We start from the raw sequence: 47,234 nt of genomic DNA, 5'->3' as shown, positions 1-47,234 counted from the left end.
ACGCCAAAATCAAAGCGTTCAGAAGTCAGTTCAGAGGGGTAAGAAACGTAGAATTCTTCCTGTATCGGCTAACTCAGATATATGCTTAATCTAAGTTACTCCACAACTTTTGGAATTGATCCCAAGTATCTCTAAAACTCAAACAGTTTAAAATTGGAGAACGCGCCTAAAATTTAACTCAAAGTCCCAAGCGTCTCGTTTTATACGTACACATACCCTGCATCGACCAAACGGCAGCAAAGGGGCCAATAACAAAAAAAACGGATAGCACCTCTCAAATGCTATCCGTGGTGCATTTTTCGCACCTGTTACTTTTTCGGTTTTACTTCCTCAACCATCTTTGCCGTTACGAGTTTCTTGTTGGAGGTATTGCCCCAAGAATTTTGAATGTAATTCATCACATCCGCAATTTCTTCATTGTCTAACCCTGGATTGGGCATCATTCCTTCGTAGGCAACACCGTTGACGGTGATTTTTTCCGACAGACCGAATTTAATGGCCGCAATGGCTTTCTCGGGGGTTTTGACCAAATAATCGGCTTTGGCAAGTGGTGGGAAAGCTCCCGCAACGCCCTCTCCCGTACCCATGTGGCACGTAATACAGTTTTCAGCGTAAATCACTTTTCCCCGCTCCATGCTTTTGGTAAGTGCATCGTCCTGATGGGGGAGGGTGGCAGAACAAAAAAAGATGCCTGAACAAAAAATGACTAACAGTTTCATGCGAAAAAGTGGTAAGTATGGATAATTCATCAAACACAATTTGAGCAGTTATGTTAACCCCATAACTGCTCAAATCATTATTTATAAATAAGTTTTGCTAATAAAAACGATTTACGCTTTGGGGCTGATTCTGACGATTTTGCCTGAGTTTTCGAGCACTACGTAGATATTGCCGTCGGGTCCTTGACGCACGTCACGTACGCGTCCGAGTTTTTCGAACATGATTTCGCGGCTTACCACTTTGTTGCCTTTTACCACGAGGTGTTGGAGGTACGCAAATTTAAGTGAGCCAACAATCAGGTCGCCTTTCCATTCTTTGAATTTATCGCTCGTGATAAACGTCATTCCGCACGGCGCAATCGAAGGCTTCCAGTACGTAACGGGTTGCTCCATACCCACTTTGGCGGTGTCTTTCGAGATAATGCTGTTGTCGTAGTCAATCCCGAACGTTATCACAGGCCAGCCGTAGTTTTTGCCCCGCTCTACGATATTTAGCTCATCACCTCCTTGCGGACCGTGTTCGTGCTCCCAAATAACGCCCGTGGTGGGGTGAATCGTCATTCCTTGGGGATTGCGGTGGCCATAGGTCCAGATTTCAGGACGCGCACCAGCGGTTTTTACGAATGGATTATCGGTAGGGATTTTTCCGTCTTCGTGCAGACGAACCACTTTTCCTTGGTCTTTGCTCAGATTTTGTGAGTTTTCTTTTTGTCCGCGTTCGCCGAGCGACAAAAACACGTAGCCTTTTTTGTCAAACACAATGCGGCCACCGAAGTGTACATTGGCTTTGACGTTGGGGATGGCTTTAAACAGATACTGAATGTCGGTTAGGGCGTGGTCTTTCAGCTTGGCACGCAGCAATGCGGTATTTGCGCCGCCCTCGTCGCCTTCTTCACCCGCTGCCTTGGGCGATGAATAACTGATATAAATCCAGCCGTTTGAAGCATAATCGGGATGCAACGCTACGTCGAGCAAGCCGCCTTGGCCTTTGTAAAGAATGGCTGGCAAGCCCGTAATTTCTTGCGGGTCCAAAACGCCATTTTTCACCAGACGTAATTTGCCGACGCGCTCGGTCACTAGTAAGTCGCCGTTGGGTAGGAAAGCGGTTGCCCATGGCATGGTCAACCCTCTGGCAACGGTGTCTACTTTCAAGTTGGCTTCGGTTATTTTTTGTACAGAATTTGTACCCTCCGTGATACCGCTATTGCTCATCAACGCAACGGAAGCGGTTAGAATCAAGCCTGTCAACGCAACGGGAAGGCTCTTTTTGAGTAAGGTTTTGTTGTTCGTCATAAAATGAAAATGAATAAAAAAACGATAGGTTGAAATGTTAAAAATAGAATAGGGCCGTGGATTCTCCTTCCTCCTTTGTTATTGAACCAATTCGAGGTGGTTTAAATGCCCAGTGATAAAATTAATTTCTTCATTACTTAAATGGATGTCCATGGCGGCGGCATTTTCGAGCGCTTGTTTGGCGTCACGCGCCCCCACCAGCGCAATGGTAATGCCCGGTTGCTCCACGGTCCAACGCAGCACCAATTGTCCAATCGTTGCTTTTTTATCATCGGCCAAAGGTTTGATTTTATCCAAAAATGCATCAACTCGTTTGAGATTTTCATCCTTGTAAAAAAACAGCTTTGCTCGGTGGTCGTCAGCTGCAAATTGGTGGCCGGGTTTCATTTTTCCAGTCAATAATCCACGTTCCAACGGGCTGTAGGCCAAGATGGCTTTTCTGTGTTCGATGCAATACGGAACCGTTTGCTTTTCAATGTCTCTTTTCACCATGCTGTAAGGCACTTGGTTGGAAGCAAGAGGGATGAACTTTTCGGCTTCGCGCATTTGGTCGGCGTTGTAATTGCAAACACCCGCGTAGCGCACTTTTCCTTGCTCTATTAACCGCGAAACGGCCTCCATGGTTTCACCGATGGGCGTTGTGGTGTCTGGCCAGTGAATTTGATACAGGTCAATATAATCGGTGCCCAAGCGTCGCAGGCTGTCTTCACATTCTTTGACAATGCTCTCTTTGCCTGCGTACCGGTAAATATCAATGGCTTGACCGTCGTTTTTTTTGCTGTGCATGGCAAAATCTCCCTTCGCCAAGTCCCAGCGCATCCCAAATTTTGTGAGGATTTGTACTTTGTCGCGCGGAATACCCTTGATGGCCTCGCCCACGATTTCTTCGCTGAGCCCTTGCCCATAAATCGGAGCAGTATCGATGGATGTAACGCCTACGTTGTAAGACGCTCTGATGGCCTTTACGGCTTCGTTTCGCTCGGTTCCGCCCCACATCCATCCTCCGGCGGCCCAAGCGCCAAAGGTAATCACAGATACATCAAGACCTGCTTGATTTTGTTTGTTTGAGGTGCCAATTTTTCGATAGTTCATAGAAATAGTATTAATAACAAAACATGTATACAGGTAGGTTGCCGTTTTTATTTACTATTTTCGATAAAAATCAGTTTACAAATGAACGTTTAAATCTAACTTTGAACAATAGTTTAGGTAATATTGAACAACTCCTTAAAAAGTTAGTGATAGCGATGAGAAAGTTAAGCTCTACCAATTATTATAATCAGACGTTTTTGGAAGATAAATGTGCGCTCAATGAGCTGATTCATCTTCTGAGCAAACGATGGCTAACGGAGGTTATGTTTAGCATTGAAGAAGGCAACAGCCGATTTTCAAGCCTGAAAGAGGACTTAAAGCACATCAGCGACAATATTTTGGCTGACCGCCTCAAGCTTCTTGAACAATATAAACTCATTGTTAGAAACAGTCACTTAGGCGAAGTTCCGGCTCGTGTAGAATATACCTTGACCGAAACGGGCGAAAAACTGAGCGAGTTGCTGGGCGGTTTGTGCAGTTTTGCTGAGAATGAAATGGAATTTCCTTCGTAATTCTATCATTTATTCGGTATAACGCATGTTGCGCCAGCTTCGAAAATTATGAGTTAGGGGAGATGCTTTTGACAGTGGTTTTACTGAAAAACTAGCCGTTACTTTGACCCCAATTACAACGTAACCCCCAAAAATCATTTTCAGTATGTCTAAGTTATTTATGCCATTGTTGTTGGCAGTGTGTTTTCTGAGTTTTGGAGTTTCGGCAAACGCCGCAAAACGTGATTTTTACCAAATCAAAATTTATCACCTCAAAACGGAAGAGCAGGAGAAAAAAGTGGATGCGTTTTTAAAAGACGCCTATCTGCCCGCCCTGCATCGAATCGGTATCAGTAAAGTGGGGGTTTTTAAACCCATCATCAACCCCGAAACGGCCAAGCCGACCGACGAAAAACTTATCTACGTTTTTATCCCTTTCCGCTCACGCGATGATTTTTTTACATTAGAACAAAAACTGGCGAAAGATAAGGCGTATTGGAACGACGGTAAAGCCTACCACGACGCGGTATTCAGTGAGCCGCCGTATGATAGAATTGAGTCAATTTTATTGAATGCGTTTGATAAAAGTCTCCAATTCACAATGCCCCAACTCACTTCTGCGCCCAAAGAAAGAGTCTATGAATTAAGAAGTTACGAAGGCCACACCGAAAAAATATCTAAGAACAAAATAAAGATGTTTAACGACGGCGACGAAATTGGTCTCTTCAAGCGTCTTGGCTTTAACGCGGTGTTTTATGCCGAAGTCGTATCGGGTAGTCGGATGCCCAATCTGATGTACCTCACCACTTTTGAAAACCGCGCTTCCCGCGATGAGCATTGGAAAGCATTCAGCGCCGATGCGTACTGGAAGAAACTTGCGGCGATGCCCGAATACCAAAAGAATGTTTCTAAGAATGACACCCGATTCTTTTACCCAACCGACTATTCTGACATTTAACAACATTTCTTTTATACATCAAAGCAGCGCCAATCGGACCCGATTGGCGCTGCTTTTGTATTCTAGTAATTCATTATTTACAATGTTTTGAATCGTTCAAAGCATTGGCGTTCAATGTCTTCACGGTCGTCGGGGTGGGCTATGTTGATGAGGGCTTTGGCGCGTTGCCGGAGGTTTTTTCCGAACAAATACGCTACCCCGTATTCAGTAATGATGTAGTGCGCGTGGGCACGGGTGGTGACTACCCCAGCACCCTGCTTGAGGTAAGGCACAATCCGTGAAATACCTTTTTGGGTACGGGAGGGAAGCGCAATGATGGGTTTTCCGCCTTGGCTGAGGGCGGCCCCGCGCATAAAATCCATTTGGCCGCCCACGCCCGAATATTGATACGTTCCAATCGAGTCGGAACAGATTTGCCCCGTTACGTCGACTTCTACGGCGCTGTTGATGGCCACCACTTTGGGGTTTTGTTTGATAATATACGGGTCGTTTACAAAATCAATGTCAAGAAACGAAAACGCAGGATTGTCATTGACGTAATCATACAAACGTTTGGTACCTAAGGCAAAACCCGTGACGGTTTTGTTGGGCATGATTACCTTAAATCGGTTGTTGATAACATCTTTGTCGAACAAATCAATCAGCCCGTCGCTGAACATTTCGGTGTGAACGCCCAGATTTTTGTGGTTATAAAGACACTGCAAAACCGCATTAGGAATGGAGCCAATACCCATTTGGAGGGTGCTACCATCGTCAATCAATTCGGCGACGTATTGACCGATTTTTTGGTCACTTTCCGAAACTGAACTGCTGAAATTGGCTTCGTGGAGGGCATCTTCACAATAAACCATCGCGTGAAATTTACTGGCGTGAATCATGCCGTCGCCCTGCGTACGCGGAACGTTGGGGTTTACCTGAGCAATGACGTAACGGGCGTTGTTGACCGCCGAGCGGGCAATATCGACCGAGAGCCCCAACGAGCAGTAGCCGTGTTGGTCGGGTATCGACACGTGCACCAAGGCAACGTCGATGGGCAAAATACCCTGATTAAATAACTCGGGGATTTCACTTAAAAACACTGGAACATAATCGGCCCGCCCTTCATTGACGGCCTTGCGAATGCTCTCCGAAACAAAAAGTGAATTGATGTGAAAATGACCTTGGAATTCGGGTTTATCAATGTATACATTGCCGTAAACGGTGATAGAAACAACCTCAACATCCTGTAAGCGAGGAGCTTCCTGAGCAAGGTGTTTTAAAAGGAACGAAGGTGTTTGTGCACTTCCTTGAACAAAGACTCGGTGGCCAGATTGAACACACGAAAGAGCCTCTTGCGGAGAAACGTAGCTGATTTTTGGGCGCATGGGGTGGGCCGTTTGGTTTGGCGCAATGGTAGGCGCTGTGATGGTTTGAAAAAATGATAATTATCAGGAAATAAAGGGGGAAATATCGGCAAAAGATGCGATTTTAACTACTTTTATCTCTTTAAACCAAGGCTACGTCCTCATTGTGTCGTTTTGTGGGCGGTATTTATTTGTTTTGATTTTTAAATTGTATTTTCAACCGTAAACACTTCATTTTACTTATTTATGCGAAACTTTTACCTTTGGCGAACCCACCTGTTTCTTGCCTTTTTTTGTACCCTAAACTTCGCGCTCAAAGCCCAGACCCTTGCGCCGCTTTCGGTGGAAAAAATCATGCGCGACCCCAAATGGATGGGCGTTGCCCCTTCCAATCCCTACTGGAGTGAAGACGGCACCAAAATTTTCTTTAACTGGAATCCAGAAAAAAACACGGGGGACTCACTCTACGTGTACGAACTGTCAACCAAGCAAACCCGCAAAGTAACGCCGCTGGAGCGCAGTTTGCTGCCGACGGCATCGGGCGATTATAACCGTGCTTTCACCCAAAAATTATTCATAAAAAATGGGGATATTTATTGGATTGACGTGAAAACTGGCCAAACCCGGCAGTTGACCAATACCGTTGATGCAGAATCAAACGTTACGTTTAGCGCCGATGGCAGCAAAGCCATTTTTAGACGCGGGCAAAACTTATTTTCGCAACATTTGCTCACGGGAGAGTTGATTCAATTAACGAATTTTTTGCCCGGAACAAAGAAAGCCGACGCGGCCGCAAACGAGCAGGATAAGTGGCTGAAAAAAGACCAATTGGCGTTGTTTGAGGTTTTGAAAGAGCGTGCTGACAAAAAAAAGGAAGCGGATAAAATTACAAAATCAAACCAACCGAAACGCCCGAAAGAAATTTATACCAACGATGCTATCTTGGATAATATCCTCTTGTCGCCCACGGCGGAGTTTATCACCTACCGTTCGACCAAAGGGGGTAGTGGCGCCAAATCAACCGTTGTGCCGAGTTATGTAACCGAATCTGGCTACACCGAAAACCTGCCCGCCCGCACGAAAGTGGGCGCTTCCCAAAACAACTCTCAGTTGTTTATCTACAACATTAAGAAAGATACCGTACTCGAAGCATCGACCAAAGACCTGACGGGTATCAATGTAAAACCTGAATACCTGAAAGAATACAAAGCCGATACATCAAAAAAAGCCGCCGCCCGCAAAGTGCAGTTTATCAACGTTCAGTGGTCGGAAGATGGCAAGTATGTGGTTGCAATGATGCGTTCGCAAGACAATAAAGACCGTTGGATTGCTTCTCTCGACCCCGAAACCGCTAAATTTAAAGTCCTTGACCACCTGCGCGACGAAGCATGGGTGGGTGGCCCGGGCAGTTTTTGGTTGGAATGGATTGACAACGAGACCATTATTTTTCATTCCGAAGCCACGGGCTATTCGCATTTGTATACCGTCAATGTCCGCACAGGTGAGCGCAAAACCCTCACGTCGGGGAAGTTTGAGGTGCAGCAGGCGCAGCTTTCAAAAGATAAGAAAACCATCTATTTTCAGTCAAACGAAGTACATCCTGGTGAGCAGCATTTTTATAAAATGGCCGTTACGGGCGGGGAGCGTACCAAGCTGACGGGTATGGTGGGGGCAAATGATGCCGCGCTTTCGCCCGATGAGTCGAAGTTGTTGATTCGATACTCTTCGGCCACAAAACCCTGGGAATTGTACCTTCAGGAGGCGCAGCCCAACGCTACGGCTACGCAACTTACAAAATCGCTTTCCCCTGAGTTTAGCTCGTATCAGTGGCGTGAGCCCCAAATTGTGACCGTAAAGGCCAGCGACGGGGTCGATATTTACGCCCGTTTGTACGTTCCCAAAAAGAAAAATGGTGCGGCGGTGGTGTTTGTTCATGGGGCGGGTTACCTTCAAAATGCCCATAAATGGTGGAGTCAATACTTCAGAGAGTATATGTTTCATAACCTGTTGGTGGATTTGGGCTATACCGTGCTCGACATGGATTACCGCGCGTCGGCGGGCTATGGCCGCGATGTACGCACGGGGATTTACCGGTTTATGGGCGGAAAAGATTTGGACGATAACGTTGACGGGGCAAAATTCTTGGTTGAAAAACACGGAATTGACGCCAAACGCATCGGTATTTACGGTGGTTCTTACGGTGGTTTTATCACTTTGATGGCCATGTTTACCAAGCCGGGCGTGTTCAAAGCAGGAGCTGCTTTGCGTCCCGTGACCGACTGGGCGGCGTATAACCATCCTTACACGGCCAATATCCTTAACGAACCCGCCACGGATTCATTGGCGTATCGTCGGAGTTCGCCTATTTATCACGCGGCGGGATTGAAAGATCATTTATTAATTTGTCATGGCATGGTCGATGTCAACGTGCATATTCAGGATTCATACCGTTTGGTACAGCGCTTGATTGAGCTGAAAAAAGACAATTGGGAAATGGCGTCTTACCCCATGGAAGACCACGGTTTTGTGGAGCCAACCAGTTGGATGGATGAATATAAACGCATTCTGAAGTTGTTTCAGGAGAAGTTGAAGAAATGATAATCAGACAGTTAGAGAGTGCAAAAGGCAGGTCTATTTGGGTCTGCCTTTTGTGTAAATGAGGTTTTGAGTGGTTGTAAGAGCCGCTTCGGTGATTCGCCCTTCTACACAAACGTCATTGTGCTGGCGGTGGCGCTGGTTTCTCAAAACCAGCGTTTGGGTTGCTCACAACCCAATGTACGGCATAAAAAAAGAGCCGCACCATGGTGCGGCTCTACAAACAATACTATGATTTAATCTATGATTCTAAACAAACGATTCCAACGGATTTTGTTCAGGATTGACTTTGGATTAGGGTCAATGGACATCCAGATGAAGACCGCTTTGCCGACGATGTGGTCGGCGGGCACAAAGCCCCAAAAGCGTGAATCTGCGGATTCGTAGCGGTTATCGCCCATCATAAAGTAATAATCCTGCTTGAAAGTATAACTTGTGATGGCTTTGCCGTCGATGCTGATGGTGTTTTTGTCTACGACTACTTTTGAGGCGTCATTGTGGTCAAAGAACTTAATCACATGGCCGTATTTTGACACATTGGCCGAGTCAAGTTGTATGGTCAGCCCTGTTTTGGGAACTTGAATTGGGCCCCAAAAGTCAGGGTTTTGCTTGGCACCCGCTGGAAACAGTCCCATTTCGGTGCTTGTGGGGGCATAGCGATATTCGTGTTTTACGTCCTTAATAAAGGGGTGCTTCAACAAACCTTCTACAATTTGTGGGGTCGTGCGAATCTGGTATAAAAATTTGTTGGGAGCCAAAGAATCACTAGGATACGAGCTGTAATCCTGAATGTCTTCGTTTTCAAAGAAACGGTCATCCAATAAGTCTGTAGACCACATGCGGTAGTAAAACTGCGCTTTGGCGGGAACTTCGGCGGGTTTGCCGTTCACGTACACATCGGCGCCTTTAATATCAACCAAGTCGCCACCGACGGCAATACAGCGTTTGATGAAGTTGGTGCGTAAATCAACGGGGAATGCTTTGTAGCCGCCGTTGCCCTGTGCGGGATCTTCAAACGGCTCATCGGGGTCGCCGGGGTAGTTGAACACCACCACATCGTTGCGTTTTACGTCCGAAAATCCCGGCAGGCGGTACATCGGAAGTTGAATCAGGGTCGAAAAAGACGGAATATTGGTTCCCCAGATGGTTTGGTGAGTCAGTGGCACTTGCAAGGGCGTTCCCGGAGTGCGGGCACCGTAATGCAGTTTACTCACAAACAGGAAGTCGCCAATCAACAGGCTCTTCTCCATCGAAGACGAAGGAATGGTGTAGGCTTCTAAAAATAACCAACGGATTAAGGTAGCTGCCACGACGGCAAAAACAATGGAATCAAGCCACTCTCTAAAGGCAGATTTTTTGGGGTTGGGTTTTGACATTTCCGGTAGTATTGAATGCAATTTTGGTGAATGAAAAACTTAGTCTTCGCCGAGCAAATCGTCCATGCCGTAGACTCCCTTGCGAGGGGAGAGCCATTCAGCCGCGACGACGGCCCCTAAAGCAAATCCTTGACGGCTATGGGCCACGTGTTGAATCTCGATGCTATCAACGGCGGAGTCATAGCGGATAACGTGAGTGCCAGGCACCTCACCTTCGCGCAAAGATACAATCGGGATTTGATTTTCGGCAACATCGGCCTGATTGGCCCATTCCGTTTTGGCGGCGAGGTGCTCTATCAGGCCTTCGGCGAGCGTAATGGCTGTGCCACTGGGTGCGTCTAGCTTATGGATGTGGTGAATTTCGGTGGTATGAACGCTGTACTGTGGATAGGGCGCAATGAGCTTGGCCAAGTACTTGTTCAATCTAAAAAATAAGTTGACGCCGATGCTGTAATTGGAGGCGTAGAAAAAAGCGGCTCCGTGCGCTTGGCAAAGTTGTTCGATTTCGGCGCGGTGATGTAGCCAGCCCGTGGTGCCGCATACGGTGGGCAAGCCTTTGTTCATGCACCATTTGAGGTTTTCGTAGGCGGCTTCGGGGGCGCTGAATTCAATGACGGCATCTACATTGTCGCGGCTGAAAGTATCCAGCTCGTGGCGATTGGTAACGTCAATTTTTCCGACAATTTGGTGACCGCGACTCAGGGCGATTTGTTCGATTACTTTGCCCATTTTGCCGTAGCCCAGAAGAAGAATATTCATTAATTTGAAAATTTATTATGTGCCAAAGCACTGGTATGCGTTAAAGGTGAATGAATGAGCAATCAGCAAATTATTATTTAATTGGTATCACTATTTTAGCCCCGATGATGCCCCCCGTAAATGAATTATAGCCAGCATCCGGCTGAACCCGAAACGATATATCTTCCGACATATCAAAGGTTTTTAAGTGAGCTGCTACGTTGGCTTCGATGATATTAAGCGCCCAAACGGCCGTTAGCATCACAAAATTCAAATCCCGGTAGCGACGATAAAAATCTTTCCCTTTCGTAATCTGCTCAATCGTTAGGGTACGTGTTATTTTTTGACCCCGAATGTATACGGGTGCTTCTGTCCGTAATGCCGCGCCTGTTACAGGATTATAACTGTCAATGTAGGGGGTCAGATAGTCGTGGTACCGAATATTGAAATAGCGGATAAAATAAATGACCGTTCCGAAACCTGCGTACACAAAAGGCATTTTCCAATACTGTTTGTTGTACGCCTGCCCAAGGCTTGGCACCACGAGCGAATATATCGCGGCTTTGCGGGGGCTGTGCTTGGCCGCAGGCTTGGTCGGGGCCACGATTTTGGCCAGGGTATCCTTCAGTCCCTGAGCGTTTTTGAGTGAATCAGGGCGCAGGGTATCGGCAAGGGTTGCCAAACGGGCAAAGCGCTTTTGCAGGGAGTCTGTTTTAACTTGCTGGCTCATTACTCCTGACAACCCCACTACACACCAGCAAATGAGCAATAATCCCGACCGTATCACGATTCAAATTTTAAAACCTTTAAAATCCGTTCCAACTCATCCTGCGAAGTAAAAGGAATTTTTATTTCTCCTTTTTGTTTGTCGTCGGTTTTAATCGAAACCTTTGAACCAAAATACGAAGAAAGTTTAAACTGCAACGACCGCATTTCCTGCTTTACCACGCTCGGGCGACGGTCGTGGGAGTTAGGGTCGGGCGTTTCCATCTGGAGACTCCGCACGGCATCTTCTACTTTGCGTACCGACCAGGCTTCTTCGATGGTTTTACGAAACAGTTTAAGCTGTACGTCCGGATTGTCAATGTTGATGATGGCTCGGGCGTGGCCCATCGTGATTTGGTCGTCGCGCAGGGCGGCCTGAATCATGGGCGGGAGTTTGAGCAAACGTATGTAATTGTTGACCGTTGTACGGTTTTTGCCGACGCGCTCCCCCAATTCGTCTTGCTTGAGGCCACAATCCGAAATCAGTCGCTGATAGCTCAGGGCAATTTCGATGGCGTTGAGGTTTTCGCGTTGTATGTTTTCAATCAAGGCCATTTCCAGCATTTGCTGGTCGTTGGCCGTCCGGATGTACGAAGGAATGTGGGTCAGACCTGCTAGCTTTGAAGCCTGCAAACGTCGCTCTCCCGAAATCAACTGGTAGCGGTCTCGGCCAATCTGACGTACGGTGATGGGTTGGATAATACCCTGAATACGAATGGATTCCGCTAATTCATTGAGGGCTTCTTCATCAAAACGCGTACGAGGTTGAAAAGGGTTTACATCTATCTGCTCAACGTGAATTTCGCTCATCATGCTCACGTTATCGTAAGGCAAAGGGCGAGTTGAACGGTTGACGTTATCGCTGTCATGGAGTAATGCGCCCAAACCACGTCCAAGTCCTGTCATTTTTTTAGGAGCCGCTTTTCCAATATTTTCCATGTGTAGAAGATTTTTTATGAATGTTGGGTTGAATGAAAGACGTAACTTTTTGTAAACCTGTCACTTATGCCAATAAAGCGGAACAAAACAGCCCGCTGGGAAATTAATTGGCTTTTCGTACGGTTTGTTCGTCCTGTTCAAGCAGCCCATTCTTACTTAAAATTTCGCGGGCAAGGTTGAGATAACTGACCGCGCCCTTGCTGTCGGAATCCTGCGCAATGGTAGGAACACCGTAGCTCGGAGATTCACTGAGACGGATATTTCGGGGAATGATGGTATTGAAAACCATGTGTTTGAAATGCGCCGTTACCTCATTGACGACTTGGTTAGAAAGGCGTACGCGCATGTCATACATGGTCAGTAGAATGCCTTCGATGGCCAAATTGGTATTGAGTCGGGTTTGGATAATCTTAATGGTATTGAGCAATTTACCCAGACCTTCCAACGCAAAATATTCGCACTGCACGGGTACAATCACCGAATCGGCGGCCGTTAGGCTGTTGATGGTAATCAAACCCAGCGAGGGAGAGCAGTCAATGATGACAAAATCGTAGTCTTCTTTGATGGGCCACAAAGCTTCTTTCATTTTTTCCTCGCGGTTTTTGAGATTAATCATTTCAATCTCTGCTCCTACAAGGTCGATGTGGGAAGGCAAAAGGTACAGATTTTCGAAGTTGGTTTCTACGATGGCTTCCTGAGGAATGACACCTTCTACCATACATTCGTAAATGCTGTATTCGATTTCTTTGGGGTTAAAACCCAAGCCCGACGTAGAGTTGGCCTGAGGGTCAGCGTCTACGATTAAGGTTTTAAAATCCAGTACTGCTAAACTTGCTGCCAGGTTGATGGCAGTGGTCGTTTTACCGACGCCACCTTTTTGGTTGGCTATTGCTATAATCTTGCCCATTGTTGTTAGGTTTACCGCCTTCAAATATCCATCTTTATTCGGACTCTGCCAAACTGTTCCACGTAAAAAATGTTAAATGTTTCACGATTTGGTAGTAAGCAGTTGGCACTTAACCCTTAGCAAAGCAACGGTTTTGATTTTTTGAAGGGACTAACTTTCTAATTAAACATAATAAATGAAAGAATGACCTAAATGAGTGGTAGTGAGGCTCATTTGGAAACGTGTAAATTTTAACAATCATTTAATAATCCATCACTGGGAGTACTTTCTGTATGCTTTCGGAGATGATTTAACATCTAATAACCGCATCCGCCAATATATGCTTTAAAAATACTGCCACTTTGGGCTTCAAAACCTGGTTGAAGGGTGACCGATTTTCCCGCGTTGAGCAGTACGTTTGTGCCAGTTGAAACCGTTGTTGGTCCGCCGTTTTGGGTGGTAATTGTCAATGCAGCATCATATTTTCCAGTGGTGATGGTTCCTGATACGAGGCGTGTATCGGGGCAGGGAGGAGAAACGCCCGTTTCCTGAATGAGAATGTTGTCCAAAAACAGCCGATTGCCCCATCCACCCACATCTTCGAAAACCAACTCTAGGGTTTTGCCAGCATAGGCCGATAAATTAACGGTTTCTTTCCGCCATTGGCTGCAATCTGCTGGGGTAAAAAGTCCCGTTTGGTCGGGAGCCGTGGCCAGCGTACTTCCTGATTTATCATAAAGAAGTTGTTGGGTTCCATCGCACGCAATGCCCCAAACCCTAAGTTTGTCGAATTTTACAGCATCATAACGGGCATAGGCTACGTCAAAAGTAAGGCTGGCAGAATCCATGTTGGAAAGGTCAACAAAACGCCTGAGTCGGTCTATCTTTCCAGTATTATCGGCGGCTCGGTTATTGATTACGGCAGCGTTGGCATGACAGGTGTTGCTTTCTGTAGTCCACACAACGGCATCATTGTCAAGGTTTTGGTTAATCCAATGGGTTAAGTTGGCAACAAACTGCTCATTTACAGGCTCAGCAATATGCCGTGCCGCGTCGGTAGGAAAAGCATCGTAAATATCTTTGATGCCGTCGTTGTCGCGGTCGATTCCTTTTACGTAATTCAGTAGCGTAGTCAAAGCCTGCGGGGCATTGGCGGGCGAGGGTGAGCCAGCTTGGTTCAACGTGCTTTCGCCGTGACATGACGTGCAGGTCCGAACCTCTCCCGCTTTGGTGCTTATCCATAGCCGTTCACGTACAATTCCCTTGTTGTTGGCGTCGGTTAGTTGCCAAGTCAAGGCGCGTTTGGCGGGGACAATCATGGCGGCGGAGCCGTCTGGATGGATATTGGCACTGCCTTGGGCACCACTGGTTGGAGGATTGTAAACGACGGCCGTAGGGTCGTGCAAAAACTTGGCAATGCCTCTTCGTCCGGGCTTGGGCGTTGCTATTCCGCCGATACCGCGCAACAAATCGTTTTGTAAAAATTGGAGGTGTTTTACTTCATAAACAGGGGAGGGGCTGACTGGATTGATGGTTTGGTGGGCGCTACCCGACACCTTTAAATTAAACGGTTGCTGTTGGTCGGCGTCGTCCCGGCTGGTCACGTCACGGATGGCAAGGACGGATAGGTTATTGCGGCGAAGAAATTTTTGAAAATCGTGCAAATTCACGCCCGCCGCCGCAAAAAGTGCCTGCTCAGAAGGGGCGACGGTTTGCAAATGGAGGGTAGGTGTGGTAGGACGCGGGGTAACTTTTACTTCTACGGGGTAGGTTTCCCAAAGTACGCCAGAATACGTTAATAACTCATCGGGACTCCACCAAGATACGGTTTTGGTGATGCCCGCTCCCGTCAAAGCCGTGGCCGAGGCTTTAAAATAGCTGCCAGTGGCTTCCAAAAGACGAATACGATAATCGTATTTGCTGAGCGGAGCGCCAGAAGTGCCAATATTTTCATCGTAATCGGTTGCGTGTGAGTGCGATACAATGACCTGTCCATCCGAAAGTGGTAGGGGAGTGCGATACATGCCGCTGTGGTTTGCGCTGGGTGTTTCGTCGGGAGCGCGCGTGTCGGGGTGCGTAACGTAGGTAAAAGTAATTTGTTCGGGGTGCATTCCGGGCGGTGCGTTTACTTTTACCACCATTCCTGAGGCGTGTGTGCCAAACTCGGGGGCTTCGATTCCGTAATAAAGACCCGGCGTGACGGGAGATTCACGAATATGAAACATCGCCCGAATGGGCGTCGGACTGATAGGCGTGTAGAAATCGTGAAGATTGGGGTCATTGGTAAAATTTTGGGTCATATAATTCCCCATTTCGTGCCGGCCCAAGTGGTTGAGCATTTCCATTTCGGAGCCGTCTTCGTTCATCATCCAAGGATTGAAAATATTGAAGTTTTGGGGATTGGTATTGGCCCACTGCGGCAGCGAAAGTAAATCGGTTCGGCCAGGACGCGGCTCAGGGAAGATTTCTACGTCGGGTAAAATAGACGATTTGGCGGCGTTGGCGGTTTCATCGGCGTAGTTAAAAGTGCCGTAACCTGTGTTGTCGATGATGTCCGCATCAGCCTGTTGGTCGCGCTGAAGGTGGTCCCACCGCGTGAAGATGACGCGCCCAGCGTGGTCAATGCTTGGCGTAAAATCTCCCGATGGTGAATGAGTCAACATTTCCAGCCCGTCGGTCATCGAACAAGCATTGGGGTCGAGTCGCCAAATCCCCGACACGATGGGGGAAGATTCGTATTCGTCGTGTTGTGGATACAGGTGCGCAGCTCCGCCTAGGGGCATGTCGGTCGTAAAAAGAATGCGGTCGTCGGTTCCGTAAATCGGCTGAATGTTGTTGTAGCCCACGGGTTGGTTGGGCACGAGCGTAATCACAGGGGTATCATTTTTACCTAACCCCGTAATCTCGTATAACTTCCAACGGTAGCTCTGAACCTGATAACGGGCCGTAGCCGAGCCGACCACCATGCTGAACAATGCTTTGGTGCCACTCCAATGCACAGATGGGTCACGTACTGCAATAGACGTAGCGCCCTGCATTCCCGTTTGCCCGTAACCTGCCGTTTGGGTCAGATTCTTCAACGAGCCGTCGGGATAGCGAATGTAAAGGTCGCCGCCTCGCGGGGCCGAAAAGGTGCTTGCCTGGTGATTGCCGAAGGTTTCTAAGCTGGTGGCAAATCCAAACGGTTGAGGCACTTGGGTACAAAACAGAATGGGATTGGGCAAGGTTTGGGCGCGGAGTAAGAGGGAAGAAAGGGAGAATACCGCTAAAAGAAAATGTGTTTTCATGGCTGAGCAATAGTTAAAAACATAAAGAAAACAGGTAAGAAAAAGCGTAATGGAAAAATGAATATGGTTGCCAGTAACCGCTGGAGAGCGTGGCTTTAAATGCGTTTGCCTTGGGCAAAAAAGTAGGGAAGATATTCGGAAATAAACCGCAGGTTTCAGCACTGAAATCGTAGAAACAGTCTGCTAAACAAAGGTATAGATAGTTTGCATTAATTTCCCAACCGTTTAATCGAAAACCATGGCTGTCATTGTTTTACCATTTAAAGGTTTTGAAACACTGGAGATTACGCCAAGAAAGGAGGGTTAGTTTTGCAATCTTGTCAATTTCGTAAACAGCGAGTTGTTGCAATGCCTTCGGAAAGTAGATAAAGCCCAAATTGCCTTTAAAACAATAGATAAAACAAGGCATCTCTCATGGCAAAGTATCTTCTGATTTTTTCACTGGCGGGTATCCTTACCCTTACTAACCTTTTTCTGATTCCATCCCAAAAAACGGTTCGACTGTTTGATGGTAAAAGTTTTAAGGGCTGGGAAGGCGATACCATCACTACTTGGCGGATTGAAAACGGGGCGCTTGTGGGTGGCTCGCTCGTGACCAAAGTGCCTCATAATGACTTTCTTTGTACCCAACGTAGCTTTTCGAATTTTATCTTGAAACTCAAATTCAAATTGTCGGGTACGGAGGGTTTTATCAATTCTGGAGTCCAGTTTCGCAGCAAGCGATTAACCAATCCCGCCTACGAAATGATTGGTTATCAGGCCGATTTGGGAGATAATTATTGGGCAAGTTTGTACGACGAATCAAGAAGAAATAAAACCTTGATTGGCCCAGATGCGGCGCTCGTTAAAAAAATATTGAAGCCCGGGGCTTGGAATGACTTTGAAGTTCGGGCCGAAAATCGCCGAATTCGTATCCTTTTAAATGGTCAGCAGACCGTAGACTATACCGAACCCGACGAGAGCATTCCGCAATCGGGCCTGATTGGGTTGCAAATCCACGGAGGCGGAAAAGCGGAAGTGGCGTATAAGGATATAATTATCCAAGAACTACCTTAACCTAACCTCTAGCATGAACAAACGTACTTTCCTGAAAACCTCCTCTGTGCTACTTACTGGGACCATGTTGAATCATTTAATTTCGTGTAAAAAAGCCGAAGCCCGTACCAATTGGGCGGGTAACCTGACTTACAGTACCGACAATTTGCACACGCCCAAAACGGTGGCCGAATTGCAAGAAGCCATCAAAAGCTGTAAAAAAGTAAGGGCTTTAGGGACCAAACACTGTTTTAATACAATTGCGGACAGTACCGAAAATCAAATTTCCACGGCAGAATTCAACAAAATTATTTCGTTGGACAAAGAGAAGAACACCGTGACGGTGGAGGCGGGTATCAAGTACGGAGAATTGTGTAAATACCTAGATGACAATGGCTACGCCTTGCCCAATCTGGCGTCGCTGCCGCATATTTCGGTGGCGGGGGCGTGTGCTACGTCTACGCACGGTTCGGGAATCAAAAACGGCAGTTTAGCTACGGCGGTTTCGGCCATGGAAATGGTCAATGGCAAGGGTGAAGTGGTGAATTTGTCCCGCGAAAAAGACGGCGATGAATTTTTGACCGCAGTGGTTGGCTTGGGCGCGATGGGCATCGTGACCAAAATGATACTTGACCTACAACCGACCTTCAAAATGAAGCAGGTTGTTTACCAAAATTTACCAATGGCGGAGTTAGAGAAAAACTTTGAAGCGATTATGTCGGGTGGGTACAGCGTGAGTTTGTTTACGGATTGGACCAAAAAGAACGTCAGCGAAGTGTGGATAAAAAGCAAAGCCGAAGACATGAAGGACGTGGCTCCCACGTATTTCGGCGCAACCTTGGCTACCAAAAACCTCCACCCCATCGAAGCCCTCGACCCCATCAATTGCACCGACCAAATGGGCGTAGAAGGCCCGTGGTACGAGCGGATGCCGCATTTTAAAATGGGCTTTACCCCCAGCAGTGGTAAAGAATTGCAGTCGGAGTATTTTGTGGCTTTTGAGCACGCCTACGAAGGCTTTATGGCCATTGAAAAACTCAACGAAAAGGTCTCTCCTCATCTGATGATTACGGAAGTACGGGCCATTGCCGCCGATGATTTATTTATGAGTCCGTTTTATAAAAAGACTTGTGTGGCGTTTCATTTTACTTGGAAACAAGAAATTCCGGAAGTAATGGAGTTGTTGCCCCTCATCGAAGAAGCGCTTGCGCCGTTCAATCCACGGCCGCATTGGGGAAAACTATTTACGTTGAAGCCATCGGTATTGCAGTCAAGAATCGAAAAATTGTCTGAATTCAAAGCCCTGATGGCCAAGCATGACCCCGATGGAAAGTTCAGGAATGAGTTTATTGAAACAAACCTTTTTGGCGAAGCGTAGAGGTGAAAGTCAGACGATAGTCAGACTGGACGGGGGCGTCAGGTTTGGGCAAAACGGAACAAAAAAGACGTCGAGTAATCGACGTCTTTTTTGTTGAAAGAGATATTGAATTCAGAAAAAGCTAGACGGCAAAACTTTCGCCACAGCCGCAAGTACGGCTGGCGTTGGGATTGACAAACTGAAAACCTTTTCCGTTGAGTCCGTCCGAGAAGTCCAATACGGTGCCCGCCAAGTACAGAATGCTTTTTTTGTCGACTACAATTTTGATGCCCTTATCGACAAACTCCATATCAGTGGGTTGTTTCTGAGAATCAAATTCGAGGTTGTACATCAAGCCTGAGCAACCGCCACCCTGCACACCTACCCGGATGTGGCTATCGTCGGGACGCCCTTCTTCTTTGCGCAATTCAAAGATTTTATCTTTTGCTTTATCCGTTACCGTGACCATTGTGTCTTATATTTCAGAATAATAAATTTATTATTTACTACCCCTAAAAACCAATTCAAGAGTTTAAAAGTTTCAAATCAAGAGGGATTCTTACGGTGGTTTTTGAAACTATAAAAGGTTGTTGGAAAAACAAATTGTAACTTTGAGGGTTAAAAAGCGAGAGCATATATTAAATACACATGTCAATAAAGTATTATCATCTGAAAGTAAAAGAAGTCATAAAAGAGACAGCAGAAGCCGTTACGATTGCGTTTTGGCATCCGTTGAGTGAAATGATAAAGTATAAGCCGGGGCAGTTCCTGACCTTGCTGGTGACTGTCGACGGACAGAAAGTACGGCGTTCTTACTCCATGAGTAGCTCGCCCCACACCGACACAGCCCCCGCCGTAACGGTCAAAAGAGTGCCGGGTGGTTTGGTCTCTAATTGGCTCATCGACCACGTAAAAGTCGACGATTTCATTGAAGTAATAGAACCCATGGGGCATTTTATGGTCGAGCCAGATGCGCGCAACGCCCGCACCGTGGTGCTGATAGGCGCGGGGAGTGGTATTACGCCGTTGATGTCGATTGCTAAATCTCTCTTGAAAATAGAAGCCGAAAGTCGTGTAATACTCTTGTACGGCAACCGCGATGAATCTTCGATTATCTTTAAGTCGCAACTAGCCGAAATGGCGCAGCAGTTTGGTGCTCGGTTTGTGTTAAAATATACCCTCAGTCAGCCGCTAAATGGTTGGGAAGGGCATGAAGGGAGATTGAACCGACCACATATTTTGAAGTTATTGGAAGAAGTGGAAGACTTTGTTCCCACGGCGGCGGAGTATTATCTTTGTGGTCCAGAGGGGATGATGGCGGAAGCAAAAGAGGCGTTGTCATTGCTGAAAGTGCCCGACGAAAAAGTGCATAAAGAAAGTTTCGGAACGGCCCATACGGTGGGAGAGGTAGTGGAGCAGGACGACGACGGTAGCCTCAAAGCGCAGGAAATCACCGTTTTGTACGAAGGCAGTGAGTATAAATTTATGGTAGAGCCGCACCAAACGATTTTGGAAGCGGCGCTGGAATTGGACATTGATTTGCCTTATTCGTGTCAGGCGGGGATGTGTACGGCCTGCATGGGTAAATGCACGTCGGGCAAGGTGCACTTAGACGAGGACGACGGACTGACGAAGTCGGAGCTGGCGGCGGGGTATATTCTTACTTGCGTGGCACATCCGCTGTCGAAAGATGTCGTGGTGGAAATCGAGTAACCCGGCACTTTTTTTGCCGTAATACATGAATTAACTGTTTTAAAGATGGATATTACGTTTCGCACCTACGAACTCAGTGACCGCACCGAGTTGGAAGAAATTTTTTTACAGAACACCCCAAAGTATTTTGCTCCTGAAGAATTGGGGGATTTTTTGGAATACCTCGATATATTCGGCGACGATTATGTGGTGGCAGTAGTAGATGGCCGAATCGTGGGTGGCGGCGGATACTGGATTCGCTCTTCCGACCATCAGGGAGGGCTTTCGTGGGCGTTTTTACGTCCCGATTTTCAGGGAACAGGCGTAGGAAAAGAATTGGCTCAGTATCGCATTGAAAAAATTAGAGAGACAGGTTTGGCCAAAACCATCATGGTCGAGACGTCGCAACATTCGTTTGGGTTTTATGAAAAGTTAGGATTCAAACTGCTTAGTAAGCAGTCGGATTATTGGTCAAAAGGCATTGATTTATACTCGGCGGTGTTGGAATTGTAAGTTTGTTTTTTGTAAATTAGCTACAAAAAAAACGCCCTTTAAACGAAAATGTCAGCTCAAACACAACAGCATTTTACGCCCGAGCAATACCTCGAAATGGAGCGAAAAGCCGTTTACAAAAGCGAGTATTTTCGCGGTGAAATTTTTGCAATGGCAGGTGCGAAACCCCGCCATAACCGGATAACGGGTAATTTGAACATCCTAATAGGTAGTCATCTTTGGAAAAAACGCTGCCAAGTATTTGGTAGTGACCAGCGAGTTCTGACAGCCACGGAAGATGGATTGTACAGTTATCCCGATTTGAGTATTGTCTGTGGCCCTCCGCGTTTTACAGACTTGGTGAGCGATACGATTATAAATCCAACCATAATTGTGGAAGTGTTGTCTAAAGGTACCGAAGGCTACGACCGAGGCGAAAAGTTTAGGTTATACCGTCGTTTGCCCACGTTTGTGGAGTATTTGCTGGTAGATTCGCGCACCATGCAAGTGGAAGTACATCGAAAAAATGAAGAAGGAATTTGGTCGTTGATGTCAGAAGCAGAGAAACCAGAACAGTCAGTGTACCTTCAAACCATTGATTTACCGCTTCTATTAAGTGATATATACGAAGGTTGGGCGGACTTGCCCGCCAACGAAGATTGAGACAAATCTCATTTTTTAAGGTGTGAGGTTTGAACAGTAAAAAACCTCACAGGTTTAGGCATTAAATTACTGCCAAAGCCTGTGAGGTTTAATGGTTTTTTACAATCTCGAAACGGCTTGCTGAACGAAGGCCGTCAAGTCGCTGCCCGACAACATTCCCTGCGACAATAGCGCCAAGTTGTAAGCGTGACGAATCAGGGCAGAGGCCTCTGATGGGTCAGTGGCGTTCAAGACTTTTTGCGTAACGGCATGGTTGGCGTTGATGGCTAAGTTGAGCATCGTTGGCATATCGCCAAACATTGATTTTTGTCCAGAAGTAGCCGCCATATCGTTCATACGACGAATAAACTCAGGAATCGTAATGACCACGGGCATTTCGTCCGTTGGCATAGCCTCAACCGTAATCGTGAGCTTAGGCGCCCCGCCGAGGGTTTCTTCAAACAGCTTTTTAGCGCGCTCTTCGTCGTCTTTTGAAAGTACACTTTCGAGTTTGATTTCTTTCTCAATCAGTTTATCCAACGTATCGGCATCGACACGCTTGATGCTGGTTTTCTCGATTTTGTACTCAATACCGTTGATAAAGTGTGGGTCAATGACGCTGTCAAAAATCAGTACATCGTAGCCGCGTTTTTGCGCAGATTGAATGTACGTATCTTGCTTTTGCACGTCGCTTGCATACAGCCACACTACGGTGCCGCCTTTATCGGTTTGATTTTCTTTGACTTTTTCGGTGTATTCTTCAAACGTAAAGTGCTTGCCCGCGAGGTTTTTAACGAGGCAGAATTCTTTGGCTTTTTCGCCAAATTTGTCGTCTGAAATCATACCATATTTTACAAACAGTCCGATGTCGTCAAACTTCTTCTCGAAGCCTTCACGGTCGTTACGGAAGATTTCCGAAAGCTTATCGGCTACCTTACGAGTAATATATCCGTTGATTTTCTTGACGTTTGAATCCGACTGCAAATAACTGCGAGATACGTTGAGCGGAATATCCGGTGAGTCAATCACGCCGTGGAGCAATTGTAAGAAATCGGGTACCACATCTTTCACCTCATCGGTGATAAACACCTGACGGCTATAGAGTTGGATTTTTTCCTTCTTGATAGAGAAGTCGTTTTTGAGTTTCGGGAAATACAAAACGCCCGTAAGGTTGAACGGATAATCGACGTTGAGGTGAATCCAGAACAAAGGATCTTCGCTCATCGGGTGCAATTCCTTGTAGAACGCAATGTAATCTTCGTCTTTCAGTTCAGACGGTTGCTTGGTCCAGATTGGGTTGGGATTGTTGATGATTTTTTCGTCAAATTCAATCTCAACGGGCAAGAATTTGCCGTATTTCTCTAAAATCTCGTTGAGGCGGTATTTCATCAAAAATTCTTCCGAATCTTCGGCAATATGCAGAATGATGTCGGTGCCTCGGTCTTCTTTTTGGGCGGGTTCAATGCTAAATTCCGTTGAACCATCGCAGGTCCAGCGAACGGCCTCGGCGCCTTCCTGAAAAGATTTGGTGATGATTTCTACTTCTCTCGCCACCATGAACGAAGAATAAAATCCGAGTCCGAAGTTTCCGATGATGTTGCCGCGCGTATCTTCTTTTTCTTTGTATTTCTCCACAAATTCGGCGGCTCCCGAAAACGCAATCTGATTGATGTATTTCTTGATTTCGTCGGCCGTCATCCCGATACCTCGGTCGCTGATGGTAATGGTTTTGGCTTCTTCGTCCAGTTTTACCGTTACTTTCAGCTCGCCCAATTCACCATTGAATTCACCGAAACCTGCCAGTTTTTTGAGTTTTTGGGTGGCATCTACGGCGTTAGAAACCAACTCACGCAAAAATATTTCGTGATCAGAATAGAGGAATTTTTTGATAATTGGGAAAATATTGTCGGTATGAATCGACAATTGACCTTTTTCGGCCGCTGATGTAGTTGCTTCCATAATCAATGTTTAAGTGATTAAATGTTATGACGATTGACAACCGGTCAATTTTTATTCCAAGGCATAGATTTCTGACAATCTGTCAGAAATTAGTTATTATACAGAAATAAGCAGTCATAAAGGGAAGCATTACTGAATCTCAATCCCAATTTGGCGCATCAAGGCCGTGGCGTTGAACTCCCGACAAACCCCCTCTTGCAAGCGATAATCGAAGTGAAGCTGACCGTCGGCAAAGGTCGAATAGAAGCTATAATTGTGGATATAATCATGCACCGACGACATCATTCCCAGTTCTAAATCGTGCGTGGAAACAAACCCTGAGCAGTGCAGTAAATGGAGTTGTCGAATCAAGGCTTCGGCTCCTTTGTGGCGGTCGACCGAATTGGTACCTTTCAGGATTTCGTCTAAAAAGTAAAAAACAGGGATATGGGATGATTTGGCGAGTTGCAGCAACGCTTCCAACCGTTTGAGTTCGGCATAGAATGAAGATGTATTTTCTTCGAGTGAATCCTGCGTTCGCATACTCGTAAATACCCGAACGGGCGAGCACGTAAAAGCCGTTGCGCACACCGTAGAGCCTGCCAGCGCAAGTACCGTGTTGAGGCTTAGTGTACGTAAAAAAGTACTTTTCCCCGACATGTTAGACCCCGTAATGATGGCCGTTTGTCCCACGTGGCTAAGCTCAAAATCATTACAAACCCTTTTGTCGGGATGTATTAGCGGATGCCCCGCCTGTTGTGCTTTAAATTCAAAGGATTCGGGAGAAATTTCCGCAAACGGATACTGAGGATTGGCGTAGGAAAAACCCGCCAAACTGCACAAGGTCTCCATCTCGCCCGCTACCGAGAGCCACTTGGCAAGGTCGTGGCGGTGCGTTTTTTTCCAGGCTTCTAACTTCGTCATCCATTGCAAATCCCACAAAGATGGCAATCCAACGGCCAGCATAAAATAAGGATTAAGTCGAAAGTTGAGACTTTCGGTGACAGATGCGAGGGTGTCAATATGTTTAGATGCGGTGGTGCTCCCCGATTGTAACTGATATTGAAGCTGTTTGAGTTTTGCCGACTGAAAAGGCTGATTTTCAATCTTTTTGAGCAATACACCTAGGGCTTTCAGGGTGTCTACGATTCCCTGAGATTGCTCCGCGTATGCTTTGACCGAAGGGTTTAATTTACTCAAAATAAAGCTGTGGAAACCTAATAAAAGCAGTACGACTGACCATGGTATAATGCCTGCAAATGCCCCGATAATAAAGCCGATGGTGAGCAACGGCAGCCAACGGAGTTTTTTCCATCTCAGGATAGACTCATTTTCACCAGCATGAAGCCAATGTTCCAAAAAATCAGTTGGCTCGGCAATTTGTTTTTCCAGTCGGGCATTCGCTTCCAGCTCTTGACGCCAATCCAGCAATGGGGCAAGCTCTTTAATCGCTACCTGTCGCACCGCAATTTCGATGGGGTCGGCGGGGGCGAGCAGCCAATTGGCTAAAGTTTGCATCCCTACCCGCGTATGTGCTCGGTTGAGCAGTCTGAACAAAGAATGAGGCCCAAAAATATCGAGGTCGTTGCTATAAATGTGGTTTTTGATGCCAAACTCCTCACCCGTCTGTGGGCGGGAAGAACGTAGGAAAAGGCGCTCTGTTTCGTCGGCGTTGAGGGCGGCCAAGGCGCGGTGGAGCTTCAGTTGGTGTTTGGTAGCTTGATGCTTACGTAGAATAAAGGCAAAAATGACTAAACCCACAACCCCCGCGGTGACGGGAATCCACAAAGAAAAAGTGAGTGATTGCCAAACGGCCACGATTGCCCCAATGAACACAATGAGGCGGATGGTCGAGAGTTGATTATAGGTTTTCTGAAAAGCGTCGGCCTGCTCTTTAAATTGGGCTTGACGATGACGAAAAATTTCGGAAGGGGTCACGGCTGTTTTTGCCCGCAAAGGTAGCAATACCCTTTCGGATTATCAGAACTCTGGCGATAAAATGGCTTAATTCAGCGAATAAAGAGGCAATTTTACGGCGGTAGCGGTATTGTTGAACATCAATTCGCTAATGGTCGCCTGCATATAGCCAATCAGCGGAAACTCGGCAATAATCTCCATCACTTCTATGTCATTTTCGGCTTTGATAACGCACCACAACTTGGAGCGGTCGGAAGCGAGTGAATACGATGTTATTTTTCCCTTTTCCATCAACTTATTGATTTTCAATCGTTGACGAGGGATTTTTGCGATAAATTCCTCCGTTGTTTCCTCAGGAAGAATAAACTCAACCATAAATTGGCTCATATTGGATGCAAGTTTTGGGGTGAATTATAAACTGCCTTATTAATCCACCTTGTATTGTTTAGGGCAAGGATACGTGGACTTCAACGTAACAGCCGTACGAATGAAATGGTTCGTAAGACTGTATTTGCTTCGTCAGAATTACGTTCGCAGACCGAAATAATCATTTAATTTTTTGTTGTTTTGCGTTGTCAACCACTAAAACCATTGAATTTTTCATGCCACTGCCCAGAAAAGCCAGCGAATCTCACACTATTATGACCGAAATGGTATTGCCCAACGATACCAATACCCTCAATAACCTAATGGGCGGGCGCTTGTTGCATTGGATGGATATTTGCGCGGCCATTACCGCCCAAAAACACGCCCACAGAACGGTCGTTACCGCTTCGGTAGATAATGTGTCGTTTGCTGAACCCATTAAACTCGGAAATATTGTCACGTTTGAGGCACAGGTCACGCGCGCTTTTACGTCTTCCATGGAAGTACACATCAAAGTAAGCGCGCAGAATCTTTCAGCAGGCGAAAAAGCCATTCATACCAACGCCGCTTTCTACACCTTTGTGGCCGTTGACCAAAGTGGTCGCCCGATTGAAGTAGCGCCCGTAATTACCGAAACAGAAGAAGAAAAAGAACTGTTTCAAAGTGCTTTGCGCCGTCGTCAGTTGCGTTTGGTTTTGGCGGGGCGTATGAAGCCATCCGAAGCTACCGAGTTGAAAGCACTTTTTGGAGAATAAGCCATCAAACCGTTCCTATTTTTCGGGAGGAAAAGGCCAGGGGTTTTTCAGAAAAAAGCACCTTGGTCTTTGTCCATGTTTCTTTGAATAATTCCGAATTACGGTAGTTGTTCAAAGCGGTAACATCATCCCAATGACTATTGGTGATGAAAACGTTGGGATGATCATAATCACTCAGCAACTCAAGGTGGCGGCAGCCAGGCATGGCGCGAATCTTGTGTTTTGAGCGGTCAAAAATGTCTAAAAATTCATCGACTTTTTCGGGCTGAAAAGTCATACGTACAATTCGGATAAGCATGTTTTGAAGAGGTTTTGAAATGAATACTTGGATTCCAGCTTTTCACTTCAGGTTTCTTTCGGCGTTTACTTTCCCCGATAAACAGCCTTTCTTTTCTGTAAAAATGCCATAATTCCTTCGGAGGCGTCGTAAGTACGGCTTAGGTCATCTTGGCGCTCGGCTTCGAGTTCAAGCATTTGCTCCAGATTGGAGTTAATTGATTGATTAAGTACCTGTTTCATAGCCCCAATCGCTTTGGTGGGGGCATTTCGATAATAACTTACGACTTCGCTCACGACCAAATCCAACTCACTTGAGGGAACCGCCCTGGAAATAAGCCCCATTTGAACGGCTTCGGCTGCCGAAACTTTTCGCCCTGTACTTGCCAACTCAAAGGCGCGTTGCATTCCGACCAATCGTGGCAAAAAGAATGTTGAGCCTGCATCGGGCATTAGGCCGATGTTGACAAAAATTTGGCTTAAGTAGGCGTCTTCTGCGGCAATGACCACATCACAAGCGAGCGCTAAGGAGCATCCAGCCCCCGCTGCTACGCCGTTTAATCGGCAAATAACGGGCTTGGGAATGGAACGAATGGCCAGAATCATAGGATTGTAGTTGGTACGGAGTGAATCGCCCAGACTTTTAGCCCCTGCCATTCCTTCTTTTAAATCGGCTCCTGAGCAAAAGGCTTTTTCTCCCGCTCCCGTAATGACCACCACCCGGACGGCATCGTCTTCGGCAGCGGCATTGATTGCGGCCGTAATATCCTGCAATAAACCCGGACTGAGGGCATTGTAAACTTGGGGGCGGTTGAGAGTGATGCGAGCTACGCCGCCAAACAGTTCAAACAAAATATTGTCGAAGTTCATCGATAGGTTATTTATAGGATAAAGCAATAGTAAAACGTTGGCAACGAGAGGTTTGTTATACAAACCACCAAACTGTCACCAAACTTATAGAAACGCCCAAAAAAAGCCCAGCCGCCACTTGCGCAGGGGTATGGGCGTTGAGTTTGAGGCGAGCACTAATTAAAAAGCCAGTCATCAAAATGAGCACAATGAACGAATACATGAGATTGGTATGACCAAATTTGACAATGATGCCCAACACCGCTCCCAACATCCCACCTATACCGACGGAATGGGCGCTGATTTTCCAATAAAGACTAATCAGCCCCACCATCCCAATTGAGACCGTAATACTGCCCAACACAATACCAATTTCGGGGGCAATTTCTGACAACGGCGGCAGGCTGAAACTGAAAAAATAAGTAGCAAAAGCGTAAAAAAGTGTCGAAAGAAAATACGGAAGCCGACGGTCGGCCAAGTCATCCAAGTGTAGACTTTTGATGTATTTGGCACGATAGAGATAGTAAATTCCCAAGGAGGGTATCACAAAGGTAGTCATGCTGACAAACCCCAAAAGTGTGATACGGACAGAAGGGGCGAGTACGTCGATACCCAAAACATCAGGTGCGAAAAAAAACAAAAGCCCCAACAAGAAAGTGGGCATCAACAATGGGTGAAACAGGACAGAAATGACCTGTGCAAGGCGTGTATTCAAGGGTAGCGTTGGTGGTTATCTGTTACTGGTTACTGTTTGGGTACTGCCAAACCTATCAGGGTGTAAAATTACACTATTAACAGATAACTACTACTAAATCCCTAAAGTTGCTTTCTCAATCGGGCTACCGGAATATTGAGCTGCTCGCGGTATTTAGCCACCGTTCGTCGGGCAATGTTGTACCCTCGGTCGTTGAGGAGTTTTTCTAATTTATCATCCGAAAGTGGATTGCTTTTAGACTCGTTTTCGATAAACTCTTTCAGTATAGATTTTACTTCCCGGCTGCTGGCATCTTCGCCGTAGTCGGTTGATATTCCTTCCGAAAAGAAATATTTTAGGGGATAAACGCCAAATTCTGTTTGTACAGCTTTGCTGTTGGCCACGCGCGATACCGTCGAAACATCCATTTCAATTCTATTGGCTATGTCCTTTAGAATCATGGGCTTTAGCCGTGTTTCGTCACCATCGACAAAAAATTCATATTGATAATTGACGATGGCGTTCATCGTCCGCTGAAGCGTATTTTGGCGTTGCTTGATGGCATCAATAAACCATTTGGCCGCATCCAATTTTTGTTTGACGAAAGTTACCGTTTCGCGGATATGACGGTTTGTTTTGTCGCTTTTATCGTAGGTGTCAAGCATATCGGCAAACGAACGGCTGATGCGCAGTTCGGGGGCATTTTTGGAGTTAAGATGTACTTCCAATTTGCCGTTAGTGTTGCTCACCCAAAAATCAGGCAATAAATAATGCGCCAGACCATCTTCGCCCTCAACCGAGCCTGGTTTTGGGTTCAACTTGGTGATGAGATAAATCACATTTTTCATTTGCTCATCGTTGATGGCAAGCCGTTTCTGGATTTTTTCGTAGTGTTTTTTCGAAAACTCTTCAAAAAAGTCTTCAATTATCTTGATAGCAAACGTTACGTTGGGGTCTAAAGGGTCTTTACGGTCAAGCTGAAGCAGCAGACACTCCTGCAAATTCCGAGCCCCGATGCCGGGAGGGTCAAACGTCTGGATTTTCTTTAAAACGGTTTCAACTTCTTCAATGGTAGAATAAAACCCCTGTGAAAAGGCCAAATCATTGACAATGGCTTGCAACGAGCGACGGATATAACCGTCGTTTTCAATGCTTCCCAACAATTGTAGACCAATAACGGTTTGGCGCTCATTGAGCCGTAAAAAACCGAATTGTTGAATCAATGCATCATGAAGTGTACTCATCGTTGCAATCGGCATATCCCGGTCTTCGTCGGGGTGGTTGCCGTCGCTGTACATTTTATAACCTGCGTATTCATCATGATGAAGATAATCATCCAGACTGATGTCGTCGCGATGATTATAGTCATCAGCGTAATCATCTTCCGAATCGTTATTGTATTCATCTTTTGAGAGAATATCCTCTTGCATTCCTTCTTCCAATGCTGGATTAATCTCTAGCTCTTCTTCAATGCGTGTTTCCAACTCTGCCGTGGGAATTTGCAGTAACTTAATGAACTGTATCTGCTGAGGCGACAGCTTTTGCTGTAGCGTTTGGTTTAGGCTTAATTTCTGCATGATACTAAAGATTATAGAGATTTTCCATGCGTTTGTTTAGAAGATAATTTACTAACAAAATGACGTTCTCAATAGTCGTGCCAAATTTTTATAAATGTCGAAAATATTTTTTACAAAAAAAGGAATCGCTCATTCTATCTATTCTTTTTGACGTTAATTATAAAAAAAAGTGACAAAAAAAACGCCTCGAAGAGGCGTTTTTGAGAAAATATTTTTTGAGAAATTATTTTACTCTACTAAAATAAGGTGGTTTTTCTTCCCTTTTGAAACCAGTAAATATTTGTCTTGGAGCAACACAAAGTCGGGTTGGGCGTTTGCGTCGGTTACTTTGGTTTTGTTAATCCCCACCGCATTTCCCTGAATAGCCCGACGAGCTTCACTTTTGGAAGGATAAATCTCATTGTGGGTCGTCGTAGACAATAAATCGGTAATGGTTGCGCAATTTTCTAATTCACTCCGTTTGATAATGGTTTGAGGAACGCCCTCAAAAACGGATGTAAAGGTTGCCGCATCCATGCGTTGAAGGGTTTCTAGGGTGCCTTTTCCGTACAGCACTTCCGACGCCGCAATGGCCATCTCGTAGTCGTGTTGGGAGTGAACACGTATCGTAACATCTTTAGCCAAGGCTTTCTGCATAATACGTAAATGAGGTGCTTCGGCGTGTTGCTGTTCAAAGGTTTCGATTTCTTCTTTTGAATAAAGCGTAAATACCCGCAATAAACGCGGACAATCGGCATCCGTGCAGTTAATCCAGAATTGGTAGAACTGGAAAGGAGAGGTCATTGAAGCATCTAGCCACACGTTGCCGCCTTCGCTTTTTCCAAATTTGGTGCCGTCGGCTTTGGTTACAAGCGGCGTAGTAAGCGCAAACGCCCGGTGCTCAGAGGTTTCGTCGTTGTTGGATTCTTTGCGACGAATAAGCTCCGTCCCCGTGGTGATGTTGCCCCACTGGTCTGAGCCGCCCATTTGCAGGCGAACGTGCTTGTTTTTGTATAACCAATAAAAATCGTAGCCCTGCAATAATTGGTAGCTGAATTCGGTAAAAGAAATGCCTGTTTCGAGGCGTTTTTTGACCGAATCTTTGGCCGACATGTAGTTGACGGTAATGTATTTTCCCGCTTCGCGTAAAAAATCTAAAAAGCTAATGCCTTTAAACCAATCGTAGTTATTGACGATTTCGGCTGAGTTGGGGCCGCCATCAAAGTCGAGAAATTTCTCCAGTTGTTTTTTAATACACGACTCATTGTAACGCAAGGTTTCTTCCGACAAAAACGACCGTTCGGCGGCTTTGCCAGAAGGGTCGCCGACCATGCCTGTGGCACCACCTACGAGGGCATAGGGCTTGTGGCCGCACAGCTGGAAATGTTTGAGCAACATAATGGTAGCTAAATTTCCGATGTGCAACGACGAGGCAGTCGGGTCAAAACCAATATAGGCAGCCGTAATTTCTTTTTGCAATTGCTCTTCCGTCCCGGGCATCATGTCGTTGAGCATTCCGCGCCAACGAAGTTCTTCAATAAAATTCTTTTGCATTGTTGTCTTTACCATTGAAGCCGCAAAAATAATGGTATTTTACTATCTTTACTTAAAAATCAAGCCGCGATGGTCAGCCTAGCAAATTTGGTCGAAAGCATTGTGGGGCGTTTGGATGAAGAACAAGTGGTGTTTATTTCCGCTTCATGGTTCAACGATAATATATGACGACCTTGAAAGCAAGGTTAAAATTGATGATTTTGAGATTGTTATGAAGGATATATACCACAAAGTGGGCCTGAATAAATAGCAAATTACTTTTTTATATCCCTAATTCGCTATTTTATTTTTTTGTTAAAAACAATCCAAATTTTACATTCCCGAAAATTTCTCATAATTTTACGCGGCAAATAACGAATCGTTTATTTGCTATGCTCTCAGACACAACTAAGTTCCTTTACGAAGCTCTAACGTACGACGACGTACTCCTCGTACCTGCCTACTCCGAAGTACTCCCGCGCGATACCAACACGCAATCACAACTTACCCGTCACATCCGTCTTAACGTGCCGCTGATTTCAGCAGCGATGGACACCGTCACCGAATTTCAGTTAGCCATTGCCATGGCGCAGGAGGGAGGAATCGGAATGATTCACAAAAACATGAGCGTTGAAGATCAAGCCGCTCAGGTTCGTAAAGTGAAACGTTCTGAAAGCGGAATGATTGTTGACCCAATTACCCTCAACGAAGATGCTACCCTTAGAGATGCGATGCGCATCATGGCCGAATTTAAAATCGGCGGTATTCCTGTAGTTGACAAAAACAGTAAACTCATCGGAATTGTCACCAACCGTGATTTACGATTTCAGAAAGATATGGCAAAAGGGGTTGCCCAAATAATGACCAAGGAAAACCTCATCACTGCTCGTGAGGGCATCAGCCTCGAAGAAGCCGAAAGCACACTTCAGGAATATAAAATTGAAAAATTACCGATTGTTGACAAAGACAATAAACTGGTAGGATTGGTTACGTACCGCGACATTATCAAGCGCAAAGACCACCCCAATGCCTGCAAGGATGCCCTTGGGCGTTTGCGCGTAGGGGCGGCGGTAGGCGTCACGGCTGACCTGATTCGTCGGGTGGAAGCGCTGCTTAAAGCGGGCGTTGATGTAGTAAGCATCGATACCGCCCACGGCCATTCGCTCGGGGTGATTGAGGCGCTGAAAGGTGTAAAAGCGCAATTCCCTAAACTTGACGTAATTGTCGGAAATATCGCCACGGGTGCGGCGGCCAAAGCATTGGTAGATGCGGGTGCCGATGCCGTCAAAGTAGGCGTAGGGCCGGGCAGTATTTGTACAACTCGGATCATTGCGGGAATCGGGATGCCGCAGCTTTCGGCCGTTTATGAGGCCGCGAAAGCGATTGAAGGTACGGGCGTTCCGGTCATTGCCGATGGCGGTATTCGGTATTCGGGCGACGTAGTCAAAGCCATTGCTGGCGGTGCAAGCACCGTGATGATTGGCTCGCTACTCGCTGGTACGGACGAAGCACCCGGTGAAGAAATCTTATACGAAGGACGCCGCTTTAAATCCTACCGAGGCATGGGCTCGGTAGAAGCCATGGAAGATGGGTCTAAAGACCGTTATTTCCAAGATGCGGAAGATGACATCAAAAAGCTGGTGCCCGAAGGAATTGTGGGTCGGGTACCTTTCAAAGGCAAAGTGTCAGACATTGTCTACCAATTGGTAGGAGGACTGAAAGCGGGAATGGGATATTGCGGCGCCCCCGACATTGATGCGCTCAAGCAAGCCCAATTTGTCAGAATCAGCGCGGCAGGTATGCGCGAAAGCCACCCCCACGATATTCAAATTGCGAAAGAAGCGCCCAACTATACCACCAAGTAGGGGGCGTAATTTTTCAAAACCATTATTTCTGCAAAGCCTTTCGGTATTCCGAAGGGCTTTGCTGTTTATGAGCCTTAAAAACACGATTAAAGTAGGCCACGTTTCCAAAACCACTTTCGTAGCCTATATCCGTAATGCTTTTGCCAGTCGAAAGTAGCCGACACGCTTGATTGACACGGTAGCGGTTTACGAAGTCGGTAAAAGTTATGTTCATCATCTTTTTGAAATAATGACAAAAAGAAGGTACGGTTAAATGGGTAATAGAGGCAATTTCTTGAATATCAATGGGTTTTTGATAGTTTTCTTCAACGTATTTTAAGATTTTATTCAGACGAAGCTCATCTTTAGGACTCACTTCAAGTTTGATTCCTTCGGTATTTAACAGGGAAGACTCGGAAGTTGTGGCCAATATTTGAAGAATATTGACCAACTCCATCAACCGTTCAAAAGGAGGGAGGCCAAGTAGTTTTTTGAGCCGTTGTTTGACGTAAACTTTGGTATCTCCGTGAAAGCACACTCCAAAATGAGAACGCTCAAAAAGCCGTTTTACGGCTTTCATTTCGGGCATTTCCAAAAAATGTTCGCCCAATAAATTTTCTTTCAATTGCACCACGATTTCTTCGTGCGGCCCTACGGCTTCCTGACCAAAGCCCGAATGTGGGACGTTGGGGCCGATAAATACCAAATCTCCGTCTTCATAGTGGCTCAAATGCATTCCTACGTGTCGGCGGCCAGAGCCGTTGAATACACAGACTATTTCGTATTCGGGGTGATAATGAAATTGCCACCGGAAAAGCTCTGGCAAAACAACGTTGTGGAGGATGCGAAACGAGCTCCCTTCGTCGGGACGAATGACTTCAAATTCGGTTTTCATCGCCTGTGTTAAGCTATTTGTGCCAAAAATAGGGTAAAAAATCTTAATGTAGGATAAAAAGTGCGCAATAGAAGCCTATTTTTTTTTGAGATAAAAGTAGAACTTTGTCATGAAAAAATTGTCTTGGCTTTATCTCGCTTCCCTATGATGATTGAAGAGCGGGCTTTGTCCCGCTTCTTTTTTTAATAAGCCTCCGACAACCCGTTTCGTATCTAGATTCCCAATTTCCACTTCCATCTTTTTAACCTAAACCCTATGCAATCGTATTGGAAAGTAAAGCTTTCGATATTTCTGAATTATTTTGTTTTTGCCATTCTGCTCAATAGTGTCGGCACCGTCATTTTACAAGTCCAGAGTACCTACAACGTCTCCGAAACCTCAGCTTCAATTCTGGAGGCGTTTAAGGATTTAAGCATTGCGGGGGTATCATTTTTAATTGCTTCTTACATCAACCGATTGGGATATAAAAACGCCATGCTTGTGGCCTTGGGGTTCAATGCGCTTATTTGTTTGCTGATGCCATCCATTCATTCTTTTGGCATGACCAAAGTGGTTTTTGCGGTTGCGGGAGCAGGCTTTGCGCTCATTAAGGTTTCGGTATACGGCACCATCGGATTGGTTACGGCCGACAAAAAAGAGCATATCAGCCTGATGAATTTCATTGAATCGTTCTTTATGGTGGGGATTTTGGCTGGATATTTCTTATTCAGTGGGTTTATTGACGATTCTACCCCAACCGCATGGCTGAAAGTATATTACCTCTTAGGAGGAATTGCCTTGGTTGCTTTTGTTTTGTTGTTGTCGACTTCGCTGGATGAATCATCGTTGAAAATAGATACCGCCAAGCCTTTTACCGACGATTTTGCCGAGATGTTTCGCCTGATGATTCTGCCTTTGGTATTGGTATTTGTCATTTGTGCTTTTACGTATGTTTTGATTGAACAGAGCATCATGAGTTGGTTGCCAACGTTCAACAGCAAAGTGCTTCATTTGCCCAATGCGCTGAGTATTCAAATGGCAAGTCTGTTGGCTATTGCCACGGCCTTGGGGCGATTTTTGGCGGGAGTGTTATTAAAAAAACTCAATTGGCTATTTGTTTTAACAGGGTGTCTTGCCGTTTCGGCGGCTTTGGTGTTGGTCGCACTGCCTTTGGCCCAAAATGCCGCAACGAGTGGGGTAACTGGATGGGGGAATGCGCCTTTGGCAGCCTTTATTTTTCCCATGATAGGGTTGTTCTTAGCACCTATTTACCCAGCCATCAATTCTTTGATATTGAGTTCTTTGCCTGTAAAGAAACACGGGCTGATGTCGGGTTTGATTGTGATATTTTCGGCATTGGGAGGAACCACGGGTTCGCTGATTACGGGCTATGTATTTGAACATTACGGCGGGCAAACGGCCTTTTACTTTTCACTGATTCCTATCGGATTGTTGATTCTAGCATTGATTTTATTCAGCCGTTTGCAGGGAAAAAACGCAACGGTCGAAATCACCTCAGTGGGTGGGCATTGAGCAAACATGGATTGTATTTGTTAAAACCGTTGAATAAGAATGACTTTACCCGAAACTCAAATGGCAGACCGTGACCTTGCGGAAAACTTTCAGACGTTGTTTGATGCGGTGCAGCGCAGTTCTTTATTTCCCGACTCCAAGACGTTCTCGGACGCCATTGCCAAAGAGCCGTTGGCTCAGATTTTGGATCGTTATCATCGGCGAAAAAATGAAGATGACTTTGATTTAAAAGCCTTCATTGAACAATATTTTATCCTTCCTACCGAACAAGTCACCGAATATCAAAGTGACTTTACTAAACCTATTCAACAGCATTTGGATGATTTGTGGGAGGTGTTGACCCGTCAGCCGTCTACCACCGAAGCGCAAGGCTCGCTCATTCCGCTTCCGTTTAGCTACGTGGTGCCGGGGGGGCGTTTTCGGGAAATTTATTACTGGGATTCGTATTTCACGATGTTGGGTTTGCAGGTTTCGGGGCGGGATGCATTGGTCGAAAGTATGGTCAACAACTTTGCGCATTTGATTGATACGATAGGGTTTATTCCCAACGGGAACCGCACCTATTATTTGGGTCGGTCGCAACCGCCCTTTTTTGCCTTGATGGTCAATCTGTTGGCCGAAAGCAAAGGAGAACAAATTTGGCAACATTATTTGCCCCAATTGGAAAAAGAATACGCGTTTTGGATGCGTGACTGCGAACAATTATCGCCTGAACTAACGGTAAAAAATCGCGTGGTGAGGCTGCCGGACGGCAGCATTTTGAATCGGTATTGGGACGATGTTTCGTTGCCCCGGCCCGAAGCCTACAAAGAAGACGTGGCATTGGCCGCGCAGGTGCATGACCAATCGCCCGAAGAAGTATACCGACACCTCCGGGCTGCTGCCGAGTCGGGTTGGGATTTTAGCAGCCGATGGTTTAAGGATAGCCAAACCATGCAAACTATCCATACCACTGACCTGATTCCGGTTGATTTGAATTGCCTGCTGTGGTTTCTTGAAAAAAGATTACAACGCGCCTATGAATTAGGGGGAAATGTGCTTTTAGCCGACAGATATAAAGAAAAAGCAGCGCAGCGACACACGGCCATTCAAGCTTTTTGCTGGAACGAAGCGGCGGGGTTTTACTTCGATTATGATTGGAAACTAAACCGACAAAAAGATAACTATACTCTGGCGGCCGCCTTCCCTTTGTTTTTCTCCCTCTCCAGCTCCGTACAGGCAAAACGGGTGGCACAGGTATTGGAAGAAAAATTTTTGCAGAAAAACGGTTTACTGACCACGCTCCAATTTACGCACGAGCAGTGGGACGCGCCCAACGGCTGGGCACCGCTACAATGGATTGCTTATCAGGGACTTAGAAATTATCACCTTGATGCTTTGGCCAACAAAGTCAAAAACAACTGGATGAACAACAATGAGACTTATTATGCCAAAACGGGCAAAATGATGGAAAAATACAACGTGCTGACCGATGATATTTCTGCCCAGGACGGCGAGTACCCCAACCAAGATGGTTTTGGTTGGACCAACGGCGTGTATTTAAAAATGAAGGAGTGATGACGAATCAACGGAGAAGATTTTTTCGCTGATTTTGTTGCCTTGGCAAATTTAAAAGACAAACTTGCCAAGGCTTTGTACCGTTGATTAGAACGGCAAATTGTCTTCGTCACCGCTTTGGAACGTAGAAGGGAGTTCTGTGGTAGGTCGGGCAGAAGTGCTACCAGTACCAGAAGCAACCGGAGCCGACTCATAACCACCCGCACCGAGTGCATCAATTTTCCACGCTTTTACGTCAGTGTACCAACGTCCGTTGTATTCGCGGCTTTCCACGTCAAACGAAACGTTTACTTCGTTGCCCACCTGCAAGGCACTTTCATTGATTTTGTCGCCCCAAGCCGAAATACATATCTTTTTGGGATATTGTCCGTCGGTTTCAATCACAAAATCCTGCTTTTTCCACGTGCCGTTTTTGCCTTCACCCGTTTGTAAGGCCAATAGCTGAATGACTCTTCCTTTAATGTCCATGATTAGTATATCGGAACGCCGATGCGATTTAAAGTTGCTTATAAAAAAATGCGAGCCATTGGATGTTTCCAATCGCTCGCTCTTTTCAACGTACAATGAGCATTTTCAGCTTTGTACGAATGTACCTAGTCTTTGAAGAATTTCTTGTAGTTGCGCTCTTGGCCTTCCAAAAGACTTCCCACCCAAAACGCGATTCCAAGCAACACAACGTAAAATATAATTGTACCAATCGTTCTTAAGTCCATTATGTTGAATTTAATTTAGTGAAACCTTTTTTGTATTCCCTACAAAAGTAAGAATGTAAGGGCTTTCGCCCCAAACATAATGCGTTTTTTTTATGAATTATAAAACACCTTTGGTGGAGGGCAATACATCCAGCGCTTTTAAGTCACGTTTTACCGCCATTTTGATGGCTTTAGCCCAGCCTTTAAAGATGGCCTCGATTTTATGGTGCTCGTTGGAGCCGCTGCATTGAATGTTGAGATTGCACAAGGCCGTGTCGGAAAAAGACTTGAAGAAGTGATAAAACATCTCTGTAGGCATTTCTCCGATTTTTTCCCGTTTAAATTCGGCCTCCCATACCAGCCAGGGGCGTCCAGAAAAATCAATGGCCACTTGCGCCAATGCTTCGTCCATTGGCAACAAAAAGCCGTATCGACTGATGCCCCGTTTGTCGCCGATGGCCTTGCGGTAGGCGTCACCAAGGGCAAGTGCGGTATCTTCGATGGTGTGGTGCTCGTCGATGTGGAGGTCACCTTCCACCGTTATTTTTAAATCTGCGCCCGAGTGTTTGGCGAGCTGGTCGAGCATGTGATCAAAAAAACCGATACCCGTGTGGATGGCTGAATGACCGTTGCCGTCGAGGTTTAGTTCAATTTTGATTTGGGTTTCGCGGGTGTTGCGCTCTACCGAAGCTACGCGGGCGGGCAGGCGTAGGTGTTCGTAGATTTTATCCCAATCGGTGCTGACGAGCGTAATGGCGTCATTCAGTTCTTTGGGCAAATCTTTGGGCCATTCGGCGGCCAGAAAAATCGCTTTTGCGCCCAAATTAACGGCTAACTGTACATCCGTCAGGCGGTCGCCGATGACGTAGCTGTTGGCCAAATCGTATGCTTCACTGAAATACTCGGTCAAGAGCGCCGTGCCGGGTTTGCGCGTCGGGGCATTTTCGTGCGGAAAACTGCGGTCAATGTGGATTTTTTGAAACGTAACTCCTTCGCCCTTCAGCGTTTGGAGCATTTTATTTTGGGCGGGCCAAAAAGTATCTTCTGGAAAAGAATCTGTTCCTAAGCCATCCTGATTGGTGACCATGACAAAACCGAAGTCGGTCTCCTCGGCCAAACGCCGTAGATTAGAAATCGCTTTGGGTAAAAACGCCAGTTTTTCTAATGAATCAACTTGGAAATCGACGGGAGGTTCCACAATGATGGTTCCGTCGCGGTCTATAAAAAGAAGTTTTTGCATTACTCTCAATGGTTTAAACCGCGAATATCGAACATCCCATCCCGAATTTTTATAAATTGCCTAAAAATTTTGTTAACCTCAACTAATCACTTCATGAACAGACCTATCCTGTATAGCCTTGTGGCGGGATTGAGCCTTTCGACAGGCTTTGCCCAAAGCGGCCTCAAACCCGTTATTAATCAATCGGCCGATGCCATCGAAAGTAAAGTCATTGCGTGGCGTCGCGATTTGCACGAGCACCCCGAATTGGGGAATCAAGAGTTCAGAACGGCCAATATTGTGGCGGAACATCTGCGTAAATTGGGCTACGAAGTCCGTGAAAAAGTGGCGGTAACGGGCGTTGTGGCGGTTCTCAAAGGAGGTAAGCCTGGCCCAGTAGTGGCTTTAAGGGCCGATATGGATGGCCTGCCCGTGACCGAAAGGGTAGATGTGCCGTTTAAATCGAAGGTGATGACTGAATTTAACAACCAAAAAACGGGCGTGATGCACGCGTGCGGCCACGATAGCCACGTCGCGATTTTGATGGGAGTAGCAGAAGTGTTTGCGTCAATGCAAAAGGATTTGGCAGGTACGGTTAAACTTATTTTTCAACCTGCGGAAGAAGGCGTTTACACGGGCGGAACCTTTGGTGCCAACCGAATGATTGAAGAAGGAGCGCTGGAAAACCCTAAAGTGGACGCTATTTTTGGGTTGCATATCAATTCTCAAACGGAAGTAGGTAAAATTCGCTACCGCCCGGGTGCCACGATGGCCGCCGTTGACCAGTTGACAATTAAACTCAAAGGGAAACAAACGCACGGAGCCTCGCCGTGGTCGGGCGTTGACCCCATCGTGACGGCTTCTCAGATTGTGATGGGATTGCAGACCATCGTAAGTCGGAATGTGGATATTACCGAAAACCCTGCCGTGGTCACTGTGGGAGCCATTCACGGCGGAATTCGCTACAACATTATTCCTGAATCTCTGGAAATGATTGGCACGATTCGGACATTCGGGGATGCCCAACAGGCGTTGGTTCATCGTCGTATTAAAGAAGTTTCTACGCACATTGCGGAAAGCGCGGGCGCTAAAGCAGACGTAGAAATCGGCATCGGTTATCCCGCCACGGTCAATGACCCAGCGCTGACCGACAAGATGATTCCGACCTTGGAAGCATTGGCGGGGAAGGAAAATGTGATAATCTCTCCCGTGGCAACAGGAGCGGAGGATTTTAGTTATTTCCAAAAGAAAATCCCGGGCTTCTTCTTCTTTCTGGGTGGTATGGCCAAAGGCAAAAGCCCTTACGACGTAGCCCCTCACCACACCCCTGATTTTTATATTGATGAAAGTGGCTTTACCTTAGGCGTGAAAGCCCTGAGTCATTTGGTGGTGGATTACATGGAAATGAACTCAAAACCCACACCCACAAGCGCTAAGTCGAAGAAAGTAAGCAAATAGCTGCTAGTAGTTTTATTGGTCTTATTAACACAGCAAGAGCGTCGGGTTTCCTCGACGCTCTTGCTGTTTACACTTGTTTATGATTTATCTTTCATTCATCGGAACAAAAGACCGCAATGTTGCTCCAGTGTAAATCTGACGCGGGCGACCGATAGGTTCTTTGTTTTCGCGCATTTCTTTCCACTGCGCAATCCAGCCCGGCAGACGACCTAAGGCAAACATTACCGTGAACATATTGGTAGGAATACCGAGAGCCCGGTAAATGATACCTGAATAAAAGTCAACGTTTGGATACAAACGACGGCTTACGAAGTACTCGTCGTGCAATGCGGCTTCCTCTAATCCTTTGGCAATTTCCAAAACAGGGTCATTAACGCCTAATTTTGCCAATACATCGTCGGCTGCTTTTTTGATGATTTTGGCCCGTGGGTCAAAGTTCTTATAAACACGGTGACCAAAACCAAACAAACGGAAACCGCTCGTTTTGGCATTTTTGGCCATGTCTACGTATTTGGCTACATCGCCACCGTCGGCTTTGATGTCTTCCAGCATTTCGATTACTTCTTGGTTGGCGCCGCCGTGGAGTGGTCCCCATAGCGCACAGATACCCGCCGAAATGGAAGAATAAATGTTGGCTTTTGACGAGCCTACCAAACGGACGGTCGAGGTCGAGCAGTTTTGTTCGTGGTCAGCGTGAAGAATCAACAATTTATTTAACGCCTTAGAAACCACTGGGTCTACTTTGTATTCTTCAACTGGCAACGCAAACATCATGTGAAGGAAGTTTGAGCAGTAATCCAAGTCGTTTTTAGGGTAATTGACGGGATGACCTTGTGATTTTTTGAACGACCAAGTAGCAATCGTTGGCAATTTTGCCATCAATCGAATGATGTGCGTTTCGGTGCTGTCGGGGGCCTTATCGTCATAAGAATCAGGATAAAAGGCGCTCATGGCACTTACCAACGAAGACAAAACGCCCATTGGGTGCGCATTGACGGGAAAGCCTTCAAAAATCTTGCGCATGTCTTCATTGACCAGCGTATGCGTCCGGATTTCGTGCTCAAAGTTTTCGTATTGAGATTGGGTCGGCAATTCACCGTAAATCAACAAATAGGCCACTTCTAAAAAAGTAGCTTTTTCGGCCAATTCTTCAATGGAATAGCCACGATAGCGCAAAATGCCTTCTTCACCGTCCAAAAAAGTGATGGCACTTTTGGTGGCTCCGGTGTTTTTGTATCCACTATCAATGGTAATATAGCCCGTTGAATCCCTTAATGAATTAATATCAATTGCTTTTTCTTGCTCAGTTCCTTGGGTGGTCGGAAATTCGTACGTTTTTCCGTCTACTATGAGTTGGGCTTTATCTGACATACAGTGGTGGTAGGTTAAAATATTCGATGGATTTGGGATAAAGGTACAATTTTCATAAAAAACTTTTTTCTATGAAACTTTATAGGGTAATTATTTCAAAATTTCTTGTTAAAAAGAAATAGACGAGGGCTAAATAGCTCGAAAACAAAAGATTTACTTAAAGGTTTTTTAACCCATTTTGGGCCACTATTATTTAGCAGACTTCGGGCTAAGACTGGGTTCATTGCGAAAAATCTCTCCATTTTTCATCACAAATTTTATCTTCCTAACGTCGCTGATGCGCTCTTCTGGACGGCCTTCTACCGCGACTAAATCGGCCCAAAAGTTGGTTTTGACGTTTCCTAATTGGCTCAAATGAAATACGTTTGCATTGACGGACGTGGCCGAGCGCAGTACGTCAAGGGGCTTCATGCCATAGTCGACCATCATTTCCATTTCGCGGGCGTTGTCGCCGTGAGAAAACACCCCAACATCGCCGCCGAAACAAATCGTTACGCCCGCGTCAAGTGCCTGCTTAAAGGTAATCCGCTTGTTTTTAATGCGTTCAGGCTCTGGTTCAACGCCTTTTTTCCAGCCTCGGTATTGGCTGACGGCATCGCCTGCCGCTAAGGTAGGGCACAAAGCCACGCCTTTCTCGTGCATGAGCGAAAAAATTTCAGGTGTGCCTGCGTCGCCGTGTTCGAGGGTTTCGCAGCCGCCCAAAATAGCCCTCCGCATTCCTTCCGCACTGCCCGCATGGGCGATGGTGGGACGGCCGCTGCTGCGGGCGGTTTCGACAATAAGTTTTATTTCGTCTACCAAAAAAGTAGGGCGGGCGTCGCCCATTAAACCCCAACGATAATCAGCGTAAATTTTGACCACATCGGCACCTTTCCCGATTTGCCGACGCACGGCTTGGATGAGGCGGTCGTGGCCGTCGGCTTCTTCGGCACCTTGGGGTACTTCAATGTCGGGACTGAACCCTTTTGGGGCGTAGCTGCCCGTAGCAATGAGCGCTTTGGTGGCAATAACCATGCGTGGACCGGGGATGATTCCCTGATTGATAGCCTGTTTGAGTCCCACATCGTCAAATTCGGCACCTTCCGTGCCCAAATCTCGAACGGTGGTAAAACCTGCCATTAACGTTTGCTTGGCGTGAAGGGTAGCCCGCACGGTGCGCAACGAACGCGCCTCTTTCAGCACTTGGTCGTCCCAAGTGGTTTCGTTATAAGGATGTAAAAATAAATGTGAATGTCCTTCAATAAAGCCCGGCAGTAAGGTACATCCTTTCAAATCAATGATTTGGGGGGCAGGTTTGCCCGACGTTTGTAACTTTTGGGCGGCCTCTTCTACGTTTTTGGGTTCGCCCACGGCGATGATTTTTTCGCCTTGCACCAGTACGCTCCAACCTTCGTGGATGGCTGTTCCGTCAAAAACACGGTCGGGTTTTAACAGATACAACTTTTGGGTGAAACCATTCCCCTGAATGAAGAATAAAAATCCAATAAATGCGAGTAATTGTTTCAAGTGCGTAAAGAGGGGGTTAAGTAAGCAAAGGTACTTAAGGACTCGTTATCCTGAACCGAAATGGAAGAAGAAAGTTTGAAGAAAATATTTTACCAAACGTTTGTTTGGTAAAATTAAAATTATCTCCAACTTTGTATTTCGAAACTGAATACACCTTACGATGCCGATTCAAAAAGTAACCAAAGAAGAAGTCGTAAACCAAGCGCTTTTGCTGTTTAAAAAAAGGGGCTATCACCGCACCAGCATGGCCGATTTGGCGGAAGCATGCGGTTTGTTGAAAGGAAGTTTTTACCACTATTTCAGCGGAAAAGAAGCCTTGATGAAAGAAGTGCTCGGGGCCGTTCATTCTTATTTTAAAGCAAAAATCTTTGTGATTGCTTACGATGAAACGCTTTTGCCGCGTGAGCGCCTCGAAAAAATGCTTGCCAAGCAAATCCGCGTAGTATCAAGCACAGAAGGGGGGTGCTTGATGGGAAACATGGCCATCGAAACGGCACTCGTTACGGATGAATTCCGACCCGCCATGCGTACTTTTTTTGATGAATACTTAGATGCGCTCGCGCACGTGTATTCTTATAAATATGACGCCAAAAAAGCGCGACAAATGGCCGAACAGGCCATGGTCGAATACGAAGGTGCTTGGGTGATGGTGAAGCTGACCGACAGCTCTCATTATTTACAAGATGTGCTGGAGCGCGCCATGGCTCGTTTTGATGCGGCAGAAAGCAATAACGTTACTGAAAAACAATAAACGAATGAAAGAGCTCAAAATAAACATCCCTACGCCCGATGGATTTGAACTGGCGGGCCTCTTGTATGAATACCACGGCGCGCCCAAAGCCGTGGTGCAGTTTAACATCGGAACGGGGATGCGCAAAGGATTTTACACAAATTTTGCGCGGTACTTGGCCGAAAACGGCTTCATCGTTTGCCTCTGGGAATACCGTGGCATGGGAGAGTCGCGGCCGCCTGATAAAGAAGATTTTGCCGCCATTACCATGCAAGACTGGGCGATTGATATGCGGGCCGTGCTTGATTTTCTGGAGTCAAGGTATCCCGACTGGCCCAAGTTGATGGTAGGCCATAGCATTGGGGGGCAGCTTGTGGGCCTGATGCCCAACCACCACGTTCTGAAAGGAATGGTGATGATTACGGCTTCGACGGGCACTTGGTGGCGTCATACTTTTCCGTATCGCCTCAAGTCGTATTTCTTTTTTAATATTTTGCCCGCGTTGACGGTTCCTTTTCTGGGGTATGTCCCAGTCAAAAAAATGAAAATTATGGAAGATTTGCCGGGAGCGTTGATGTTGGAATGGCGTGAATGGTGCAATTCCGAAAACTATCTGTTTGATTTTCTGGACAAAAGCATTCCTTATCATGCTTACGACAAACTTGCTTTACCCATCAAGGCCTACTGGACCACCGACGACCCGATTGCAAACGCCGTAACGGTGCCTGCCCTGCTTCGCCATTTTCGAAAAGCCGACATCATGACCGAAGCCATTCGTCCCGCCGATTTTGGGTTGAAGCAAATTGGGCATTTCGGGTTGTTTTCTCGAAAACTAAAAACCCAATTTTGGACCAAAGTCGTGGCAGATTTGGAAGCGATGGTCTCCACGACCCTTACCTATAACAATCCCGCATTCAAAAAAACTACTCTTTAACGGCCATGAACAAAACAACCTTGATTGATTTCCTGAACGAAGGCGTAAACGAAGTTGTCGCTTTTGCCTATGCCCGCCCTGCGGAGGCTTTTTATTTTAAGCCTGCCGAAAATGTCTGGTCGGCGGCCGAGAATGTGCAGCATTTATCGCAATCGGTTCAGCCACTGAATCGCCTTTTTAGTCGTCCCAAAACCTATCTTCTGGAAAAATGGGGACCTGCCGCTCATTCTTCACGCTCCTACGAGGAGGTTGTCGGGGCTTATCATGCGGCATTGAACGGCCGCCAAGGAGCCGCAGGGGCGTTTGCGCCCCTGACTCCCACGCCCGACGCCGTGGCGCTGGCGAGTGAATTTAAGCAGGACTATCTTTCCCTCATTGCACACCTTTCTGAGTGGGAAGAGCAAGAATTGGATGAACACGTGATTCCGCACCCTCTGATGGGACCGCTTACGGTGCGGGAGATGCTCCTTTTTACGGCCTATCATATCCGTCACCATCACCAAATTATGGTGAGCAGGGTGAACTTGGCGCCTTAATATTAATTGTCAAAATGACGTTTTTGCACATTTTGGTTAGTGAACAGGACTTTAAATAGTTGTACTTTTTCTATTTTCGTTGTACTATTTAAAGAACTTTTCATTTTTGTAAAAAAAATAATTGGACGGAACACAGCGAGGTTTGAATTTTCTGGTTGTATTATTTTAAGATTTGTACTATTCTGAGAAAAGGTTGAAATTGGGTATATGAATTTAACAAGAGGGGGTTTTTGCCCTATTTTTTTGTAATTTAAAACCTCACACCTTTGCATTGTCAAAACGAAGTCATCACAGCTGGTGAGACAAGATGGTACAAAAACAATAAAACAATGAAAAAGAACACAATGCTTCTGTCAATATTTGCCGCCATGTTTTTTGTAAGCACAGGAAACGCAATGGCCGAGAGTCACCTTTTCACAAAAGACGTGAAAATCGTAAAACGCGACGCTAAGAAAGTAGAAGTTCGCGTCAACCAACCAAACGTTGGAATTTTGGATGTAGAGTTAAGAGACAAAGAAGGAGTACTGATATACGAAGGTGAGATTAAAGGCGGCGAAAACGTAGCGACTCAGTTTAACCTGAACGCTTTGCCAAGCGGTGAGTATACCTTGAATTGCTTTAACAACAATTTCTGGTCTTCTCAGCAACTTTCGATCTCAAACGGTAACATTGAAATCAACGAAAACAGCTACAAAGAGTCGTTGGCTCCTAAAGTTGAAATGATTGCAATCAACCGTTTTGAAGTATCAACCGTGGTGAAGAACGTAGCCGACATGGAAGTAATCATTGCTGACCGTGCGGGAGAAGTTGTTTACAAAGGTTATTTATCTACCGCATCACGGTTCAATTTGGGACATTTGCCAAGCGGCGAGTACTCTTTTGAATTTGTAGTAGCCGATAAATCTTTCAAGCAATTCGTTAATGTGAAATAATTCATAATGTCTTCATTCATCAACAAATTACTATAACCACTCCATCTTGACAATTCGATTTTGCGAGAGCCCGTCAGAATATCTGACGGGTTTTTTTGTTGTTAAAGACAAAAAAGTAGCTTAATTTTCGTTAAAAATTGCTCAACTCGACGGGCCGCCTTTGCGAAGTGGAATATCAGAAAGGCCTTAAAAATCGTAGTTGAAAAAGGTGAAACCTCAATGCCTAGCAAAATAGATTTGATAGTTTTGAGGTCGTTAGCTAGATTTACACTGTTGTACATTCTCTTTTTAGCCGTCAGGCTATGGTCATAACATCAACAATGGCATCAAACCTTTAAATTTAGGCTTTCCTTGGAAATTACTTGGGACTTTGTTTTTCTTTAAAAACCCCAGCTAACTATTGCTGGGGTTTTTAACTTTTGATTAACTTACCACAGAATAATACAACATTTACAAATTTTTCA

General features: G+C 46.0%; 41 protein-coding genes. 17 read left to right on the top strand and 24 right to left on the bottom strand.

Annotated features, from left to right (window positions below; all coding sequences use genetic code 11):
- Positions 1-308: 308 nt before the first annotated feature.
- From NCI00_RS28825 to NCI00_RS28815, 3 genes are all read right to left on the bottom strand, one after another.
- Positions 309-719 carry a c-type cytochrome gene (locus NCI00_RS28825; RefSeq protein ID WP_253533352.1) on the bottom strand — a complete coding sequence of 137 codons (411 nt, stop codon included), beginning with the start codon at positions 717-719 and terminating at the stop codon, positions 309-311.
- A gap of 111 nt (positions 720-830) precedes the next feature.
- Positions 831-2,012, bottom strand: coding sequence for a PQQ-dependent sugar dehydrogenase (locus NCI00_RS28820; protein ID WP_253533351.1), 1,182 nt, complete (start codon positions 2,010-2,012; stop codon positions 831-833).
- A gap of 78 nt (positions 2,013-2,090) precedes the next feature.
- Positions 2,091-3,104 (bottom strand): aldo/keto reductase, encoded by a 1,014-nt coding sequence (locus NCI00_RS28815; protein WP_253533350.1) that lies wholly within the window; start codon positions 3,102-3,104, stop codon positions 2,091-2,093.
- 155 nt (positions 3,105-3,259) lie between these two features.
- Between NCI00_RS28815 and NCI00_RS28810 the strand changes: the two genes are divergently transcribed.
- Together NCI00_RS28810 and NCI00_RS28805 are read left to right on the top strand one after the other, a co-directional pair.
- Positions 3,260-3,616, top strand: coding sequence for a winged helix-turn-helix transcriptional regulator (locus NCI00_RS28810; protein WP_253533349.1), 357 nt, complete (start codon positions 3,260-3,262; stop codon positions 3,614-3,616).
- Between the two features lie 145 nt (positions 3,617-3,761).
- Positions 3,762-4,553, top strand: coding sequence for an NIPSNAP family protein (locus NCI00_RS28805; RefSeq protein ID WP_253533347.1), 792 nt, complete (start codon positions 3,762-3,764; stop codon positions 4,551-4,553).
- A 77-nt stretch (positions 4,554-4,630) separates the two neighbouring features.
- Here the strand turns inward: NCI00_RS28805 and NCI00_RS28800 are convergent, their stop codons facing one another.
- Entirely contained in the window at positions 4,631-5,917 is a 1,287-nt protein-coding gene (locus NCI00_RS28800) for an acetyl-CoA hydrolase/transferase family protein (RefSeq protein ID WP_253533345.1), read from the bottom strand.
- Between the two features lie 225 nt (positions 5,918-6,142).
- Here NCI00_RS28800 and NCI00_RS28795 point away from each other — a divergent pair, with 225 nt between their 5' ends.
- A complete protein-coding gene (locus tag NCI00_RS28795; protein ID WP_374758879.1) occupies positions 6,143-8,494 on the top strand; it encodes a prolyl oligopeptidase family serine peptidase in 2,352 nt (783 codons plus the stop codon).
- A gap of 233 nt (positions 8,495-8,727) precedes the next feature.
- On the opposite strand, the gene lepB is transcribed toward NCI00_RS28795, so the two are convergent.
- From lepB to NCI00_RS28765, 6 genes are all read right to left on the bottom strand, one after another.
- Positions 8,728-9,867 carry a signal peptidase I gene (gene lepB / locus NCI00_RS28790; protein WP_114069633.1) on the bottom strand — a complete coding sequence of 380 codons (1,140 nt, stop codon included), beginning with the start codon at positions 9,865-9,867 and terminating at the stop codon, positions 8,728-8,730.
- A 39-nt stretch (positions 9,868-9,906) separates the two neighbouring features.
- Positions 9,907-10,626 (bottom strand): 4-hydroxy-tetrahydrodipicolinate reductase, encoded by a 720-nt coding sequence (gene dapB, locus NCI00_RS28785; RefSeq protein ID WP_253533343.1) that lies wholly within the window; start codon positions 10,624-10,626, stop codon positions 9,907-9,909.
- Positions 10,627-10,699: 73 nt separating this feature from the next.
- Positions 10,700-11,392, bottom strand: coding sequence for a DUF5683 domain-containing protein (locus tag NCI00_RS28780; protein ID WP_253533340.1), 693 nt, complete (start codon positions 11,390-11,392; stop codon positions 10,700-10,702).
- Complete coding sequence (locus tag NCI00_RS28775) at positions 11,389-12,309, bottom strand: ParB/RepB/Spo0J family partition protein (protein WP_166561520.1); 921 nt, start codon at positions 12,307-12,309, stop codon at positions 11,389-11,391. Before NCI00_RS28775 ends, NCI00_RS28780 begins: the two co-directional genes overlap by 4 nt.
- A 103-nt stretch (positions 12,310-12,412) precedes the next feature.
- Complete coding sequence (locus NCI00_RS28770) at positions 12,413-13,216, bottom strand: ParA family protein (RefSeq protein WP_114069637.1); 804 nt, start codon at positions 13,214-13,216, stop codon at positions 12,413-12,415.
- A 296-nt stretch (positions 13,217-13,512) separates the two neighbouring features.
- Positions 13,513-16,482 (bottom strand): 3-coathanger stack domain-containing protein, encoded by a 2,970-nt coding sequence (locus NCI00_RS28765; RefSeq protein ID WP_253533338.1) that lies wholly within the window; start codon positions 16,480-16,482, stop codon positions 13,513-13,515.
- Between the two features lie 414 nt (positions 16,483-16,896).
- Here NCI00_RS28765 and NCI00_RS28760 point away from each other — a divergent pair, with 414 nt between their 5' ends.
- Both NCI00_RS28760 and NCI00_RS28755 read left to right on the top strand, forming a co-directional pair.
- Positions 16,897-17,538: a 3-keto-disaccharide hydrolase gene (locus NCI00_RS28760; protein ID WP_253533336.1), complete on the top strand. Its 642-nt coding sequence runs from the start codon at positions 16,897-16,899 to the stop codon at positions 17,536-17,538.
- Between the two features lie 13 nt (positions 17,539-17,551).
- Complete coding sequence (locus tag NCI00_RS28755; RefSeq protein WP_253533333.1) at positions 17,552-18,895, top strand: FAD-binding protein; 1,344 nt, start codon at positions 17,552-17,554, stop codon at positions 18,893-18,895.
- A 121-nt stretch (positions 18,896-19,016) separates the two neighbouring features.
- Here NCI00_RS28755 and NCI00_RS28750 read toward each other — a convergent pair whose 3' ends face one another.
- On the bottom strand, positions 19,017-19,343 hold the full coding sequence (locus tag NCI00_RS28750) for a HesB/IscA family protein (RefSeq protein WP_114069641.1): 327 nt from the start codon (positions 19,341-19,343) through the stop codon (positions 19,017-19,019).
- Between the two features lie 179 nt (positions 19,344-19,522).
- On the opposite strand from NCI00_RS28750, the gene NCI00_RS28745 reads away from it, so the two are divergent.
- Genes NCI00_RS28745 through NCI00_RS28735 form a run of 3 tightly spaced genes read left to right on the top strand, consistent with a single transcriptional unit; the run spans position 19,523 to position 21,721 of the window.
- On the top strand, positions 19,523-20,587 hold the full coding sequence (locus NCI00_RS28745) for a ferredoxin--NADP reductase (RefSeq protein WP_253533331.1): 1,065 nt from the start codon (positions 19,523-19,525) through the stop codon (positions 20,585-20,587).
- 45 nt (positions 20,588-20,632) lie between these two features.
- The gene (locus NCI00_RS28740) at positions 20,633-21,079 is read left to right on the top strand and encodes a GNAT family N-acetyltransferase (RefSeq protein ID WP_253533329.1); all 447 of its coding nucleotides are present in this window, start codon (positions 20,633-20,635) and stop codon (positions 21,077-21,079) included.
- A 48-nt stretch (positions 21,080-21,127) separates the two neighbouring features.
- Positions 21,128-21,721 carry a Uma2 family endonuclease gene (locus tag NCI00_RS28735; protein ID WP_253533327.1) on the top strand — a complete coding sequence of 198 codons (594 nt, stop codon included), beginning with the start codon at positions 21,128-21,130 and terminating at the stop codon, positions 21,719-21,721.
- Positions 21,722-21,820: 99 nt separating this feature from the next.
- Here NCI00_RS28735 and htpG read toward each other — a convergent pair whose 3' ends face one another.
- From htpG to NCI00_RS28720, 3 genes are all read right to left on the bottom strand, one after another.
- The gene (gene htpG / locus NCI00_RS28730; RefSeq protein WP_253533324.1) at positions 21,821-23,659 is read right to left on the bottom strand and encodes a molecular chaperone HtpG; all 1,839 of its coding nucleotides are present in this window, start codon (positions 23,657-23,659) and stop codon (positions 21,821-21,823) included.
- 129 nt (positions 23,660-23,788) lie between these two features.
- The gene (locus tag NCI00_RS29540; RefSeq protein ID WP_253533322.1) at positions 23,789-25,576 is read right to left on the bottom strand and encodes a MutS-related protein; all 1,788 of its coding nucleotides are present in this window, start codon (positions 25,574-25,576) and stop codon (positions 23,789-23,791) included.
- A gap of 66 nt (positions 25,577-25,642) precedes the next feature.
- The gene (locus NCI00_RS28720) at positions 25,643-25,942 is read right to left on the bottom strand and encodes a muconolactone Delta-isomerase family protein (protein WP_114069652.1); all 300 of its coding nucleotides are present in this window, start codon (positions 25,940-25,942) and stop codon (positions 25,643-25,645) included.
- Positions 25,943-26,157: 215 nt separating this feature from the next.
- Here NCI00_RS28720 and NCI00_RS28715 point away from each other — a divergent pair, with 215 nt between their 5' ends.
- On the top strand, positions 26,158-26,676 hold the full coding sequence (locus NCI00_RS28715; RefSeq protein WP_114463510.1) for an acyl-CoA thioesterase: 519 nt from the start codon (positions 26,158-26,160) through the stop codon (positions 26,674-26,676).
- 4 nt (positions 26,677-26,680) lie between these two features.
- On the opposite strand, the gene NCI00_RS28710 is transcribed toward NCI00_RS28715, so the two are convergent.
- The 5 genes from NCI00_RS28710 to tyrS all read right to left on the bottom strand — a co-directional run bounded on the left by NCI00_RS28710 (position 26,681) and on the right by tyrS (position 31,605).
- Positions 26,681-26,974 carry a putative quinol monooxygenase gene (locus NCI00_RS28710; protein ID WP_253533320.1) on the bottom strand — a complete coding sequence of 98 codons (294 nt, stop codon included), beginning with the start codon at positions 26,972-26,974 and terminating at the stop codon, positions 26,681-26,683.
- A 65-nt stretch (positions 26,975-27,039) separates the two neighbouring features.
- On the bottom strand, positions 27,040-27,822 hold the full coding sequence (locus tag NCI00_RS28705) for an enoyl-CoA hydratase/isomerase family protein (RefSeq protein WP_253533319.1): 783 nt from the start codon (positions 27,820-27,822) through the stop codon (positions 27,040-27,042).
- A gap of 55 nt (positions 27,823-27,877) precedes the next feature.
- Positions 27,878-28,516, bottom strand: coding sequence for a hypothetical protein (locus NCI00_RS28700; RefSeq protein WP_253533318.1), 639 nt, complete (start codon positions 28,514-28,516; stop codon positions 27,878-27,880).
- 101 nt (positions 28,517-28,617) lie between these two features.
- Entirely contained in the window at positions 28,618-30,072 is a 1,455-nt protein-coding gene (rpoN, locus tag NCI00_RS28695) for an RNA polymerase factor sigma-54 (protein WP_253533317.1), read from the bottom strand.
- A 228-nt stretch (positions 30,073-30,300) separates the two neighbouring features.
- On the bottom strand, positions 30,301-31,605 hold the full coding sequence (gene tyrS / locus NCI00_RS28690; protein ID WP_253533316.1) for a tyrosine--tRNA ligase: 1,305 nt from the start codon (positions 31,603-31,605) through the stop codon (positions 30,301-30,303).
- Positions 31,606-31,976: 371 nt separating this feature from the next.
- Here tyrS and guaB point away from each other — a divergent pair, with 371 nt between their 5' ends.
- A complete protein-coding gene (gene guaB, locus NCI00_RS28685) occupies positions 31,977-33,449 on the top strand; it encodes an IMP dehydrogenase (protein ID WP_114069659.1) in 1,473 nt (490 codons plus the stop codon).
- Positions 33,450-33,471: 22 nt separating this feature from the next.
- Here guaB and NCI00_RS28680 read toward each other — a convergent pair whose 3' ends face one another.
- Complete coding sequence (locus NCI00_RS28680; protein WP_253533315.1) at positions 33,472-34,323, bottom strand: helix-turn-helix domain-containing protein; 852 nt, start codon at positions 34,321-34,323, stop codon at positions 33,472-33,474.
- Positions 34,324-34,578: 255 nt separating this feature from the next.
- Here NCI00_RS28680 and NCI00_RS28675 point away from each other — a divergent pair, with 255 nt between their 5' ends.
- A complete protein-coding gene (locus tag NCI00_RS28675) occupies positions 34,579-35,835 on the top strand; it encodes an MFS transporter (protein ID WP_253533314.1) in 1,257 nt (418 codons plus the stop codon).
- Between the two features lie 39 nt (positions 35,836-35,874).
- The gene (gene treF, locus NCI00_RS28670) at positions 35,875-37,392 is read left to right on the top strand and encodes an alpha,alpha-trehalase TreF (protein WP_253533313.1); all 1,518 of its coding nucleotides are present in this window, start codon (positions 35,875-35,877) and stop codon (positions 37,390-37,392) included.
- An 87-nt stretch (positions 37,393-37,479) separates the two neighbouring features.
- On the opposite strand, the gene NCI00_RS28665 is transcribed toward treF, so the two are convergent.
- Together NCI00_RS28665 and hisB are read right to left on the bottom strand one after the other, a co-directional pair.
- The gene (locus NCI00_RS28665; RefSeq protein ID WP_253533312.1) at positions 37,480-37,860 is read right to left on the bottom strand and encodes a DUF3127 domain-containing protein; all 381 of its coding nucleotides are present in this window, start codon (positions 37,858-37,860) and stop codon (positions 37,480-37,482) included.
- A 342-nt stretch (positions 37,861-38,202) separates the two neighbouring features.
- Entirely contained in the window at positions 38,203-39,324 is a 1,122-nt protein-coding gene (hisB, locus tag NCI00_RS28660; protein WP_253533311.1) for a bifunctional histidinol-phosphatase/imidazoleglycerol-phosphate dehydratase HisB, read from the bottom strand.
- Positions 39,325-39,417: 93 nt separating this feature from the next.
- Between hisB and NCI00_RS28655 the strand changes: the two genes are divergently transcribed.
- Positions 39,418-40,761 carry an amidohydrolase gene (locus NCI00_RS28655; protein WP_166561501.1) on the top strand — a complete coding sequence of 448 codons (1,344 nt, stop codon included), beginning with the start codon at positions 39,418-39,420 and terminating at the stop codon, positions 40,759-40,761.
- 84 nt (positions 40,762-40,845) lie between these two features.
- Here NCI00_RS28655 and NCI00_RS28650 read toward each other — a convergent pair whose 3' ends face one another.
- Positions 40,846-42,132, bottom strand: coding sequence for a citrate synthase (locus NCI00_RS28650; protein ID WP_166561500.1), 1,287 nt, complete (start codon positions 42,130-42,132; stop codon positions 40,846-40,848).
- Positions 42,133-42,321: 189 nt separating this feature from the next.
- A complete protein-coding gene (locus NCI00_RS28645) occupies positions 42,322-43,638 on the bottom strand; it encodes a metal-dependent hydrolase family protein (RefSeq protein WP_374758878.1) in 1,317 nt (438 codons plus the stop codon).
- A gap of 160 nt (positions 43,639-43,798) precedes the next feature.
- Between NCI00_RS28645 and NCI00_RS28640 the strand changes: the two genes are divergently transcribed.
- From NCI00_RS28640 to NCI00_RS28625, 4 genes are all read left to right on the top strand, one after another.
- Entirely contained in the window at positions 43,799-44,389 is a 591-nt protein-coding gene (locus NCI00_RS28640) for a TetR/AcrR family transcriptional regulator (RefSeq protein ID WP_253533310.1), read from the top strand.
- Between the two features lie 4 nt (positions 44,390-44,393).
- The gene (locus NCI00_RS28635) at positions 44,394-45,302 is read left to right on the top strand and encodes an alpha/beta hydrolase family protein (protein ID WP_253533309.1); all 909 of its coding nucleotides are present in this window, start codon (positions 44,394-44,396) and stop codon (positions 45,300-45,302) included.
- A 5-nt stretch (positions 45,303-45,307) separates the two neighbouring features.
- Entirely contained in the window at positions 45,308-45,838 is a 531-nt protein-coding gene (locus NCI00_RS28630) for a DinB family protein (protein WP_253533308.1), read from the top strand.
- A 329-nt stretch (positions 45,839-46,167) separates the two neighbouring features.
- Positions 46,168-46,770, top strand: a complete 603-nt coding sequence (locus NCI00_RS28625; protein ID WP_162794133.1) for a hypothetical protein — start codon at positions 46,168-46,170, stop codon at positions 46,768-46,770.
- Positions 46,771-47,234 lie beyond the last annotated feature (464 nt).

It is taken from the genome of Runella salmonicolor (assembly GCF_024158025.1).
Lineage (GTDB): Bacteria > Bacteroidota > Bacteroidia > Cytophagales > Spirosomataceae > Runella > Runella salmonicolor.
This window is presented reverse-complemented; position numbering and strand designations above follow the sequence as displayed.

Coding starts and splice junctions, on each gene's coding strand:
- NCI00_RS28825 (WP_253533352.1), bottom strand. CDS start 719: ATGAAACTGTTAGTCATTTTTTGTTCAGGCATCTTTTTTTGTTCTGCC.
- NCI00_RS28820 (WP_253533351.1), bottom strand. CDS start 2,012: ATGACGAACAACAAAACCTTACTCAAAAAGAGCCTTCCCGTTGCGTTG.
- NCI00_RS28815 (WP_253533350.1), bottom strand. CDS start 3,104: ATGAACTATCGAAAAATTGGCACCTCAAACAAACAAAATCAAGCAGGT.
- NCI00_RS28810 (WP_253533349.1), top strand. CDS start 3,260: ATGAGAAAGTTAAGCTCTACCAATTATTATAATCAGACGTTTTTGGAA.
- NCI00_RS28805 (WP_253533347.1), top strand. CDS start 3,762: ATGTCTAAGTTATTTATGCCATTGTTGTTGGCAGTGTGTTTTCTGAGT.
- NCI00_RS28800 (WP_253533345.1), bottom strand. CDS start 5,917: ATGCGCCCAAAAATCAGCTACGTTTCTCCGCAAGAGGCTCTTTCGTGT.
- NCI00_RS28795 (WP_374758879.1), top strand. CDS start 6,143: ATGCGAAACTTTTACCTTTGGCGAACCCACCTGTTTCTTGCCTTTTTT.
- lepB (WP_114069633.1), bottom strand. CDS start 9,867: ATGTCAAAACCCAACCCCAAAAAATCTGCCTTTAGAGAGTGGCTTGAT.
- dapB (WP_253533343.1), bottom strand. CDS start 10,626: ATGAATATTCTTCTTCTGGGCTACGGCAAAATGGGCAAAGTAATCGAA.
- NCI00_RS28775 (WP_166561520.1), bottom strand. CDS start 12,309: ATGGAAAATATTGGAAAAGCGGCTCCTAAAAAAATGACAGGACTTGGA.
- NCI00_RS28770 (WP_114069637.1), bottom strand. CDS start 13,216: ATGGGCAAGATTATAGCAATAGCCAACCAAAAAGGTGGCGTCGGTAAA.
- NCI00_RS28765 (WP_253533338.1), bottom strand. CDS start 16,482: ATGAAAACACATTTTCTTTTAGCGGTATTCTCCCTTTCTTCCCTCTTA.
- NCI00_RS28760 (WP_253533336.1), top strand. CDS start 16,897: ATGGCAAAGTATCTTCTGATTTTTTCACTGGCGGGTATCCTTACCCTT.
- NCI00_RS28755 (WP_253533333.1), top strand. CDS start 17,552: ATGAACAAACGTACTTTCCTGAAAACCTCCTCTGTGCTACTTACTGGG.
- NCI00_RS28750 (WP_114069641.1), bottom strand. CDS start 19,343: ATGGTCACGGTAACGGATAAAGCAAAAGATAAAATCTTTGAATTGCGC.
- NCI00_RS28745 (WP_253533331.1), top strand. CDS start 19,523: ATGTCAATAAAGTATTATCATCTGAAAGTAAAAGAAGTCATAAAAGAG.
- NCI00_RS28740 (WP_253533329.1), top strand. CDS start 20,633: ATGGATATTACGTTTCGCACCTACGAACTCAGTGACCGCACCGAGTTG.
- NCI00_RS28735 (WP_253533327.1), top strand. CDS start 21,128: ATGTCAGCTCAAACACAACAGCATTTTACGCCCGAGCAATACCTCGAA.
- htpG (WP_253533324.1), bottom strand. CDS start 23,659: ATGGAAGCAACTACATCAGCGGCCGAAAAAGGTCAATTGTCGATTCAT.
- NCI00_RS28720 (WP_114069652.1), bottom strand. CDS start 25,942: ATGAGCCAATTTATGGTTGAGTTTATTCTTCCTGAGGAAACAACGGAG.
- NCI00_RS28715 (WP_114463510.1), top strand. CDS start 26,158: ATGCCACTGCCCAGAAAAGCCAGCGAATCTCACACTATTATGACCGAA.
- NCI00_RS28710 (WP_253533320.1), bottom strand. CDS start 26,974: ATGCTTATCCGAATTGTACGTATGACTTTTCAGCCCGAAAAAGTCGAT.
- NCI00_RS28705 (WP_253533319.1), bottom strand. CDS start 27,822: ATGAACTTCGACAATATTTTGTTTGAACTGTTTGGCGGCGTAGCTCGC.
- rpoN (WP_253533317.1), bottom strand. CDS start 30,072: ATGCAGAAATTAAGCCTAAACCAAACGCTACAGCAAAAGCTGTCGCCT.
- tyrS (WP_253533316.1), bottom strand. CDS start 31,605: ATGCAAAAGAATTTTATTGAAGAACTTCGTTGGCGCGGAATGCTCAAC.
- guaB (WP_114069659.1), top strand. CDS start 31,977: ATGCTCTCAGACACAACTAAGTTCCTTTACGAAGCTCTAACGTACGAC.
- NCI00_RS28680 (WP_253533315.1), bottom strand. CDS start 34,323: ATGAAAACCGAATTTGAAGTCATTCGTCCCGACGAAGGGAGCTCGTTT.
- NCI00_RS28675 (WP_253533314.1), top strand. CDS start 34,579: ATGCAATCGTATTGGAAAGTAAAGCTTTCGATATTTCTGAATTATTTT.
- treF (WP_253533313.1), top strand. CDS start 35,875: ATGACTTTACCCGAAACTCAAATGGCAGACCGTGACCTTGCGGAAAAC.
- NCI00_RS28665 (WP_253533312.1), bottom strand. CDS start 37,860: ATGGACATTAAAGGAAGAGTCATTCAGCTATTGGCCTTACAAACGGGT.
- hisB (WP_253533311.1), bottom strand. CDS start 39,324: ATGCAAAAACTTCTTTTTATAGACCGCGACGGAACCATCATTGTGGAA.
- NCI00_RS28655 (WP_166561501.1), top strand. CDS start 39,418: ATGAACAGACCTATCCTGTATAGCCTTGTGGCGGGATTGAGCCTTTCG.
- NCI00_RS28650 (WP_166561500.1), bottom strand. CDS start 42,132: ATGTCAGATAAAGCCCAACTCATAGTAGACGGAAAAACGTACGAATTT.
- NCI00_RS28640 (WP_253533310.1), top strand. CDS start 43,799: ATGCCGATTCAAAAAGTAACCAAAGAAGAAGTCGTAAACCAAGCGCTT.
- NCI00_RS28635 (WP_253533309.1), top strand. CDS start 44,394: ATGAAAGAGCTCAAAATAAACATCCCTACGCCCGATGGATTTGAACTG.
- NCI00_RS28630 (WP_253533308.1), top strand. CDS start 45,308: ATGAACAAAACAACCTTGATTGATTTCCTGAACGAAGGCGTAAACGAA.
- NCI00_RS28625 (WP_162794133.1), top strand. CDS start 46,168: ATGAAAAAGAACACAATGCTTCTGTCAATATTTGCCGCCATGTTTTTT.